Here is a 55,236-nt window from a genome sequence, read left to right on the forward strand (position 1 = left end):
CCTGGGCTTCCCGTCTCCCCCGCGCCTTCATCGAAAGCGCGAAAGACCGGAATTCTAGTCACGCAAGTGACATCTTGCAAGCGGTTTTTTGACGCCGCCAAAATTCGGAGAAACGCGTAAGCGCCTCCCCCTCAGGCGTGACGTTCCATCACGCGTTCGACGAGCTGTAGATAGTGATCGAGATCCGGCGTCGGCTTGCCCGCCACCTTGGCGAGATCGTCCCAGCGGCGCAGGCGCACCGCGTCTTCGGCGTGGGGACGCGCCGCGAAATCGCGCGCTTCGTCCGCATTAAAGATGCCGCCCTGCAATTCGAGGCTTCGTACCGAGTCGGCGGAAAGGCGGCCGAAATACGCTTCATCGACCGCGCACAGGTAACGCTTGGCGTCGACGTGCAGCCGGATCGGCTCCAGCACGCTATCGGGCAACACGGGCCGCAGAAACGGCAGCGCATAGTACTGGTGCAGATCGTCGATGCCGCGCTCAGTCGGCGTTTCGCCCTGACGATTCAGCAGATGGCCCAGGTCGTGCAGAAACGCCGCCGCTGTCAACTCTTCGCTCGCGCCCTCTTCCTCCGCCAAGGCGCCGCTTTGCAGTGCGTGCTCCAGTTGCGTGACCGGTTCGCCGCTATAGGCCAGCGCGCCGTACGTCTCGAACAACCCACGAATATCCGCGAGGCTCAGTGCCATCTTTCGCTACTCCCTTGCAAACCCGTTACATACCTGGAAAAGGCGGCCGCCCCGAGCCGCCGCCCATCATTCCTGTTGTGCGTCATCGCCGCAGGACAGGCGCATGCGTCTCGCCGACTCATCGGCGTCACGCGACGCGAGCGCGTTCAGGAGCGTCCGATGCCCCGCATACGAAGCGTCCATTGCGCGATGCAGCGGCAACGCGCAGCGCGGCGAGAGCCGCAGTTCCCGCACGGCCCTCTCGTAGGCCTCGCGCAACCTGGCATTGCCCGCCGCCTCGACGAGCACCGTTCGGAACGCATCGCGCGCACTCACGAAGGCTTCGCCGTTCTCGGCGACCACCGCATCGCGCATTGCATTGAGCTGATCGCGCAATTGCGCGACCTGAGCCGCGTCGATGCGCGCCGCCAGCATCCGGCAAGCCGCTTCGCGCAGCGCGGCGCAAACCTCGGCCAACTCCTGCGCCTCCGTCACGCCGACACTGCGCACGAACACGCCCCGATGTTTCTCGTTGCGCACAAGGCCCGCCTGCTCCAGCGCGCGAAACGCTTCCCGAACCGGCCCGCGCGAAACGGCGAGACGCGCCGCCCAATCGGCTTCGTTGAGCTTGTCGCCGGGCGCGAGCTGACCGGCCGCGATACGCCGCTCGATCTCGTCGCGCACCAGCGCAGTCAGCGAATGCTGGCGCACCATGGCGAGCGGCGTCGTCTCGGGTGACGCGTCCGCCGCCGCATCCGCGCGGCTGTCGTTCATCTCTTGCACGTCCGGTCCTGCCCGTCTGTTGTGCGCCCGCGGCGCATCGAACCGCATGGCATCCATCCGTTCAGTCCGCACGCCGGCGCGGCACGCGCGCCGCGATGAGGAGCAGCGCCGCCAGCGAGACGATCAGCAGGATCAGCGAGAGCGCCGATGCCGGCAGGTAGTACCCACGCTCCACCGCGCCCACCACGACGATCGGCACCGTTGCGAAGCCTGGTGGATACACCGTGAGCGTCGCGCCCAGTTCGCCGAGCGACAGCGCGAAGCCCAGCGCCAGACTCGCGCGGATGGCCGGCACGAGCTGCGGCAGCACCACGCGGCGCAGCACCATCGAAGGCGGCGCGCCGAGACTCGCGGCCGCTTCGCGCAGCACGGTCAACTCGGGACGCAGCGCCGCCGAGGCGCATCGATAGCAGAACGGAAGTACGAGTGCGAGCTGCACGAACACGACAATCGCAGCCGAGCTCGACAAATCCACAGGCGCCTTGTGATACGCGATCAACACCGCGAGGCCGAGCACCACGCTCGGCACGCCGTTGGGCACCATCGCAAGCGTATCGACGATTGCGCCCAGACCGCGCCGGTCGCGTCCTTCGAGCGCGAGCGCAAGCCACAACCCCAGCGCCGTGCCGAGCACCGCCACGCCGAAGCCGACTTCGAGACTCGTTGCGAGTGCATCGAAATCGCTCGAACCGAGCCGCTCGAACCAGCGCGTGCTGAAACCGTCGGGCAGGATCGTGCCGGACCAGTGCGACGCCACGCTCGAAAGTGCGACGACGATCACCGGCAACACGAATAACCAGAAACACAGCAGCGCCGCGAAGCCGAGCAGCACCGCGCTGACGATGCGCGCAACGAGGCTGCGCTCCACGGGCCGCGCACGAAGATGCTTGGGCGGCAGCGCGATGCGGTCCGAACCCGCCGCGGGATTAGTTGACATTGCGCGCGCCTCCATGACTGCGGCGATTCACGCGCCGATAAAGCGCATACAGGGAAAGCGACATCGCAAGCATGACCACCGCGCCGGCGGCGGCCGTCGGCAGATCGAGATCGACCGTGGCCGAGCTGTAGATCGCGACAGGCAGCGTGATGAGGTGCGCGCTGCCGAGCACGAGCAGAATCCCGAACTCGTTGAACGTGAGCAGGAAACAGAGGATCGTGCCCGCCGCGATGCCAGGCCACGCGAGCGGCAGGATCACGCGCAGCGCGACCATGCGGCTGTTCGCGCCGAGACTGCGTGCGGCTTCGATCAGCCGCATGTCGAGCAGTGCGAACGCGGCGAGCGTCGGGCGCACGACGAACGGCGCGTAGAACACCACCTCCGCGAGCACCACGCCGCCAATGCCGAACAGGAAGTCGAGCGGCGGCGCCTGCAAATGAAAGAGCCGTTGCAGCCCGATGCTCACCGAGCCCTGCGAGCCGTACAGAAAGATCAGCGTGAACGCGACGAGGAACGACGGGAACGCCACGAACAGTTCAAGAAAGCGCGTGACGAGGCTCGCGCCCGGAAACGGCTTGAAGAACAGCAGCGCAGCGAGTGCGACGCCGAGCACGGAAGCGAGACCCGCACTGAGGAACAGAATCCACAGCGTCGTGGCGATCACGCCGCGCGAATCGGGATTGCCGAAGAAGGTCGCGTAGGCGTGGAAGCTCAAGCCGTGGGCGCCCGAAAGGCTCAGCAGCACGAGCCGCACGAGCGGATACACGACGAGCGGCCCCAGCACGAACACGAGCAGAAACGCGATGTGCCACTGCGCGCGCCGTTCGCGGCGGCGCACGGCGGCTGCGTGCGCGTCGGCGCCTGGCAACTTCAGCGCGGAATCAGGGGTTGATAAGGACGACATCGTCAGCCTCGTAACGCAGGGACACACGCATGCCTTTCGCCGGCGTCATGCCGTGGCCGCGCTGCATGGTGACGAGCACCGGTTCGTTCGGCATCGCGTCGAGCAGCACCGGCACCGAGAGCACCGAGCCATACCATTCGACCGATTCGATCGTGCCGTGCAGCGAGCCTTCGCCAAGCGGCACGATGCGCAGGCTTTCGGGGCGCAGGCACGCGAGCTTGTCGCGCACGTCGTGGCGCGCATCGCCCACCGGGAATGCGACGCCCGGCGGCAGCAGGTTCGCAGCGCCCAGATAACGGGCCACGTAGGCGTCGTTAGGCGTGTCGTAGAGTTCCTGCGGCGTGCCGAGTTGCGCGATGTGGCCGTCGCGCATGAGCAGCGTGCGGTCGGAGAGCACGAGCGCGTCGTCCTGATCGTGCGTCACGCACACGATCGTGAGATCGGGCAGGCGCTCGTGCAGCGCCTTGAGTTCGGAGCGCACCGATGCGCGCAGATTGGCGTCGAGCGCCGACAGCGGTTCGTCGAGCAGGAGCACGTCCGGCTCGATCACGAGCGCACGCGCGAGCGCCACGCGCTGCTGCATGCCGCCCGAGAGCTGCGCGGGCATGACATGGCCCGCGTCGCCGAGCTGCACGAGCTTGAGCGCATCGGCCACGCGCCGCGCGATGTCGCGCGACGGCACGCGGCGCGCCTTGAGCCCGAACGCGACGTTCTCGAACACCGAGAGATGCGGAAAGAGCGCATAGCTCTGGAACAAAAGACCCAGGTTGCGCTGATGCGGCGGCACGTGGGTCAGGTCGCGGCCCGCCACCGTGAGCGAGCCCGCGAGTCCATCGGCTTCGATGAACCCGGCGATGAAACGCAGCAAGGTCGTCTTGCCGCAGCCGCTGCGGCCCAGCACGGTCAACAATTCGCCGCGGCGGATCGTGAGCGACAGATCGTCGAGCACCGTGCGTGCGCCGAAGCGCACGCTCAGGTGGTCGATCTGCACGCCCGCGGCGCCGGGCGCGTCCGTGGCATCGGTCAGTCCGGACACATCCGGCAGCGCGCGGGCCATGCCGGCCGGCGCGAGGCTTGCGGTATTCACCGGGTTCATCTCCTGCAAGTTGCTATGACTGACCGATTTACTTCGGCTTCACGACTTCAAGCTGCTTGCCCGACGAGCCGATCACTTCGTTCTTCCAGCGCGTCGTCCAGTCGGCCTTCTTCGCCATCACCTGGTTCCAGTCCACCGGAATCAGCTTCACGCCCTTGATGGCCTGCTTGACCGCTTCGCCGTTCTTGCCCGTGAGCGCCACGTCCGTACGGCCCGGAATCCCGAAGATGTCCGGCACCTTCGACTGCACGTCCGTCGACATCAGGTAGTCGATCAGCTTCTTGCCTTCGGCCTGGTTCGGGCCGTTCTTGATCAGGCCGATCGCGTACGGCAACTGGAACGTGGTGGGATGGCCGCCGGCGTCTGCTGCGAGGAAGATCGGCTTGAGCGAGAGGCCGCCGTTGGCTGCGTCGTCGAGGTCCATTTGCAGGTCGCCGTTGGCCACCGAGATCTCGTTGCGCGAGAGCAGCACGTCGAGGTAGCCCGTGCCCTTGGTGTGGAACTTCGCGCTCTGTTCGAGCTTCTTGAGGTAGTCGAACGCCTTGTCTTCGCCCATCAGCGAGGTCGTGAGAATGATCACGGCCATGCCGTCGCCGGCCGTGGCCGGGTTCGAGTAGGCGACCTTGCCCGTGTAGTCCGGGTGCAGCAGGTCAGCAAACGTCTTGGGCTCGTTCTTCACGACTTCCGGGTTGATCGCGAACGAGAAGTAGTTGTTCACGAACGTCGCCCACGAACCGTCCGTCGCCTTCGCGATGGCCGGCACATTCTTGTAGTTCACGCTCTGGTACGGCTGGAGCAGACCGCTTTGCTGCGCCTGCTGAATGAACGGCGGCAGCGTCACGATCACGTCGGCCTTCGGCGAGTCCTTTTCGACGTTCGCGCGGTTCACCACTTCGCCGCTGCCCGCCGTCACGATGTTCACCTTCACGCCTTCCTTCTTTTCGAAGGCCGGCAGCACGTCCTTGTAGAGATTTTCGAGGCCGTCTGCCGTGTACAGCACAACGGCGTCGGCGGCGTGCGCGTTCACTGCTGCGCCCAGCAGCGCCGCGGCGGCCGCCATCGGCAGCAGCTTGCGTGCAAAACCCGCGCGATGGATTTTCGTGTGGCTCATGTCACTCTCCGAAGGCAAAACCAGTGGCTCGGGGATACCCGATGCGTTTGTGATTGAATGGATCGAACTTTTCGAACTTCGGCGGACTGCGCGCCGCCTGCCATTGCCCGCTTGGCGTAACACCGTCGCGTGCCAGATTGCAGATTGTCTGCAATCCGACGCTTCTCGCCTGAACCGGCCGGCGCGGCGAAGGCGCGGAATTGCCGTCCGCCTCGCCTGCCGGCCCGTCTGGACGGGCCCCGCAAGAATCACAGGTTTTGATGACACCGGCATGACGATTGTGGCGTTTGTCAAAAAATTCCACAATTCGCCAATATTCGACACGTCACAGAGCGAAGCAAACCCCTGCCGGTGCGCGGGAAGCCAGCATGCAGACGGTCTGCGGGGAACGCGGCGAACGCCGCGCGGGAGGAACGATCAGGCGATCACGAGCTCGGGCCCGCGCGCGGCGATGGCGCGCGCCACACTCTTTTCGGGCGCAAGCTCGGTGATGACGTAACGCGCGTGTTCGAAGCCGTTGATGCGCACGGGCGTGACGCGCCCGAACTTCGAATGGTCGGCGACGATGATCGCGCAGGCCGTGGCCGCGAGCATGCGGCTGCGCACCTCGGCCACCATGCGCGAGTAGTCGGTAAGCCAGCCGTCAGCGGTGATGCCGCCCGCGCCGACGAACGCGAAGTCGGCGTGGTACTGGGCAAGCTGCTGCACGGTATCGAGGCCGAAGGTCGCCTCCTCGTGGTCGGAAAGCTCGCCGCCGAGCAGCGTCACGCGGTTCTCGTTGCGGCGACCGAGCAGGAGCGCGATGCGCCAGTCGTTGGTATAGACCGTAAGGCGATGGCGGTCGGTGAGCGCGCGAGCGAGCGCATGTGTGGTGCTGCCCGAATCGATGATGACGGAAGCGCCGTCGGGTACGAACTCCGCCGCCCGCTCGCCGATCGCGAGCTTGGCGCTCGCGTTGGCGGCTTCGCGCACGTCGAGATCGGGCTCGCGGCGATCGCTCGAGAGCGCGCCGCCGTGGGTCGTCACGAGCAGGCCGCGCGCGGCGAGCGTATTGAGGTCGCGCCGGATCGTCTCGCGCGACACGCGCAGCTCGCGCACGAGATCCGCCACCGAGAGCGCCCCCGTCCGGTTCACTTGCGACAGGATGTATTGGTGACGTTGTTCTGCAAGCATCTCGGTGGGCGGGTCGTGCGTGGAAATCGCGTGGATACGGAAGGCCGCCGTATTGTATTACGCATGGCCGCAAGCCACGCGACACGCGCGCGCCGAACCATACCGCCCTGCCATCGCGCGCACATCCCTGCTAATCTCGTGGTGACCGCGCTCGTGCGGCGCCCGCTTTGCCGAACCGCGCTTTAGCGACCCGCGCTTCACCGACCCGTTTAGCAACCCTTGGGCCGACCACTGAAATACATGCGTTCACGACTTCGTCAATTGCGTTTGCTGTTTTGTGCGCTGCGTTATGGCTTCAGGCTGATCTGGCTCGCGGCGCCCGAGCACCACAAGCTGCACTGGTTCGTCACGCTCGCTTCGAGCCTGCATGGAGACCGGCGTCTCGCCTCGCGCCTTCACAGTTCGCTGCCGCGTCTCGCGCCGCTCGCGGCGGCTTTTGCGCAAACGCTCGCCACGCGCCCCGAACTCGCGGGCGCGACCTTGCATGACGCTATCGACGCCGTCGAGCATTTCGAAGATCCGCTCTCGGGCGAAGCCCTCACAACGACGCTGCGCACCGCGCTCGGCAAGCCGCCCGAAACGCTCTTCATGTGGATCGACCCCAAACCCGCACACAACGGCTGGTGCGAGCAAACCCATGTCGCGCGCCTCGCGCTGCCCGTGAACGGTCACCAGACGATCACGCTGCGCGTGCTGCGCGCGCAGCAGGTGCAGGAAGTCGATGACGACGCCGCGCTCCTGTGCGCCGTGGCGCGCTGGATGGAGCGCTTCTCGCGCGCCGCGCGCAAGCTGCAACTGCGCGCGCTCGCGCAGGCGCTGCGCGAGGACCTGCAACGCCGCTTCGATCTGCGCGCCCAGGCCGCGAATCTGAGCCAGAGCGGCCATCACCTCGGCGAGGACCCGCGCATCGTCGTGCCCGACGTGATCTGGGACCTTTGCACGCCGCAAACGCTCGCCGTGCAGCATATCGACACCGTGCCCGCCACCGACCCCATCGGCCTGGCCGAGCACCACATCAACGTCACGCAGGTGGCGGCGCATCTCGTCGAAGTGGTCACACGACAGGCGTTCGAGCACGGCTTCTTTCACGCGGCATTCGACGCGCGGCGCGTGGCCGTGAGCGTCGAGCCCGAGACGCGAGGCCGCCTCGTGCTGGCAGGCGCCTCGCTCATGACAAGCCTCTCGTCGCCCGAGCGCGAATTCTTCGTGCACGGCGCAACGGCGCTGTTCGAACAGGACTATGGGCGGCTTGCCACGCTGCATCACGTGGCGGGTCACGTTCCCGCGCACGCGCGCACCGAGCAGATCGAGGCGGAGCTGCGCACGCGCAGCGAAGCGCATTTCGCAAGCGATTCCGATGAGCGCAGCGCAGGCGCACTGTTCCATCATCTGCTGCACGCGGTGCAGCCGTTCGGCGGCGAGGTTTCGCCGCGCCTTGTGGCGGCGCAGCGATCGTTTGGCCAGGCCGAGGCGCTCGCGCGTTCGATTCATCCCGGCGTCGACGCGTGGGGCATCGCACGCGACACGCTCGCCGACATCGCACGGCGCGATCTCGGTCACCACGGCTGGATCCGCCGCCTGTCGCAGGAACTGCCCCATCTCGCGCAAATCGCGCCGCGCGTGCCGCAAATGCTGTTCCGCTTCTTCGAGCATCACGCAGCGCTCTCGCAGGGCCACCCAGGCGGGCACGCCGCGCAAGCGACCATGCTCGAAGCCTGGCGCCGCGAACATCGGCGCACGCGTGCGCTACTGCTTGCGTGCGCGGTGTGCGGCGGCGTGATCGGCGTGACGGCGGTGTTGTTCGCCGGCTAGATCGCTCGCGCCGCTGTCCCTGCCTCGCTCTCGCCAACCTTTATCCCTTGGCGATGCTTGCATTTGCGCGAGATGGCTGGGCTTGGCGGTTAGTTGCGTTCGCATCGTGAGTCGGCGACCCCGCCTCGCGTCGCCACTGCCTCGGCCATTGCAGTCCTGAACAAGACCGCCGCCCTCGCACCGCGCGATACTCCGAGCCTTTCGCGCTATTCGGGGCGCAGCGCCTGCGCATGCCCCTCTTCGACATCGATGCTCGCCACGTTCGCCCCCGCTCTTTTCGTCGCCCTCTGGTCGACGGGTTTCGTCGTCGCCCGCGCCATTGCGCCCTACGCCGATCCCAATCTGTTCCTGCTCGCGCGCTTCGGCGGCACGGCCGCGCTATTCGCCATCGTCGCGCTCGCCGCGCGCGCGCCTTGGCCGCGCGGGGGCGAAATCGCCAAGCACCTTTTCGCGGGCGCGCTGCTCCAGGGCGTCTATCTCGGCGCGGGCTACTGGGCGGTGGCGCAAGGACTGAGCGCGGGCGTGATGGCGCTGCTCGGCGCGCTCCAGCCGCTGCTGACCGCCGCAATTGCGGCGCGCGTATTCGGCGAGCGCCTGCCGCCGCGGCGCTGGACCGGGATGTCGCTCGGTCTCGCGGGCGTCGTGCTCGTGCTGAGCCCCAAGCTGCTGGCCGTCACGCAGGCCGCGGGCAGCGCGCTCGCCCAGGCCGCCGCGCATGGCCATGCGAATCCGCTGCTCGTGGTGATCGTCGCGGTGGCGGCCGTCGGGTCGATCACGGCGGGGACGCTCTACCAGAAAACCTCGCTGGCCCAAGCCGACATTCGCAGTGCGAGCGCCGTGCAGAACGCCGGCGCGGCCATCGTCGCCGTGGTCCTTGCGCTCGCGCTCGGCGAAACGCGCTGGATCCCGTCGCCGACCTTGTGGTTCTCGCTCGCATGGGGCATTGCGATGCTTTCGGGCGCGGGCGTGACGCTGCTGGTCTGGATGGTGCGCCACGGCGACGCCGCCCGCGCCACGGCGCTGCTCTTTCTCGCGCCGCCGCTCGCGGCGCTCGAAAGCTGGCTGCTGTTCGGCGAAACGCTCACGCCCGTGCAGATGGCGGGCTTCGGCGTCGCGCTCGCGGGCGTGCTGATCGCGCGTCGCGCGTAGCCGTTGCGCGACGCGCGGGCGGGGCATGGCCGCCGCGCCCGCCGTCTGCTCAGGTGTTCAAGCGCTCAACGGCTCAAGTGCTCAATCGGCGGTATCGGCGCCGGCCGGCACTTTCGCGCGCACCTTGCTGCCGGGCGCGGGCGACCATGCGGGGCGCGTCTTGCGCTCCGAATCGACCACCACGATGAAGCGGCCCGCCCAGGGCGTGATCTCGCGATCCGAGTGCAGCACCCACAGCGACCTGCCCGAGTCGACCAGCGCCTGGTACTCGGCGTCGAGAATCCCGTAGTGGTCGATGAACGCGTTGAGCGTGGACGGAATCCGCACGCAGCCCTTCGAGTGACGAATGCCGAGCAGCGGCTCGAGACGGTCGGGGTCGGTGGCGTGCATCTGGAAGCGCATCTGCGAATAGCCACCCTTGCCCCAGCCGCGCTCGCCGTCCACCCAGCCCAGGTCGTAGATGCGCATGTCGCGCCGCCCGTAGCCGCGGATGTTGTTCTGGTTCATGGTGCCTTCCGCGCGGAAGTCCATGTTCATCGGCGTGTGCTCGAACACGCCAAGCGGCGTGAGGAAGTGGTCGAACTCGCCAGGGCGGCCCGTCGCGACCGGCGAGGCGCCGATCATCAGCCACGGGTCTTGGGGCAACGCGCGGAAGTAGATGAAGAGCGCCTGCACGTTCGCGCTGCGATCGACGAGAACCACGAATTCGCCCGCCAGGGCGCCAAGATCCTTTTCTTCGAGCGCGGCTTGCAGGCGCACGCCGTAGGCGCGCTGCTCGGCGGGCGGCACACGCAGACGCCGGTTGACGTCGCGAGCGAAGACCTTGCGCATTTCGAGCGCGCGGCGCGTTGCTTCGGTGGCCTCTTCGGGCGTGAGCGCGGGATGGACGGGCAGCGTGAGCACGGGAGGCCCGGAGGCGGCCAGCGCGGCGGAGGCGGACGGAGCGGACGACGCGGCCGGAGCGCCAGAAGCGCCCGCAACGCCCGATGCCGCTGAAGCCACCGAGGCATGCACGGGCGCGGAAGCGGCCGAAGCCGCCACGGTCGAGGCCGCCTGCGAAGCGGCATGCGAAGGCGCCGCGCCCAAGGCGGCGGAAGCGCCGGAAGCCGCCGGCTTCGACGCAGGATGCACCGGCGCGTGCTGCACGGCCCCGGAGGCGACGTGTGCGCCGGAAGCCGGCGCGACGTCGGCGGCCCATGCGCCGCTCGCCGCCCACCATGCGCACAGCGCGCCTACCAGTGCGCGGCGCACCGGCGCCGCAAGCCGCGGCATTTTAAGATGCGAGAGATGCAGGGCGCCTCCCCGGACGCCGCCGTGCACGCGAGCGCCCATGCGCCGCGAAAAATTGTCGTTCATCGTAAGTCCGGCTGATTGTGCGTCTTGTCTGAAGTCGGATAGGTCGGGCGCCGTCCAGTGCGGCGTCGCCGTCGGTGCAACGACCACCCGACATTAGACCAGACATCCGAAGACGCGCGCACTTGTCGCGCACACCGCAAAGGAACCGCCCATGTCCCAGCAACCCGCCGCCCCACCCGCAGAGCGCCTCGCCCGCCAGCAGGCAATCATCGCCGAACTCAACGTCGCCGGCGGCTTCGACGCGTCAGCCGAGATCGAGCGCCGCGTGCGCTTCCTCGCGCAGCGCCTGCTGGCAAGCGGCCTGCGCACGCTCGTGCTCGGCATCAGCGGCGGCGTGGACTCCGCAACGGCGGGGCGCCTCGCGCAATTGACCGTGGAAAGCCTGCGCGCGCAGGGCCACGGCACGGCACGCTTCGTCGCCATGCGCCTGCCCTACGGCACGCAGCGCGACGAAGCGGACGCCGCCGCGGCGCTCGCTTTCATCGCCCCGGACGAGACCCTGAGCGTCGACATGCGGCCCGCCGCCGACGCGATGCTCGCCTCGCTCAAAGCCGGTGGCCTCGTCATCGCGGACGAGAGCGAGCAGGACAAGGTCCACGGCAACATCAAGGCGCGCGAGCGGATGATCGCGCAATACGCCGTAGCCGGCGCGCGCTCGGGCCTCGTGATCGGCACGGATCACGCAGCGGAGTCGTTGATGGGGTTTTTCACGAAGTTCGGCGACGGTGGCGCCGACGTGCTGCCGCTCGCGGGCCTGAACAAACGCCGCGTGCGCGCGCTCGCGCGAACGCTGGGCGCGAGCCCGGCGCTCGTCGACAAAACGCCGACGGCGGATCTGGAGACGCTGCGCCCGCTGCATCCGGACGAAGACGCCTACGGAATCGGCTACGACGAAATCGACGACTTTCTGGAGGGCAAGCCGGTGAGCGACGTGGCGTACGAAACGATCTTTCGCTTTTACGACGCGACCCGCCACAAGCGGGCGCTGCCCATCACGCCTTACGACGCGGCCTAACCGCGTTGCGGCTGCGGCTCGTCGTCGAACGGGGTGGCGCTCACTCTCAGCGCGACCCCGGCGAGGCGGCGGGTTTGAAGCTCGCGCGCGACGGCGTCGGCTACGTAAGGCACTTCGGAATCGAGTTCGAGATCCGCGTGCGCGTTCGGCGTGCCCACGTCATAGACGGTGACGCCCTTGGCGTAATGGCCAAGTTCGCGCTCGAAAAAACTGCGGACGTCCTGTTCGCTACAGGTCTCTGGAACGTTCCAGACGGTCAGATGCATGGCTGCTACCAGGCGAAAGAAAACGGAAGAGTCGGAATCGGTGCGTAATTGCGGCGAAATTCCAGGCGGCGGAATCTCAGCGGAACCGGCGGGGCGGGTTCGCGCGCACGCGTACGGGTTGCAGGCTCGCGCGAGCGCGCGAGCGGGTCCACGCCACCTGACCAAGCAGGGCCGCGACAGCAAGCAGCAAAAGGGTGGACGTAAGCATCTTCGTTACTCCTCTTCTTGTTGATGAATGTCAGCATAGTCGCATTTGATGGAAGGCGTGCTGCGGCATATTGTCTGTCAGACGCGCACCCGCGACCGGACTCGCAACGGGCATACCCAATAAGGGGAAGATGCCTTCAAATCGCGCTTCAGGAGCCGTCGTCGCTGCTTGCCGAAGTCGTTTCGTCCGCCTGAGCGCCGCATTCCATGCGTGTCAGGCTTTCGTACTGGTGCGCCCAGTTGCCGGTGATCGCAGCCTGCGCTTGCGCAAGCGTCATGCGCCCCGCGCACACGCAGCGCTTCAGGCGCACCGTGAGCAGCGACTTGCGGCGCTCGCCAGCGTGGCCGCCCCACGGCAGCAGGTCGAAATTGGCGGTGGCGTCCGGCGAGCCGCCCAGGACGATCGGCACGTGCCGGTCGAGCGCGTAGCGAACCCCGTCGTCGGCGTCGATGCCGCGCGCCGCGAGCATGCGGTCCTTGAGCGCCATGGTGTCGTCGAACGGCGGCGCCACGGTATCGGCATACCCCGGGCGGCAAATCGTATCCGCCACCGACTCCTGTGTGACGCGCGTATCGAGCAGTTGCTGATCCTGCGCGCACGCGGCCTGCGCCGCGCCGCCCGCGGCCAGCGCCAGCAGCGCCACGCGCAGCACATGAGCACGCGAGCGAGGGACGCCGCCCCAACAAGCAAAACCTTCTGCCATGCGGCGCGCGATGCGGCTTCTTGCTGCCTTTTCTGCGTTCATGGTTGAGCGCATCGCGCCTGCTGCACGATGCGGAATGGATGGTTGGTGCGGAGTTATTAGACCACATTCGAAATTTGTCGGGGCAATTGAGCGCACCCCCTCGATCACACGCTCACACGGCCTCGATTCGGGCCATGCGCGCGGCGCGCAACGCCTCGCACTGCTCGCCCGCAACTCCGTGGTTTCGCAGGGAATTTTTATTACGGATGACGAAACGATTCGCACGCACGCCAAAACATCCTGCCGCCCCCGCTCACACTCTGCCCTCCGGCCGATGGCGACGCGCGACCCGATAGCGCATAATGGGCCGCCCGGTCAGCTCCGTCACGGAGCGCATCGCGCGCATTCGAAGAAACGAGGAAACCCCATGTCCATTTCCATGTATCAAGCATCGGTGCCCGTGCTGGTGCGCGGTCTCACCAATCTTCAAAACATCATCGGCAAGGCGCAGGCACACGCGGCCGAGAAGCAGATCGACCCTTCAGTGCTGACGGGCGCGCGCCTCTTCCCCGACATGCTGCCGCTCCTGCGCCAGATCCACATCGCCACCGACACGGCAAAGGGCTGCGCCGCGCGCCTCGCCGCCGTGGAGGCGCCGAAATTCGAGGACGTCGAGGTCACGTTCGACGAACTGCACGCACGCATCCAGAAGACCATCGACTATCTGAAGACGTTCAAGCCGGAGCAGATCGACGGCACGGAAGAACGCGCCATCACGCTCAAGATGCGCAGCGGCCCGATCGAATTCACGGGCCAGAGCTATCTGCTGGGCTTCGTGCTGCCCAACTTCTTCTTCCACGTCACGACCGCCTACGACATCCTGCGCCACAACGGCGTGGAACTGGGCAAGCTCGACTATCTGGGCGCCCGCTAAGCGCGCCGGCGTCCAAAAAGCATGCGGCGCCTTAAGCGCCGCATGCGGTCACATCCGTGTCATTCACGAAGGCTGTCAATCGAGCGACAGCCGCAGCGCGAAGCCGATCAACGCCGAAGAGAACGCCCACTTCTGCACCGTCTGCGCAAGCGGATGCCGGCGCAGCCACACGGCGATGCGCGCCGCGCCCAGCACATAGATCACGTCGAACAACGCACACACGGCAACGAGCACCACGCCCAGCACGGAAACCTGCAACCAGACCGAGCCCGCCTCGGGCCGGATGAACTGCGGCAAAAGCACCGAGCAGAACAGCAGCGCCTTGGGGTTCAGCAAGTTCGTGAGCAGGCCCTTGGCGAAATCGGCGCGGCGCGGCCGCGCCACGGCCACGCCCGCCTGTTCGGGCATGGCGAAGGCCGGCGCGCGGAAAATCTGCACGGCGATCCAGGTGAGATACGCCGCACCCACGTAGCGCACGACTTCGTAAAGCCAGGGCGCATTGCGCAGCAGGGCCGCGAGACCGCAGGCGGAAAGCGTCACATGCGTGGCGCGCGCAAGGCCGAGCCCGCACGCCGCCGCAAAACCGCTGCGCGTGCCGCGGTTCATGCTGGTCTGCATCACGAGCGCCATGTCGGCGCCGGGCAGCGCGCACACGATGATCAGGGCGACGATGAACATCAACAGCAGGTGGGCGGAAATCATGATGGCCTCGCGTGAAAGAGGCTCTATGATGCCGCTCCATGCAGAGCGATTTCTGGCGTTTTTCACACATCATTCTCCACTAATTAGCGGAATGCGCTAGGATTCTGAAATTCCCAAGAGCATTCCCCTCACCGCTATGAGCGACCTCGACAAACTCGACCGGGCGATCCTCGGCGCGCTGCAAGCCGACGGGCGCATGCCCAACGCCCGCCTCGCCGAAACCGTGGGCCTGAGTGAGACGCCCTGCGCGCGGCGCCTCAAGCGCCTGGAGCAGGAGGGCTATATCGAGCGCTATCGCGCCGTGCTCTCGCGCCGCGCGCTCGGCTACGGCGTGGTGGGCTTCGTCTCGGTGCGCTTCGCCGTGCACGACCGTGCGCTCGCCGACCGCTTCGAGCGCGAGGTGCTCGCCATCGAGCGCATTCTTTCCTGTCACAACGTGTCCGGCACGGCGGACTATATTCTGCAAGTAGTGGCCCGCGACCTCGACGACTACGGCACCTTCATGCGCGACCAGTTGCGCAGCCTGCCCGGTGTCACGTCGGTCGAATCGGCGCTGTCGCTGCGCGAAGTCAAAGCCGAGGGCGGCCTGCCGCTGCCCTGAGCCGCCCCCCTCAACAGCATCAACAGCATTCACTCAATACGGAGCTTTCAATGACCCCAGAACAGGCACGAGCCGAAGAAGCCGCCGCAATGGAACGCGTGCTCACCGCCACGCAACGCGTCAAGGCGGCGTTCACCTCGCTGCAATCGCAGTTTCCGCCCGAAGGCGAAGGCAAGCCGTCACAGTTCGCCTTGCAAACCTTCGACGCAGCACTCCAGGAACTGGAAGACGCCCAGGCCGCCTTCGACGAGTTGCTCAACGATCTGCTGGACGGCGAGCGCTAGACCCTGCCGCGCCTGTCCCGCGCAGCGGTGCTTGTGCTCGAGCGGCGCGTGGACACGATCGATTTTTAATTTGCTTCGGCATCCGTATCAATATCGGAAGACTTTGGGAAAGCATGAGCCAGGACGCAAACTCTCCAGTGACCGTGCTAGGCGTGGGCGTCGTCGTGCGCAATGGCGAAGCCTGGTTGCTCGGGCTGCGCAAAAGCGCATGGGGGCGTGACACGTGGGCCTTTCCGGGCGGCAAGGCCGACCCCGGCGAAGATCCGCTCGTCACCGCCGCGCGCGAACTGCGCGAGGAAACCGGTCTCGAACTGAGCCGCGCGCAGGCAGCCGGCTGGGCGAGCGGCTGGCTCGAAGACGGCCGCGTGCGCCATGTGACGCTATTCGTGGAGGCCAGCGCATCCGGCGAGCCGGTCGTCACCGAACCCGACAAGTGCGCGCGCTGGGCGTGGTTCACGAAAGAGGCGCTGCCCGCTAACCTCTTCGAGCCTACCCGCCTCTACTTCGAAACGCGCTAGCGCGGCGCGGGCACGCGCGCCCTGGCGAACGCCGCGATGCGCTCGCACGCCTCGACGAGCCGTGGCTCGTCCACAACGAAGCCGAGCCGCACGAAGCCATTGGCGGTTTCGCCGAACGCGCTCGCATCGAGCACGGAAACCTTCTGCGCCTCGAAAAGCTGCCAGGTGAACGCCTGGGTGTCGAGACCCGTGCCGCGAATATCGATCATCATGAACATGCCCGCTTCCGGCAGCAGACACTTCAAGCCGGGCACGTTCGCCAGCCGCGCGTAGACGATGTCGCGGCGGCGGCGATAGATCTCGCGCATCTCCGAGACGATCTGCGCGCGCTGGTTCAACGCCGTGAGCGCCGCCTCCTGGATGAAGCCGGGCAGGCCGTAGAGCATGCAGAGCGTGAGTCGCGCGAGGTGCGCGATCATCGTTTCCGGCGCGATCACCCAGCCAAGCCGCCAGCCCGGCATGGCATGCGACTTCGAAAGGCTGCCCAGCGTGACGGTGCGTTCGGCCATGCCTTCGAGCGCCGCGATGCTCACGTGCTCGCGCTCGAACGTGAGGTCGGCATAAACCTCGTCGGAAAGCACCCACAGATCGTGCCGCCGCGCCAGTTGCGCGATGCGTTCCAGATGTTCGCGCGGCATCACCGCGCCCGTGGGGTTGCACGGCGTGGCGAAGAAAATCGCGCGCGTGCGCGGCGTGACGGCCGCCTCCAGTGCGTCGCAGTCGAGATGAAAGCCGCTCGCAGGATCGACGGGCACCGGCACGAGCGTGGCGCCCGAGGCGCGAATCGCGGCCTCGTAGGTCAGGTACATCGGCTCGGGCACGAGCACCTCGTCGCCGGCCTCGCACAAGCACAGCGAGGAGGCGAACAGGCCGTTCTGCGCACCCGCGCTGAGAATCACGTTCTGCGCGCCGACCGTGCGCCCGCTTTGCCGCGCATGCTCGCGCGCGATCGCCTCGCGCAGCGGCTCGCGGCCCATGATGGCCGTGTAATGCGTGTCGCCTTCGCGCAGCGCGGCCACGGCGCGCTCGACGATGGGCGCGGGCGTGGCGAAGTCGGGGTCGCCCACGCTCAGCACGATCACGTCTTCGCCGCGCGCCGCCGCCTGCACCGCTGCGTGATGGATCTCCCATGCCGTCGTACGACGGCCCTGCAACCGCTCGACCAGATTCGAATACCTCATCTTGCGCGACTCCCCCGGACTCGTGTGTGCATGCGCCGCATCATGGCGCGTGCTCAACGATACCAAGGAACGGGGCCGCATCGATGGGCGCACCGCACTGTCCAACATGATGTTAGTATTTCCAGCCTGTTGGATCACTCTTCCGGCGGCAACCCCGCACGCAGTGCCATGTCCTCACCGTATGAAGTTCCCGCGCTGCGGCGCATACACGACATTCTCGACGTGCTCGCCCAGGCGCCGGGCCCGGTGCGCGCCGCGGCCATCGCGCAGGCCACCGGGCTCTCGCGCAGCACGCTCTATTTGATGCTCGACTCGCTGGAGCGCCGGCGCTGGATCGAAAAGCGCGCCGACGGCTATATCGTCGGCCTCACGCTGTTCGAACTGGGCAGCGCTTACGTGCGGCACGACCGGCTTCAGGAAGTGTTCCGGCAGGAAGCCACCGTGTTCGTCGCGCAGCATAACGAGGTCGTTCAACTGGCCGTGCTTGACGGCGCGCAAGTCGTCTACCTCGCGCGCGAAGACCCGGCGCGGCCCGTGCGCCTCGTCTCCGATCTCGGCTCGCGGCTGCCCGCGCATTGCTGCGCGCTGGGCAAGGCGCTGCTCGCCAGCCTGTCCGACGACGAAGTCAACGCGATCCTGCCGCGCCAGCTTCCCGCCGTCACGGCCCATACGATCACGCGCAAGCCGGACCTGCTCGCGGCGCTCGCCGCGATACGCCGCTCGGGTCTCGCGCACGAGCGGGAAGAAGTGACGGCGGGCATCACGTGTTTCGCGGCGTTCGTCGGCGTGACGGCGCTCGGCAAGCGTGTGGCGGTCAGCACGAGCCTGCCGCTCGAGCGGCTCGACGCACGCCGTGAAAAACGCCTCGCCATCGCCGTGGTCGAGATGGCGCAGCGCATCGGCAAGGCACTCTGATCGTCGGCAGTCCGGATGACTTCCGCCGTATCGAGCGTGACGTCATGCGCTCTCGCGCGGCACGACCGTGTACTGAATGCGCGTTTTGGCGGGATGCCGCGTCCCCTCGCCGTCTTCGGCCAGGAGCGCGGCGACGATGGCCTCACCCGTGCGCTGGCCGATGCCGTAGGCGTCCACTGAAACCGTGGTGATGGCCGGATGGCAGCACGCCGCGATCTCGAAGTTGCCGAAGCCCGCAATCGCAATGTCGCGCGGCACGTTCAGGCCGCGCCGCTGACACTCCATGATGGCGCCGAACGCCGACATGTCGCTCACGCACATCACGGCCTGCGTGTCGGGCCAGCGCTCCAGCAGTTCGGCCATGGCCGGCCCGCCGTGGCTCATCGTGACCGGCGACTCGCCAAGCCGCACCACGCGGTGGCGCTCGAGCCCGAGCGCCTTCATCTCCGCCTGGTAGCCCTTGAAACGGTCGAGGCCGCGCCGGTCGAGTTCGCTTGCGCCGCCAAGAAAACCGATGCGCTGATAACCCTTGTGCGCAAGGTAGCGCACCATCTCGCGCGACGCGCTCACGTTGGAAAAGCCCACGGCCATGTCGATCGGCTCCGTGGGCAGGTCCCACATCTCGACCACGGGCACGCCCGAGCGCTGCAACAGCGCGCGCGTGGCGTCCGTGTGCTGCGACCCGGTCAGCGCGATGCAGCGCGGCTGATGGCGCAGCATCTGGCGCACGAGGCGCTCCTCGCGTTCGGGCAGATAGTCGGTATCGCCGATCAGCAGTTCGAGGCCTTGCGGTTCGAGCACGGCCGTGAGGCCACCCACGGTATCGGAGAAGTTCGAGCTCGACAGCGACGGCACCAGCACCGCGACGAACGACGAGCGCCCCGAGGACAGCGCGCCGGCAGCCGCGTCCGCCACATAGCCGAGTTCCTCGATCGCGCGCTGCACGCGCCCGCGCGTCGCCTCCGACGCGCTGCGCCCCGCCATCACGCGCGACACCGTCATCTTCGAGACACCCGCAAGACGGGCGACATCCGACATGCGGGGCGGCGTGGCTTTCGGAGGCGTGATTCTGGACATCGGTGGTTGGGCGTCGAGATGAAAACAGCGCATATGATAACGGCAGCGCCCTGCTTTCTCTTCGATTTGCGTTGGCGGAATGCGCGGGCCATCGGCGGATTCGACGTAGGCGGTCGCTTAATTCGATATCCTGATTAAATCCCAGCCCCGGGCGTATTCACACGCCAACTGATCGCGCGTTCGAAAATTCAGCCACAATCCGGTTGCAAAGCCGGATTCCGCAGCACCGCTGCACCACCACACACGAGCCCCAAGGAGACGAACCATGCCAGCATCCCAGCGCACCATCGCCGAAATACGCGCCGACTTTCGCGCGCTGCATGCCGCCGGATGCTTCGTGCTGCCCAACCCGTGGGACGCGGGCAGCGCGCGCTATCTCCAGGGGCTCGGCTTCAAGGCGCTCGCAACCACGAGTTCGGGCTTCGCATGGTCGCGCGGCCATGCCGACAACACCTTGCCGCTCGAAGCGATCCTCGCGCACCTGCGCGAGATCGTGGCCGCCACCGACCTGCCCGTCAACGCCGACTTCGAAAACGGCTTCGGCGCGAACCCGGCGCAGGTCGAGCGCAGCGTGGGCCTCGCGGTCGAGACCGGCGTGGCGGGACTTTCCGTCGAGGATTCGACCGGCGACGCCGCAGCCCCGCTGCTGCCGGTCGAGGTTGCCGTGGAACGCCTGCGCGCGGCGCGGCGCGCGATCGACGACCGCGGCGGCGACACCCTGCTCGTCGGCCGCGCGGAGAACTTCGTGGCCGGCGTGCCCGACCTCGACGACGCGATCACCCGCTTGCGGGCCTACGCCCAGGCGGGCGCCGATTGCCTCTACGCCCCCGGCATCCAGACACGCGAGCAGATCGCGGCCGTCGTGGCGGCCGTCGCGCCCAAGCCCGTGAACGTGCTGATCGGCGCACAGTCGGCCTTCACGCTGGACGAGCTGGCCGCGCTCGGCGTGCGCCGCGTGAGCGTGGGCGGCGCGCTCGCCCGCAGCGCGTGGGGCGGCTTCATGCACGCGGCGCAGCGGTTGCGCGAGGGACGCTTCGACGGCTTCGAGGGCGCGGCGTCCGGCGCGACGCTCAACGGCCTTTTCAGCAACGCGAAATAACCTCGCCCGGCCGGTGCGTGTTTCACACGCGCGGCTTGCGCGCCGACGACCGCTCACGCGGCGTCTTCGTCGGCGACTTCCTTTTCGGCCCGGCCGGGGCCGCCGCGCCAAAGCGCGCCAACGCCCATTCCACGAACGCGCGCTGCTTGGGCGCCTGCGCGCGGCGATCCACGTAGAGAAGATGCATGGGCCGCATGGGCGCGGCGTAGCCCTCCAGAATCGGCACGAGCCGCCCCGCCGCCACCGACTGCGCCACATTCGGTTCGCCCGCGAGCACGATCCCCAGACCCGCCTCGGCCGCCGCGATCAATGCGCGGCCGTCGTTGCAGCGCAGTTGGCTGCGCGGCTCGACCTCGATCTTCGTTGCGCCGTCCATGAAGGCCCACGCGTAGGGCGCCGGAAAACTCTCGAACGCGTAATCGAGGCACACGTGCTGCGCAAGCTCGCGCGGATGCGTTGGCGTGCCGAAAGCCGCGAGGTAGGCGGGCGCGGCGCACGGCACGAGCCGGTACGGTGCGAGCGGGCGCGCAACGAGTTGCGAATCGGCCAGCGCGCCGATGCGAAACGCGACATCGAAACCGTCCTGGAGCAGGTCGATCTGCCGGTCGCCCAGCACGAGATCGATCTTCACGTCGGGAAACTCGGCCAGAAACGCCTTGATTTCGTGCGCGAGGCGATACGTGCCGAAAGCGACGGGCGCCGTCACGCGCAAGGTGCCGCGCGGATGGCCGGTTTGCGCGAGCGCGACGGCATCGGCGGCGGCTGCTTCTTCCAGCACGCGGCGGCACGCTTCGAAGTAGGCGCGGCCCGCCTCCGTGAGCGCGTGCTTGCGCGTGGAGCGATGGAGCAGGCGCACGCCAAGCTCCTTTTCCAGTGCGTCGACATGCTTGCCCGCCATCTGCGGCGTCATGGCGAGCAGACGCGCCGCCGCCGTGAACGACCCGGATTCCGCGGTCTTTACAAACACGGTCATGCTGGTCAGTTTGTCCACGGCTTGTCCACGATTAGAAACCCCCGATTTCAGGTATTTTCCCCAATGGGCCGATTATCGCATGATGGTTTCGGCGCTACGCTCGGGATTCCATTGTGAAACACGGGGGGATTCCCATGAACGAACCACGGTTATCTGTCGGCATTCTGGGTGCGGGCGAGATCGGCGCCGCGCTCGGCGAGTTGCTCGCGCAGGCGGGCCATGAAGTCATGCTCTCTTCGCGTCACCCCGAAGCGCGCGCGGGTCAGGCGGCCGCGCTCGGTTGCCGGATCGGCACGCTCGATGAGGCCGCCACATTCGGCGATGTCGTGATCGCCGCGCTGCCGCTCAACGCGCTCGACGAGATACCGGCGAGCGCGCTGGCCGGCAAGGTCGTCATCGACACCATGAACTACTACGCGGCGCGCGACGGCGCCATTGCCGCGTTCGACGAGCACCGCGAGACCACGAGCGGGCGCGTGGCGCAACGCTTGAGCGGCGCGCGCGTGGTCAAGGCGTTCAACGCGATCCTCGCCTACGACCTGCCCCGCGGCGAGCGGCCGCCGATCGAAGGCGGCCGGCGTGCGCTGCCCGTTGCGGGCGACGACGGCGAGGCGAAGGCGCTGGTGGCCGCGTTGCACGCGCAACTCGATTTCGACGCGATCGACGCGGGTCCGCTCGCAGAAAGCTGGCGCTTCGAGCGCGCGAAACCAGCCTACTGCATCCCGCTGAATCCCACGCAACTGCGCGCAGCCTTAGCCGCCGCCGAGCGCGACAAAGAGTTGCCGCACGGCTCGTGGCGTCGCAAGCCGCGGCCCGATTGACGCGTTGCGTCGCTGGCATGCAGCGGGGAAATCACCTGGCGGATTGAAGCATGCCGAACGAGGTCGGCCGGGAACGCAGGGCGAAGGAATTCGCGTGTGCGGAATTGGCGCGCGGGCCCATGCGGTCTGGCATACCCGGCAGTTTGCGCCGGATGCGGCGCAAGGAATCGAGGCGGAGCGGCGCGCGGCCGCTCCGCCTGGCAAGCGGTGCTTAGTCGTAGTGACGGTGCTTGTTGTGGTGATGCTTGCCGTGATAGCCGCGCGAGTAGTCGTCGGCGTACGAGTTCGAGCGCGAGATGTTGCCGCCCAGCGCCGAGCCCGCGCCGCCGCCCACGGCCGCGCCGATCAGGCCGCCCGTACGGCCGCCCATGGCGTTGCCCGCCGCCGTACCCGCGCCGCCGCCCAGCGCGCCGCCGATGATGGCGCCCGTGCGCTCGCGACGATTCGAGGTAACCGCGCCGCCGGCGCCGCCGCCCACCGCGCCACCGATCACCGCGCCGGTGCTGCCGCCCACGGCGCCGCCCACGGCTGCGCCCGCGACGCCGCCCAGCGCGCCACCCAGTGCGTTGTTCATATCGCCGGCGAACGCCGGCAGCGAAGCCGCCGCGGTCAATGCAGCAACGGCAACCATCTGGATGATTTTCTTCGACATAGTTGTGCTCTTACGTTTTAAGACGGCCCTGAGTATAGCGGGCAAAGTGAAAGCACCTTGTAACGCCACACAGCGACCTCCGTAAGAGGTGTAACAAAATAGACCGACGGCATGATCTGTCGGGGTCGCGCCCCAAAAGCCGCGCAAGCGCCGCTCAATCGAGCCGGAAGACCTTCACCGCGCTGGCGAGCAACGCCGTTTGATGATGCTGGCGCCTGACCTGCTCGACCGTGTCGGCGACATGCGCCGCGTTTTCGCGTATCGCGGCGTCGATCCCGGCGACGTTCTCACCCATCTGGTCGATGCCCGCCCTCTGCGCACCCGTAGCCGCCGCGATCTCGTGCACGATGGCCGAAAGCTGCGTGACGCTCTCCATCACCTCGCCCACGGTATTGCCGGCGCTCTCCACGAGACCGTTGCCCGTGCGGGCGCGCTCGACCGATTCGCCGATCAGCGTGCGGATCTCCTTGGCCGCCGCCGCGCTGCGCTGGGCGAGCGTGCGGACCTCCGACGCCACCACGGCGAATCCCCGTCCCTGATCGCCCGCGCGCGCGGCTTCGACCGACGCGTTGAGCGCGAGGATGTTGGTCTGGAACGCGATGCCGTCGATCACGCCGATGATGTCGGTGATGCGCTCGCACGAACGATAGATGTCGCCCATCGTGTCGACCACCGCCTTGATGGCCGCGCGGCCGTGCGTCGCGACTTCGCTCGCCGAGCCGGCCAGCGCGCTCGCGGCCGTGGCGTGATCGGCGTTCTCGTGCACGCTCTGCCTGAGTTGCTCCATGGCCGCGACCATGCCTTCGAGCGAGCGGCGCTGCTGTTCGGTCCGCTCGGAAAGGACGGCGTTGCGCGCGCTGGTCCCGGCCACCGAAGCGCCGACCTCGCCCACGCTGTCGCGCACTTGCAGCAGCGTCGTGCGCACCGCCGCGAGCGTCGCGTGAAACGCGCGGGCCACTTCGCTCGACGGCAGCGCCGCTTGCCCGCGTTGCCCGGTTTGCTCGCACAGCGTGATGAAGCCGGACGCCTGCCCCATGCCCGCGGACATCTCGGCGAGTTCGCCCGCGATATGCGCGTCGCGCTCCTGGCGCGCGGAAATGGCGGCGATGAACAAAGTCTGTAGCCAAAGAAACGCCCAGTGCCGCAGCACCACGTCGAAGCCGCTTTGCGCAAAGACCTTCACCGGCCAGCCGCATTCCTGAAGCACGTTGAAGACGAGCTGCTGCGCCGAGATGAAAGCGCTGGCCGCCAGCACCACGCGAACGTCGCGATAGGCCAGCAGCAGCGAGAGCAGGATGAACACGACAAAATGAAACTCGTCTTGCCCGCCGCCTACGTCGATCAGCAAGGCCGCGCCGCCCATGAAGGTGAACGCGGAGCCGAGCCTCGTGACCAGCCGGCCCGGCAGCGCGAGCGCGAGGACGGTCGAGACGAGCGCGAGCGGCACGCCGACGACGAACACCGGGCCGAGCGCGTCGAAGCGCCAGCCGACACCGAACGACCCCGCCAGAAGGATCCAGTTGACCAGCGCGCAGGCCCGGTCGGCCCGTTTGCGCGCGTTCATCAGCGGGCTTTCGACGGCCGCCGCGGCGCGCGCGACGTTGGCTACGGCGTCCGCACCGGCGTACCGGGCTTCTGCAAAACGGCTACTGGACATGAATTCCCCACTCCTGATTGACGACTGACCCGTGATGGCGGCCGGACGTGGCCGGCTGCGCACTTTGGAGTTATCGGCAAGCCGTCAGGCATCTTCATAAGGGTAATCCATTGAAGATTTAGATTGATTTATCAACTAATTCATGACGCAATGACGCGTAAATTTGAATTCATACACATGTAAATAGAGGATATTTCAACCTTATACCAATGCCACGCCGGTCAATCCGGCACTCGTTTCGTCGCAATACGCCCGACCGGCCGATCAATCGCCTCACGGCCAACAACCCTCTTGAAATGAGTGTCATCGCCCATATCGTAAAATTCCGATATATGATTCGGACAGTCACGATGCATCAGCGATGAAGAAAACCCAGCCCACCGCCCCACTCGACGTCGACGCGATCTGCAAAGCGCTCGCCAACCCCGTGCGCCGCGAGATCCTCACGTGCCTGCGCGAGCCGCAGGCGCACTTCGCCGACCAGGAACTTCCGCTTGACCACGGCGTCTGCGCGGGCCGGATCGACGCGCATTGCGAACTTTCGCAATCCACGGTGTCCGCGCACCTGGCCGTGTTGCAGAAGGCAGGGCTCGTCACGTCCAAACGCGTGGGCCAATGGGTGTTCTTCAAACGCAACGAGCCGGTCATCGAGGCGTTTCTCGCCCATATGAACGCGCAGTTGTGATCGAGGCGCGCGGCAAGCCGCGTCGTCCGTTTCGATTCCCGTATCCCTTTTCAGCCCGCGGGCCGCTCCCGCAGACGAGGTGAACTCATGGCAACGCTTTTCGACCCCATCCAGATCGGCGACCTCACGCTGCCGAACCGCATCATCATGGCCCCGCTCACGCGCCAGCGCGCCGGCGAGGAACGCCTGCCCAACGCGCTGATGGCCCAGTACTACGCCGAGCGCGCAACGGCCGGCCTTATCCTCAGCGAGGCGACCTCGGTCACGCCGCAGGGGCTGGGCTATGCCGAAACGCCGGGCATCTGGTCGCAGGAGCAAGTGGCAGGCTGGAAGATCGTGACCGACGCCGTGCATGCGGCGGGCGGACGCATCTTCCTGCAACTGTGGCACGTGGGCCGCATTTCCGACCCGATCTTCCTGAACGGCGACCTGCCCGTGGCGCCGAGCGCGATCGCGGCGCAAGGTCACGTGAGCCACGTCCGCCCGCAGCGCGCCTATGTCACGCCCCGCGCGCTCGAAACCGATGAAATCCCCGGCGTGATCGCCGCCTTCCGCCAGGGCGCGCTCAACGCGAAGTCAGCGGGCTTCGACGGCGTGGAAATCCACGGCGCGAACGGCTACCTGATCGACCAGTTCCTGCAAGACAGCACCAACCATCGCACCGACGCGTATGGCGGCCCGATCGAAAACCGTGCGCGCCTGCTGCTCGAAATCACCGACGCGTGCATCGACGTCTGGGGCGCCAACCGCGTGGGCGTGCACATCGCGCCGCGCGGCGACGCCCACACGATGGGCGACTCGAACCCGTCGGCCACGTTCGGCTATGTGGCGCGCGAGCTCGGCAAGCGCAAGATCGCGTTCCTCTTCGCGCGCGAATCGCTCGGCGACAACCGCCTCGGGCCGCAACTGAAGGCCGAATTCGGCGGCCCGTACATCGCGAACGAAAAGTTCACGCTGGATTCGGCGCAAGCGGTACTCGCGGCCGGCGAAGCCGACGCGGTCGCGTGGGGCCAGTTGTTCATCGCGAACCCCGATCTGCCGCGCCGCTTCGAACTGAACGCGCCGCTCAACGCGCCGAATCCGTCGACGTATTACGCACGCGGTGAAACGGGATACACCGATTACCCGGGGCTGGAAAACGCGGCGTAATCGGTGGCAGACGCGTCAGCGTCAGCGTTGGCATAAGCGCGGGCGACGAACGTCATGCGCGTGCGGCCTGTGGACGCACGCCATCGAGCGGCCACGGTGTGGGCATGGCGCCCCGCCGCGGCCGCTTTTTGCTGAAAGGCCTGTAAATACAGGCCTTTCGCGCGAATGGGCGGCCATTCCCGGACAGATCGCGCGATCGCGGCGCCCCCGGCGAGATACCGCGATAGTCGGATTCAATTGGTATCCCGCGCGCGCATAGCCTTGAATTCAAACCCTGCCAACCACCCCTTTTTCGCTGACCGGAGCCAAGTCATGCCGAAAGCTGACCTCAGCAAGATCGTCCATACCATCGCCGAAGAAACCAACACGCCCGAGGAAACCGTGGCGCGCATTTACGCCGACACCCTCGACGCGTATCGCGCGGAAGCCCGCATCCAGGACTATCTGCCCTTGTTCGCCGAGCGCAAGGTGCGCGCGACATTGCGGCAAAACAGCACAAAACCGCATTAATCAGCAAGCGTCAGCCAACACAGCCCATGTTTTCGCGCCAGCCGCAACGGGCTGGCCGCTTCTACCGCTTCCTCCCCGCTTCCTGTTTCCGCGCGGCGCGCGCCCGCCTCGGGCCCGTGCCGTGATCGTCATTGCGCGCGTCGGCGCCCCTGCGGCGCCCTCTCTTAAGGTTGGTTTAATTCTTTGCTGCAACCATAAGCTCAACCCCTGTTGAGCCGCCGGAACATCGGCGGCGTTTTTTTGCGCAGCAAACCGAGGAGCGAGGTCATGGTGGAAGACGACGTGCTGGTGCACCTACAGTCCCTGCTGCGCGACGGCGCGGCGTCGACAGTCGCGTCATGCCGGGTTTCGACGCCGCTCCAGCACCCCTGGGGCCGCGCCTACCGGCTGGTCGAATGGACGACGCCGCTCGACGACGGCGCACGCCGCCAGGTCGTGCCCGCCGAGAGCACGGCGCTCGAAATCGCCCGCCTCGTCGCCCAGCACGTGCCCGGCCGCCGCATCCTGCTCAACGGCGAGCCCGCCGCGGCCGAACGCCCGCGCACGCGCCGCCGCCGGGCGCGCAGCACGGCAAACGCGCACGCGGCGCGCTAACCGCGCGGCTTTCCTGCCGCGCGCCAGGCGCGTATCCGTCGCTCACCCGTCGCCTGACCGGCGTCAAGCCACGAGTCGCGCGAGCGCTTCTTCCAGCTCGCCGCTCACGCGCGTCATCGGCGCGCGCAGCTCGTTGCGGATCAAACCGCACGCGGCAAGCCCCGCCTTCACCGGCCCCGGATTCGGTTCCTCGAACGCTGCCCGCACGAGCGGCACCAGCGTATGCCAGATTGCGCGCGCGTCGGCCAGACGCCCTTCGCGCAACGCCCGCGCCATGCCCACGAAACGCTCCGGCCGCAAATGCGCCGACGCCGCGATTGCCCCGCTCGCCCCCGCGCACATGGCGCCGAACATCTCGATGTCCTCGCCGCACAGCACCTGCAAACGGCCGTCGAGAATGAGCGCGAGCGTCTTGTCGAGCGAGCCGCCGCAGTCCTTCACCGCGACGATGCGCTCGTGCCCGGCGAGTTCGAGCAGGCTCGGCAGCTCGATGCGCACGCCCGTGCGCGCGGGAATGTCATAGACGATCAAGGGCTTGCGGCTCGCGTCCGCGAGCGCGGCGAAATGGCCGATCACGCCCGCCTGCGAAGGCCGGATGTAGTAAGGCGCGGCCGCCAGCACGCCCGCGACGGGCTGCGCGTTGAGCGCCTCGATGCGCTCGCGCACCGCCCCCGTGTGATTGCCGCTCACGCCCGCCACGACGGGCAGAGCGCCCGCCGCCGCCAGCACCGTGGCGAGCACGGCGTCCTGCTCGCGCTCGTCGAGCGCGGCGGGCTCGCCGGTCGTGCCGAGCGCGACGAAGCCGGCCACACCGGCCTCGACGTAGTGACGCACGAGCGCGTCGAGCGCCGCATGATCGACGGCGCCCGCATGAAACGGCGTAATGAGCGGAATCCAGATACCCGAAAACTCAGACATGACTTTCCCTTGAACTCGACCGTATGGAAGGTCCGTGCAGCGGTGCGCGGGAGGGAAGCGAGCCGGGGATGAAGCGAGAGGCGAGACGCCGTCGACTGGCTGTTCCGTCGCACATCTGACGGAACAGCAGACTCCGGTCAGATGAGCGGCTGTTTTTTGGCTTTGACTTTCACCCACACCGACGGGGCCTGCGCGAGCGACGACACCGCGCGCGTGGCGGCGGTGTAATTCGGCAGGTCGTGACGGAGCGGGTTGCGTGGCATGTCGCGCAGTGTACCCGAGATCGCAAGATCGCGAGCCAATGTACGCACGCGGCGAATGCTCACTCGCGCGGCAGGATCTCGGTGATTTCCATTCCGGGCGAGTCGAGCAGCAGGTTCGGCGCGTCGTTGGGATCGCGCTTGGTGAGCTTGCCGTCCACCGAAGCCCCGCAGTCCATCTGCAACTGCTGGTAGTAGATGTTGCCGACCACGTGCGCATTGGCCTGGAGCTCGACGAAGTGATCGGCGATCACGTCGCCCTGGATGCGCCCGTTCACCACGATGTCGTAGCCGTGCACATTGCCCTCGATCGCGCCGCGCTCGCTCAGCACGAGCAGCGTTTTCGCGCCGGGCTTGCCGGCCACATTGCCGTGCACGCGGCCGTCGAGGCGCAGGCCGTCGGCGTATTCGAGGTTGCCCGTGATCACGATGTCCTGCGCGATCAGCGTCGCCAGCTTGGTTTGCTCGATGCCGGGCTGCGGCTTCTTTTTGTTGTTGAACATGGAAGGCTACCGTGTGGTGTGGGTGGTGTCGACGAGTGTCGATCAGTGTGGGAACGCGTCGCTCAGGCGGCGCGTCAACGCGAACGTGCGCCGTGGGCGCGCAGGAACAGCAGCTCGGATTGCAGCTTCGCGATCGTGGCTTGCGCGCCTTCCGCCGTGCTCTGGAGCGTGGCGCGCGCGGCGCGCTCCTGTTCGAGCCGCAGTTGCGTGTCGCCGAGTTCGCGGCTCAGGGCGTCCGGCGCGACCACGGGGCAGCGCAACGCCTCCTTCGGTGCGAGCCGCCAGGCGGTGATGCCCGCGCCCGCCGCCGCCGCGCACGCGGCCCACAGCATCACGCCACCCACGCGCCAGGCGCGCGAGCGCACCGGCTGCAATTCGTAGGCGAGGTCGGCATTCGTATGCACCCGGGCGGTGCGGCGCGTATCAGCCATCGGTGGGAGTCGCGAAAAGCGCGAGGTAGTCGGCGGGATTGACGGGCTGTCCGCCCACGAGCACCTCGAAATGCAGATGCGGTCCGGTCGAGCGCCCGGTCGAACCCACGTCCGCGATATGCTCGCGCGGCAGCACGATCTGGCCCACCTCCACGTCGATCTTCGAGGCGTGGCCGTAACGCGTGACGAAGCCGTTGCCATGGTCGATCTCGACGGCGTTGCCGTAACCGGCCTTCGGCCCCGCGAAAATCACGCGGCCGCCCGCGGCGGCGAGAATGGGCGTGCCGGTCGGCGCGACCAGATCCATGCCCGGATGAAAGCTCAAATGGTGCGTGAACGGATCGATGCGGTTGCCATACGGCGAACCGTTGCGCCCGCCCTGAAGTGGCCGGCGGCCAGGGAATGCGCTCCAGGCCACTTCGTGCTCCGCCGTAGCTTGTTCGAGCGCGGAAAGCGTGGCGCTCATGCAATCAAGCTCACCGTTGACGCTCCGGGCATTGGCCCGCGCGGCGGACGCCTCCATGCAACGGCGCGGCGCGAGCGCGGGCCCGCCTTCGCCGTCGCCGTCGTTGCCGGACGCCTCGCCGTCATCGCCCGAATGCGCGGGCGCGGCCGCCGGCGTGGCCCCGGCCCCGCGCGGCGGTTGCGCGCGCAGGCGCTGGTCGAACTGGCGCAACTCCGCGAGCTGCGCGGAAAGGCGCGCGATACGGGGATCGAGCAAGGCGATCGACGCGTCCATGCGGCCGATTTCGCCAACCACGTAGTGATGCTGGTTCGGGCCTGCGGCAGCGGCGGCGACGCCTGGCGACGCCGTGAAGTGGCCGATCGCGACACCGCCGCCCAGCGCGAGCGCGGCCGCCGCGCACGCGGAAACGATCGCCGTACGGCGCGCGGCGCCGTGGGTCACGAAGCGGATATCGCCTTTCGTCAGGTCTTCGGCAGCGCCGGACCACGGCAATTTCATGGCTGACTCCCTGCGCGCCGCGCGCCTTGCGAGGGCATGCGCCGGGAGCGGGATGGCTGGGGTGACACGAACATGCTTCGGCAAGGAAGGCCGGCGCGCGCCAGCCTGAAAAAAATTCGAAGCGGCGATTATGGTGGCGTCTCAGAAAGCGCCATCCCAATATATCGGCATCGTTCGCGGGGAGCGCCTTCCCTCGAACAAGCGAAGCGGCGACGGTGCGCCACGCGTGTCAGGGTGCTGCGATGCGTTGTCGCACCGCGTTCGGCCGGCCCCTGGCGCACGCTCCCGACAAAAGAGCTTGACTTCTCGCGTCGCCGAATTAATATACGCACCGCGTACATCAACCAGAAATCACGGGTGCCAGCATGAGCGTTCCGCAACAAGCCTTTCTCCGTGACGCCATGCGGCGTCTGAACATGACCCGCGACGCATTCGCGAGCCGCATCGGCGTATCGCGCCGGGCGCTCGACACGTGGCTGCTGCCCGAGGAGTCGCAGGAATCGCGCGCCATGCCGGAGATCGTCGAGCGCTTCGTGTCGGAAATCGTCGGTGGCGGCGAGCCGCGCGAAGGCTATACGCAAAGCGTAGATTCGCAGTCGCTCGCGAGCCAGATGCAATTCGAAGGCAAGCCGCAGCTACTTTCGGTGGATCAGTTCTCGCGCGACTCCGTCGAGAAGCTGTTCCGCGTGGCCGACATCATGCAGCCCATCGCGCGCCGCCGGAAAATCTCGCGCGTGCTCGAAGGCGCGGTGCTCGGCAACCTGTTCTTCGAGGCCAGCACGCGTACCCGCGTGAGCTTCGGCTCCGCGTTCTGCCGCCTGGGCGGTTCGGTGTGCGACACGACCGGCTTCACGTTTTCTTCGATGGCGAAGGGCGAATCGATCTACGACACGAGCCGCGTGATGGCGGGCTACGTGGATGCGATGGTGATTCGGCATCCTGATCAAGGCTCGGTGGCCGAATTCGCGCGCGCCGTGAACATCCCCGTGATCAACGGCGGCGACGGCCCCGGCGAGCACCCGAGCCAGGCGCTGCTCGACCTCTACACGATCCAGCGCGAGTTCTCGCGACTGGGCAAAATCGTCGACGGCGCGCATATCGCGCTCGTGGGCGACCTCAAGTACGGCCGCACGGTGCACTCGCTCGTGAAGCTGCTCGCGCTGTATCGCGGCATCAAGTTCACGCTCATTTCGCCGCCGCAGCTCGAAATGCCGGCCTACATCGTCGACAAGATTTCGACCAACGGCCACGTGGTCGAGCAAACGAACGACCTGCGCGCAGGCCTGCGCGGCGCGGACGTGGTGTACGCCACGCGCATCCAGAAGGAGCGCTTCGCCGACGAGTCGTTCGAAGGCTACACGCCCGAATTCCAGATCAACCAGGCGCTGATGGACGAATGTTGCAGCCCCGAAACGCTCGTGATGCACCCGCTGCCGCGCGACAGCCGCCCGGGCGCGAATGATCTTTCGACCGATCTGAATCACGACCCGCGTCTCGCGATCTTCCGCCAGACCGACAACGGCATTCCGGTGCGCATGGCGATCTTCGCGGTGCTGCTCGGCGTGGAGAATCTCGTGCAGCATTCGATGCGCGACGCGGTATGGCGTCCGCCCGCCTACCTCGGCCCGGACGACGCGGTGTTCCACGGCATCGACTAACACTCGTTGCGCTCGCAACGTAATCGGCCCGCAAGCGTCTGTCGCGCTTGCGGGCCGATTTGTTTATTGCGCGCTCGTCAGCTTGACGACGTGCACACCGTCACGCACGTCAGCCCCTGCGCCTTTTCCGCGGCATCGATCGCGGCCTCCAGCGCGTCGAACGCATGGCGCTCCACTTCGATCGCATCGAGCGGCACCTGCCCCGACTGCACGAGTGCGATCAGCGCGCGATAGTCCGCGCCGCTGTACATGAAGTGGCCCATCAGCTCCCAGTTGTTGAGGAGCATCTCCCCGTACTTGATCGGCAAGTCCACCTCCATGCTGCCCATCAGCACCATCCGGCCGTTGCGGCGCAGGCTGTGCAGCGCGGCGAGCGTGGCGTTCGGATCGGTGGCGTGGCCGACCATGTCGAAGGCGAGATCGACGGCGCCGTTCGCTGCCGCGCGGATCGCCTCGGTGTCGCGCGCCGCCTCGCCGGTGAGCGCGACCGTCACCACACGAGCGCCACCCAGCTTCGCGAGCGGGGCCAGCGCCGCCGCGCGCCGCCCGAGCGCCACCACCCGGCTCGCGCCGAGCGCCAGCGCACCGAGCACGGCCGCCGAGCCGAACGCCCCCGCCGCGCCGTTCACGACCACCGTTTCGCCCGCCGCGAGCCGGCCGCGCCGCAGGCCGCCAAACGGCACCACGAGCTTGCCGAGCACCGCGAGTTGCGCCGACGACAAGTGATCGAGACCGTCGAGCGGAAACACCGTCGCGGCGGGAAATTCGACCACCTCGCGCAGCGTGCCGTGCGGGAAATCGGCGAGCATCGGCGCACTGTCCGGGCTGATCGCGGTGAGCCCCAGCAGGGCCTGGGCGGGCTCGCGCAGGGCCTCGTCGGCAATCCAGTAAGGGCTCAGCGCCACGCGCTGCCCCACGCGGTAGCCGTACACGCCTGCGCCGATCGCAAGCACGCGGCCAATGCCGTTGGTGCCCGGCGAGAACGGCCCCGGCGGGTAGCCGTAGGGCAGCTTGCCTTGCACGTACTGGCGCGTGTAGCTCAGCAGCGGCACGGCCTCCACGCCCACCACCAGCGCCCCGCGGCGCGGTTCGGGTTGCGGTACGTCGCGCAGCGCGAGCGGCTGGCCGGGTTGATCGAGCATCCAGGCTTTCATGGCGTCTCCTTGAGGAAAGGGCTTTCGCGGTTCATCCGATGGATTGAACTCTAGGCGACCCGGACGTATTCTTGAAATCAATTCCCAGAATTTCACCTATCACCGTGATCGATCTCTCCGGCGTCGACCTGAACCTGCTCGTCTCGCTCGACGCCCTGCTCGCCGAGTCGAACGTCACGCGCGCCGCCACGCGCCTGAACCTTTCGCAGTCGGCCGTATCGGCGCAGCTCGCGCGGCTGCGCCAGGTGTTCGACGACCCGCTGCTCATTCCCGCCGCCACCGGCCGCGGCATGACGCCCACGGCGCGCGCGCTCGAACTCACGCAGCCGCTGCACGCGGCGCTCAAGACGCTCGAAGCGGTGGTGCGCCGCCAGCCCGTGTTCGATCCGCACACCGACTCGCGGCGTTTCGTCATCGCCGCGAGCGACCAGTGCGTGGCCGTGCTGGGCCTGCCGTTGATGATCGAATGGGCGCGCCTTGCCGGGCCGGGCCTGCAACTCGCGTTTATCGCCATCGAGTCGGGCTCGCTGGCACAGCGCTTCGAGCGCGGCGAAATCGATTTGCTGCTCGGTTCCGCGCAGCAGGTTCCGCCCACGCTCAAGGCCAGAAAGCTCTACGACGAACGCTTCGTGGTGGCACAGCGCAAAGCGCACCCGCGCGGCGCGGCCGCGTTCGACCTCGACAGCTATTGCGCGCTCGAACACGTGCTGGTTTCGACGAGCGGCGGCAGCTTCTTCGGCTTCATGGACGAGCATCTCGAAGCGCTCGGGCGGCGGCGGCGCGTGGCGCTTTCGGTGCAGCACTTCACGCTCGTGCCCGATGTGCTCGCGAGCACCGACTACCTCGCCACCTTGCCGAGGCGGCTCATCGCACGCGATGAGGATCGCGTGGACCTGTTCGAGCTGCCGTTCGAGGCGCGCGGCTTCTCGATGCATGCGGCGTGGCATCCACGCAATCACGCCGACCCTGCACTCGTGTGGTTGCGCGAGACCGTGTCCGGGCTGGCGCTTCGCACGACGCAGGCAGGTTGAATCGTTAGCGATCCTCTTTTTTGAGGAGCGCATTCCATTCGTCAGTCGATTGGTTCACCGGGCACTCACGCGCGCGCCGCCTATACTCCATGAAACGCCGCGCCGAGCGGCCAAAAAGCCCACGCCTCATCGTCGTCTCCCGCTTGCCCGCCACCCTGCGAAGCCATGCTGACCCAAGACGAAATCCGCGCGATTCCGCTGTTCTCCACGCTCCCCGAGGCCGAACTCGAACGCCTTGCCCAAAGCTCGGCGGATCTGCATCTGAGCCCAGGCGAATATGCCGTGCATGAAGGCGGCGAACGCGCGCTCTACGCCGTGCTCTCCGGCAAGATGGAGGTCGTCAAGCTGTTCGACGGCGTCGAGCGCACGCTGGGTTGGCGCTTGCCGGGCACCATCTTCGGCGAGGTGCCGCTCGCGCTCAGTTCACCGTTTCCGGGCGCCTACCGCGCCGCCGAAGCCTCGCGCGTGATGCGCGTGGACGCGCAGCACTATTACACGCTCGCCGCCGCCTCGTCCGACGTCGCCACGCGCATGGGCGCGCTCGCGCGCGAACGCATAGGCGGCTTGCAGGGCCTTTCCGCCGAACCGCCGAAAACGCGCGTGACCCTGATCGGCGCGCGCTGGGACGCGACCTGCGCGAACCTGCGCCAGTTTCTCGCGCGCAACCAGATCAGCTGCGAATGGATCACGCCCGACGCGCCCGAGCTGCAAAGCCGCTGGAGCGGCCCCTGCCCGCAGGAGCAGGACTGCCCCACGCTACGCCTCGCCGACGGCACGCTGCTGAGCCGACCCGCCACGCGCGAGCTGGCCGAACGGCTCGGCCTGCAAACGCAGCCGCATCTCGATGCCTACGACACGCTCATCATCGGCGGCGGACCCGCCGGGCTTGCCGCCGCCGTCTACGGCGCATCCGAAGGACTCCGTACCATTGTGGTCGAACGCGAGGCACCCGGCGGCCAGGCCGGCACGTCATCGCGCATCGAAAACTATCTGGGCTTTCCCGGCGGCATTTCCGGCGACGAGCTCGCCAGCCGCGCGCTGCAACAGGCAAGGCGGCTCGGCGCGGAAATCCTCGTCACGCGCGCCGTTGCGCGCGTGGACACCGCCGCGCGCGAAGTGCATCTGGACGGCGGCGACGTGGTGCGCGCGCACACGCTCATCCTCGCGACGGGCGTAACGTGGCGGCGCCTGGCGATCGAAGGCTTCGACCGCTTCATCGGCAAGGGCATCTATTATGGCTCGGCGCGCAGCGAGGCGAGCGGCACGCACGGACTCGACGTCTACCTGATCGGCGGCGGCAACTCGTCGGGGCAAGCCGCGCTGTACTTCGCGAACCATGCGCGCGCCGTCACGCTCGTCGTGCGCGGCGATTCGCTGGAGAAAAAGATGTCGCGCTATCTCGTCGAACAGCTTGCCGGCAAGACGAACGTTACCGTCGCATTGAATTCCGAAGTCGTGGGCGTGCACGGCGACACGCATCTGAGCGCCATCGACGTGCTCGATACCGCAAGCGCAAGCGTGAGCCGCCGCGAGTGTGGCGGCCTCTTCGTCTTCATCGGCGCCGACGCGGAAACGGGCTGGCTGCCGCCCGAGATCGCCTGCGACAAGCGCGGCTACGTGCTCACCGGCGACGATATCGTCAAAGCGGGACGCTGGTCGCACAAGCGCGACCCGTATCTGCTCGAATCGAGCATACCCGGCGTGTTCGCGTGCGGCGACGTGCGGCTGAGCCCCGTGAAACGTGTGGCCTCTGCGGTGGGCGAAGGCAGCATGGCGATCGCCTTCGTGCATCGTTACCTCCAGGAAGACCGCGCGTAGCGCGAGCGCTTGACCGCGCTGCTCTCACCCTCCTTCGCGCGCGGCTGACACGCCGCTTTCGACCGTGCTCGTCACGGCACACGGGCGCGATTCTGTCCGCCACGCCAGCTTCGCGACGGCCTGGCGTCAGCGCTGCGACAGCGTTGCGCCAGCCAACAATCCGCCCTGCAAAATTCACACGTTTGCGCTTTACTTTCGTGGTCCGAAAGTGCAATTTGCTGTTCTGGTCGGGCATGCGCGGTTCGCGAATAACCGCATGACGCGGCATCGGAATTGCTGCACACGATGCGCCGACTTACGTTCTTTACGTTCCGTCTTCGCCCTGGAGTCCGCCGAACGCCATGTCAAACGAACGTCCTCTCGATGCGCCGCGCGAATCAGGCGACGCGTCCCAAGCTCCCGCCGACGTCAAGCGCCGCCGCTTCCTGCAATCCGCCGCCGCTGCCGCCGCGCTGGGCGCGACGCCGCATCTGCACGCGCAGAACGCACCACCCGCCGCCGAACCCGAAGCGCCGCCGCCCGCGCCCGCCCAGGCGGTCAGGCTCGACATCAACGGTCGCGAATACGTGCTCCATATCGAGCCGCGCGTGACGCTGCTCGACGCCTTGCGCGACTATGCGGGCCTCACCGGCACGAAAAAAGGCTGCGACCGTGGCCAATGCGGCGCCTGCACGGTGCTGGTGGAGGGCCGCCGCATCAACAGTTGCCTCACGCTCGCCGTGATGCACGAAGGCCAGCGCATCACCACGGTCGAAGGCCTCGCGAGCGCGAGTGCGTTGAGCCCCGTGCAGCGCGCCTTCATCGCGCGCGACGCCTTCCAGTGCGGGTTCTGCACACCGGGCCAGTTGTGTTCGGCCACGGCGTGCCTCAGCGAATTCGCGGCGGGCGCGGCCAGCGCCGCGACGCCCGACGTGCGCACGCGCCCCGCGCAACTGAGCGACGCCGAAATACGCGAACGCATGAGCGGCAACCTCTGCCGCTGCGGCGCCTACGTCAACATCGTGGCGGCCGTGCGCGACGCGCACACGGCCGGCGCGTGAGCGCGGGGAGACGGCCATGGATGCCATTTCCTACCAGCGCGCTACCGACGTGAACGGCGCGATCGCAGCCGCGCAGCGCCCCGGTGCGATGTTCATCGGCGGCGGCACGAATCTGCTCGATCTCATGAAAGGCGGGCTCACGCATCCGGTGACGCTCGTCGACATCACGCGCATCGAAGCGCTGGATAACGTCGAAACCCTGCCCAACGGCGGCCTGCGGATCGGGGCGCTCGTGCGCAACAGCGACGCCGCCAATCACACGCTCGTGCGCACGCGTTATCCGCTGCTTTCGCAGGCGTTGCTCGCGGGCGCTTCGCCGCAACTGCGCAACATGGCGACCGTGGGCGGCAATCTCATGCAGCGCACGCGCTGCCCGTACTTCTACGACACTGCCTTCACCCAGTGCAACAAGCGCGCGCCCGGCAGCGGCTGCGCGGCCATTGGCGGCTTCAACCGCATGCATGCCATTCTCGGCGCGAGCGCGCAGTGCGTGGCCGTGAATCCGTCCGATATGAGCGTCGCGCTCGCGGCGCTCGACGCCACGGTGCAGGTGAGCGGCCCGCGCGGCGCGCGCACGATCGCGTTCTCCGCGTTCCATCGCTTGCCCGGCGATCGCCCCGATCTCGACACGACGCTTCAATCAGGGGAACTGATTACTTCAGTCGATTTGCCGCCGCCCATCTTCAGCGAGCACGCGCACTACCTCAAGGTGCGCGATCGCGCGAGCTATGCGTTCGCGCTCGTTTCCGTGGCAAGCGCGCTGCAACTCGACGGCCATCGCGTGCGCACCGCGCACATCGCGCTGGGCGGCGTCGCCCATCGGCCGTGGCGCGCGAGCGTGGCCGAGCAGCACCTCACGGGACGCACGCTAAGCGCGGCGGCGCTGCGCGAAGCCGCCGCGGCGGAACTCGCGCAAGCAAAGCCGCTCGATGGCAACCGCTTCAAGGTCGGGCTCGCGCAGCGCGCGATCGTTCGCGCAACGCTGCTCGCCGCCGGCGGCACGGGAGACTTCGCATGAGCACGCTGACCGGACAACCGATGGACCGCATCGACGGCGTGCTCAAGGTCACGGGCGGCGCGCTCTATGCGAGCGACTTCGCCGAAGCGCGGCTCGCTCACGCGGTGCTCGTCACCAGCACGATTGCGAGCGGCACGATCGCGTCGATCGACACGAGCCGCGCGCAGTCCATGCCGGGCGTGCTGCTCGTCATGACGTACCAGAACGCGATGCGCCTGCCCAACGGCGGACGCACACCGCTCAAGCCGCCAGCCGGCCGCCATCTCACGCTGCTCCAGGACAACGCGGTGCGCTACAGCAACGAGCCCGTCGCGGTAGTGGTGGCCGACACGCTGGAACACGCCACCGACGCCGCGCGCCACGTCGACATCGCGTACGCGCCCGCGCAGGCCACGCTTGACTTCGACCGCGCGAAGGGTGACGCGCACGCGCCGCCCAGCCCGATGGGCCGCCCCGTCGAATCCACACGCGGCAACGTCGAAGCGGGCCTGCAAGAGGGCGCGGTGCGCATCGACGCGGTCTACACCACGCCCACGCAATTCCACAATCCCATGGAGCCGCACGCGACGATGGCGCACTGGGACGGCCCCGACCTCACGCTCTACGACGCCACCCAGGGCGTGAGCGGCGCGCGCACCGCGGTCGCGGCCGTGTTCGGCATCGCGCCCGAGAACGTGCGCGTGATCTCGCCGTTTCTCGGCGGCGGGTTTGGCTGCAAGGGGTCGTCGTGGTCGCACGTGAGCCTGTGCGCGATGGCCGCGAAGCAAACGGGGCGGCCCGTGCGGCTCGCGCTCGCGCGGCCGCAGATGTTCGGGCCGGTGGGCTCGCGCCCGCATACCGAGCAGCACGTGTCGCTGGCTGCGCGGGCGGACGGCACGCTCACGGCCATCCGCCACGACACGCTCGCGCACACCTCCACGTTCGAGGACTGGCTGGAGATGTGCGGCCTCGTCACGCGCATGATGTACGCGGCGCCGAATTGCAGCACGAGCCATCGTGTCGTACCCCTGAACGTCGGCACACCGACCTTCATGCGGGCGCCGGGCGAAACGACGGGCTCGTTCGCGCTCGAATCGGCCATGGACGAACTGGCGTGGCGGCTGAAGATGGACCCCGTCGCTTTGCGTCTGAAGAACTATGCGCAAAGCGAGCCTCAGGACGGCAAACCGTGGTCCTCGAACGCGCTGCGCCAATGCTACGAAACGGCCGCGCAGCGCTTCGGCTGGTCGCGGCGCGTGGCCACGCCGCGCGCGATGCGCGACGGCAACCTGCTCGTGGGGCTCGGCATGGCGAGCGCGACCTATCCCGCGAACCGCAGCGAGGCGGGCGCGGTGGCGCGCATTCTGCCCGACGGCACCGCGATGGTGGCCTCGGGCACCCAGGACATCGGCACGGGCACCTACACGGTGATGACCCAGGTGGCCGCCGACGCGCTCGGCTTTCCGCCCGATCGCATCCACTTCGCGCTGGGCGACTCGACCTTGCCGCCCGCGCCGGTCTCGGGCGGCTCGCAGTCAGCGGCGAGCGTCTCGCCTGCGGTGCAGGCAGCCGCCGCGGCCGCGCGCGACAAGCTGATCGCGCTCGCGCGCGCCGATCGCGGCTCGCCCGTCTACGGCCTCGCCCCCGAGGACGTGACCGTGCAGGACGGCTGGGTCGTGAGCCGGGCCGACAACTCGCGCCGCGACCCCGCCGCCGCCGTCATCGCGCGAGCGGGCGGCAAGCCGATCGAGGCTCAGGTCTCGACGAAGCCGGGCGCGGAGAAGCAGCAGTACGCGTTTCACTCGTTTGGCGCGGTGTTTGCCGAAGTGCACGTCGATCCCGATCTCGGCACGATCCGCGTCGCGCGCATCGTCGGGGCGTACGACGTGGGGCGCGTGCTCAACGAAAAGACGGCGCACAGCCAGTTGATGGGCGGCATGGTGTGGGGCGTGGGCACGGCCCTGCACGAAGAGGGGCAGTTCGACACGCGCACGGGCCGCATCGCGAACAACAATCTCGCGGAATATCACGTGCCCGTGAATGCGGACATCGGCGAGCTGGACGTGCAGTTCGTCGGCGAGCCGGATTTGCGCTTCAATCCGCTCGGCGTGCGTGGCATTGGCGAGATCGGCATCACCGGTGTGCCCGCGGCCATTGCCAACGCCGTGTATCACGCCACCGGCGTGCGCGTACGCGACCTGCCGATCACGCTCGACAAGGTCACGCCGCCAATGCGCGCGTTCGCCTGATGCCCGCGACGGAACCGGCCATACAGCCGGCGCACCCGCCTGGTGCATGAACGGTCTGCAAACGCCGCAGGAATGGCGCGCGCGGGGCTTGCCTCGCGCGCGCTTGCGCCGCACAATCAGCGCTTCCCCTCCTCGCGAGCGCGACACTCCATGGCCTATGCATCGTTCGCCACCGGCGTGTTACTCGCCGCCGGCACCGGTTCGCGCTTCGATCCCAACGGTCTGCGCAACAAGCTCCTCGCCCCGCTCCCGGAAGGCACGTGCGTGGCGCGCGAGTCCGCCCAGCGCTTGCTGCGCGTCGTCCCGAAAGTGATTGCCGTGGTGCGTCCCGGCGCGGAGACGTTGGCCCACGTGCTCAACGACGCGGGCTGCGACGTGGTGTTCGCCCCCGACGCCGCGCGCGGCATGGGCGCGAGCCTCGCCGCCGGCGTCGACACCGACCACGAAGCGGAAAGCTGGATCGTCGCGCTCGCCGACATGCCGTGCATCGCGGTCGAGTCGATCGAAGCGGTGGCGCGTGCGCTGGACGATGGCGCATCGCTCGTCGCGCCGTTCTATCGCGGGCAACGCGGGCATCCGGTGGGCTTCAGCTACACGCATCGCGAGGCGCTCGTCGCGCTCGACGGCGATGCGGGCGCCCGTGCGCTGCTCAGTTCGCACCCGCTCATGCGCATTGACGTGGACGACCCCGGCATCCTGCGCGACATCGACACGCCGGCCGATCTCAACGGAATTTGAATGCAGGCGCGGCGCCTTACGGCTGTTCGGGCGCGGCGGCCTCGCTGCTGCCTGTATCGGAGGTATCCGGGGCTTCCGGATTATTGACGCCCGGCGCGGGAGTTTGAGCCGCGGCCACTTGTTGTGCCGGAGCGTGTGCCGCTTCATGGGTGAAAAGCGTCGGTATGCCGATTAAACCCGCTACGAACACCACCGCGACAATCGCCAGACCCATGACTCCACTCCGCAAGAACGACCGGGGCGCTTTGGCTTCGCCCCAATTTTGAGAAAGCCGCAAGTCTAAGGTTTGGCCACAAAGAGAGAAACGCCGCCCCCCTATAAACAGCGTTTCGCTGACCGCAATAATGCGGCACGAGGCCCACTCGATTGCGGTCGACTTACGTCAAAAACGCGGGCAATCGAGACGGGAGTCGGGACGACTGCGGAGACGACTGCCGCGCACGCGAAACTCCGCAGGCATGACATCGATCAACTACGCTATAAAGGCACGCGCGCCACCTGGCCCGCCGTTGCAGCGCAAGAGGACTTCGCGATGATCTGCTCGCATACGACCCCGCTTCCCGATCCACTCGCCGATCCAACGCGGGACCCTGAACGCGACCCGCTCACCCCGCCTTCGCCGGGCCACCACAACGACGAGCCGCAACAGCCCGAAGGCCCGCCGGACAAGGACCCCGTCTGAGCGCGCGCCCGGCGCGAGTCCGGGCGCCGCAGTCCGCAAACGCCGCGCCGCCTGCCGCGCGCGGCGCTCTGTCTTCCGTCCCCCAATCGAAGCCTTTCGTAAACCTTGCGCCGTGCGCCGCCGATCCGTAGAATGCAAACGATTCCTATTTGCAGTATTTTATAGATCGCCGTGAACCCAATCGAGATCGCGTTCGCCCCCGCATGCCGGCCGGCGAGCCGGGTTGTCGCATGAGACCGCTGCTGGTGCGTCTGCACCGCTGGTTCGGTCTTGGCATCGCCGCCTTCCTGTTCGTCGCCGGACTCACCGGCGCGGTGATCGCGTGGGACCATGAACTCGACGGGATGCTCAACCCGTCGTTCTTCCATAGCGCGACCGAGGGTGCGCCGTTGCCCGCCCTCGAACTCGCAACGCGCCTCGAAGCCAAAGAACCGCACGCGGTCGTCACCTTCATGCCGCTGTCGGTCGAGCCGGGCCACACGTGGATCGCGCGCGTGGCGCCGCGCATCGACCCGCACACCGCACAACCCTACCCGCTCGACTTCAACCAGGTCGCGCTCGACCCCGCGACCGGCGAGGAGCAAGGCCGCCGCATGTGGGGCAAGGCCTCGCTCGCGCGCCTGAACCTGATCCCGTTCCTCTACCAGCTTCACTACACGCTGTTCCTGCCGACGAAGATGGGCATCGACTTCGGCGTATGGACGATGGGCGTGGTCGGCATGGTCTGGCTGCTCGACGGCTTCATCGCCATCGTGCTCGCGTTCCCGAGCCTGAAAAGCTGGCGCAAGTCGCTCGCCTTCCGCGTGAAGCGCGGCGGTTATGCGCTGACCTTCGACCTGCATCGCTCGGGCGGCGTGTGGCTCTGGGGCCTGCTGATCGTGGTGGCCGTCACGTCGATTTCGATGAACCTGGGCGCACAGGTCGTGCGCCCCGTGGTGTCGGTGTTCTCGACGCTCGCGCCCGACCCGTTTCGCAGCGTCGCGCCCGGCCCGGCGCTCACGCCCGCCGAAACCACGGCGGCGCGCGCGCGCATCGTCAGCGAAGCCGCCGAAGTCGGCCGCCGCGAAGGCATCACCGCGCCGCCGGGCGGCCTGTTCGCGGTGCCCGCGTTCGGCGTGTTCGGCGTGGGCTACTACGGTGCGGGCAACGATCATGGCGACGCGGGCCTCGGCAATCCGTGGCTCGTGCTGAACGCGCGCACGGGCCAGGTGCTCGGCAAGCAGATTCCCGGTCAGGGCAGCGCGGGCGACATCTTCATCCAGGCGCAGTTTCCGCTGCATTCGGGCCGCATCGTGGGACTGCCGGGGCGTATCGCCATCAGCTTCACCGGCCTCGCCGTTGCGATGCTCAGCGTGACGGGCGTGCTCATCTGGCTCAAGAAGGCGCGCGCACGGCGCAAGCCCGCGAAGCAGGGCAAACAGGCGAAAGCGGCGGCCGGCACGGTACGTACGCGCGAGCGCGCGACGGGCTGAATCGACGGGTTGAAAACAACGCGACGTAAAGCAAAAAGCCCTTGCAGCGATCGCTCGCTGCAAGGGCTTTTCGTTGGCGTCAGCCTGGAAGCTTCGAGGCCTTAGCGCGTCACTTCATCGAACGCGGCCAGCAGGCGTTCGACATCGGCGGCGTGAATGTCGCCCATCGTCGAGATGCGGAACAGTTCCGCCGACAAGCCGCCCTGCCCCGCGTAGATCACAAAGCCTCGCGCCTTGAGCGCGTCGTGCAATTTCGGATAATCGACGCCTGCGGGCAAGCGGAACGCGCGCAGCACCACCGACGATTCGTCCTTCGGCAGCACGCTGTCCATGCCGCGCGCGGCGAGCCCCGCGCGCACCTGCTCGGAGAGCGCCGCATAGCGCGCGTGACGCGCCTGCCAGCCGCCCTCGTCGGCGAGTTCGCGCAGCGCTTCGACGAGCGCGTAATACGCGTGCACGGAAGGCGTGAACGGCGTGTTGCGCTGATCCTGCAACGTGGCGAGACGCTTGAGGTCGAGGTAGTACGTGCGGCTATGCGCCGGTGCCAGCGCCGCGCGGCGCACCACCACGAAGGCCGCGCCGGGCACGCCGTGCAGGCACTTGTTCGCCGTCGCGGCCACCGCCGCGATGCTCGTGTCGCCGAAGTCGATCGCTTCGGAACCGAAGCTGCTCACGCCGTCCACGAGCATCTGCACGCCGCGCGCGCGGCATGCCTCGCCCAGCGCGCGCAGGTCGTTCAGGCGGCCCGTGGTGGTTTCGTGATGGATGATCGCAACGTGCGTGATCGACTTGTCGGCATCCAGCGCGGCGGTGATGCGCGCGAGGTCCGGCGCCTGCATCCAGTCGTGCTTCACAACTTCATGCGCGATGCCGTACTGCTTCGCGATGGCCGTGATGCGCTCGCCGTACACGCCGTTTTCGACGATCAGCAGCTTGCCGTCGGCGGGCACGAGCGTCGAGATCATGCTTTCGACGGCGGCCGTGCCGGAACCCGTCATGAGCACGGCCTGCCACTGCGCGGGATCGAGTTCGTAGACGCCCACGAGACGCGTGCGCGCCTCTTCCTGCACGTCGAAGAACTCGCTTTCGCGATGGCACAGGTCTTCCTGAAGCAGGCTCTGGCGCACGCGTTCGGTGAGCGTGACCGGGCCGGGATTGAGCAGCAGCATCGGCATATCCTTATTGAGCGAGCGCGCCGATGTGGCGCATGAGACGCGTCTTCACTTCGGGCGGCGTGATCGTGGGGCGCGGCAGGCCATCGGGCGTGCCGCGACGAATCGTCAGGCATACGAACCGCGTGCCTTCGACACCCGAAGCGCCCTTTGCGCGTTCGCGCGAGGCGGCGAGCACATTGTCGAGCGTGACGAGATCGTCGCCCTCCACGGCGTCAGCGTAGCCGCAGGCGGCGGCCACGTTGGCGAACGACACTTGCGCCGACACGGTGGCCTGGCCACCCGTCGAATCGTGCGCGCCGTTGTCGAGGAGCACGTGCGTGAGGTTCGCGGGGCCATAGGCGCCGAGCGTGGCGAACACGCCCATGCGCATGAGCGCCGCGCCGTCGCCGTCGAGCGCGACCACGTTCAGGTCGGGCCGCGCAAGCGCGAGGCCGAGCGCGAACGGCGTGACGCAGCCCATCGAGCCGACCATGTAGAGCTGGTTCGAGCGGTCGTCGAGCGCATAGAGTTCACGGCCGCAGAAACCCGTCGAGGCGACGACCACGGTCGACTCGGCAGGCGTCGCCGCGATCACGCGTTCGAGCGCCTGCTGGCGCGTGGGCAGTTGCTCAGGAGTCCGTCCAGTCCACTTTGCCTGCGCAACGGGCAGTGCATGCTTTGCCGGCATCGCGCCGCCGCCCTTCAGTTCGTACGGCGCGACGCTGCCCTTTTGCATCACGAGCGCATACGGGCGGCCCGTTTCGTCCATGTGCTTGACGGCGCGTTCGAGCGCCGCGGCGATCTGGTCGGCTTCCGTGGGAAACGTCTCCCACGGAATTTCCATCGTCTCCAGCATTTGCGGCGTGACCGGGCCCATGAGCGCGTGCTGCGGCTCGTCGGCCACGCCCGGCTGGCCGCGCCACGTCACGATCAGCAGTTGCGGCAGGCGGAACGTCCACGTGAGCGAGGTGAGCGGGCTTACGGCGTTGCCGAGGCCCGAGTTCTGCATCATCGTGATGCCGCGCTTGCCCGCGAGCGCCACGCCCGCGATCACCGCGACCGCGTCGCCTTCGTTCGCCGCGCTCACGTAGTGCAGCGAATCGTCTTGCAGCACGTAGTTGATGAACGGTGTGAGGTACGAACACGGCACGCCCGCGTACCACTCGAAGCCGCGCGCACGCGCCGCTTCGACAAACTGTGCGGCTTCGATCACGCGTTGCCCTCCGCGCCCAGCGGCGTTTGGGAATGCGCGAAATCCCCCGCGCGGCGGAAGTCTTCGAGGTCGTTCACACCGCGCCAGTGGCCATGCACGTATTGCACTTCGATCTTCTCGCCGTCCGCGATCAGCGCGTTGAGCAGCGCGGGCATGTCGAGCGTGTCGAAGTCGGCGCGCGTTTGCAGTTGCGCGAGCTTCTTCGCGAGCTTCGCTCGGCCCGCGCCGCGCACGTTCACGAGACCGATCCAGCGGCCGTGCGCCGCCACGCCGTTAGCGGCGGGTTCGCTCGCCACGCGCTCGAGGAACACCTTGCTGCCGAACAGATCGCGCTCGTCGGCGGCCGAGCACCATGCGAAGTCGCGCGTGCTGCTGTTCTCCGACTCGGGCGACGAATCCACCACCACGCTGAAGTCCGCTGCGCTTTCCACGAGATCGCGAAGAATGTAGCTGCGGAACACCAGGTCGCCGTACGAGATCACCGTGTCGTTGTCGAGCGCGCCAACCGCGCACGCGAGCGACGCGAGTTCGTTCGTTTGCGCGAAGCGCTCGTTGCGCACGAGCTTGATGCCCGCCGTGTCGATGGCTTCGGCCTTGTAGCCGCCCACCACGGTAATGTCGTTGACCGACTGCTTCTTGAACGCGTCGACGAGCCAGCGCAGGAGCGGCTTGCCCGCCACGGGCAGCATGACCTTGGGCTTGTCTTCGGTGTAGGCGTCGAGGCCCGAACCACGGGTCGCGGCCAGCACGATGGCCGAACCTGCTCCGCGCGACGTCGCGGAAAGGTAGCGGTCTTCGGCTTCCGAGTATTCGTCGGCGTCTTGCAGGCGGAAAATTTCGTTGACCGTAGCAATGCGGTCTTCGACGTCGACGAGCGTCTGCGTTTCGTAGATCGTCTTCGTCACGGCCTGCATGGCCGAAACGGCCGCGCGGATCTGGTGGTTCGCCCAGATCACCGTGCTGATGCCCGCCTTGCGGAACACGTCGGTCGGCGTGCTGTAGTACTTGGTCGGCACGATCACGAGCGGGCCGCGGCCGGCCCATTCGCGCGCGAACGTGAGGATCTCGTCAGCTTTCGAGAGCTTGCTGTGGATGAGGATCGCGTCCGCGCCCGCCTGGCGATACGCCTCGGCGCGCTTGAGCGCTTCGTCCATGCCCCAGCCCGCGATCAGCGCCTCCACGCGCGCGACGATCGAGAAGTGCTCGTCGGTCTGCGAGTCCTTGCCCGCCTTGATCTTGCCGCAGAATTCGTCGATGTCGGCGAGCGGTTGCGCTTCGCCGCCGATGAAGCTGTTGGTCTTCGGGAACACCTTGTCTTCGATGCAGACGCCCGCAATGCCGCGCTGCTCCAGCTTGCGCACGAGACGGCGCACGTTGTTGAAGTTGCCGTAGCCGGTGTCGCCGTCGAGCAGGATGGGCAGGTCGCTCGCGTCGGCCATGAATTCGAGGTTGTCGACCACCTGGGTCCAGCTCGCCTCGTTGTTGTCGCGCACGCCGAACTGCGCGGAGATCGAGAGGCCCGAGCCCCAGATCGCCTTGAAGCCCGCTTCGCGCGCAATGCGTGCGGAAAGGCCGTTGTGCGCTTCCATCAGGAATTCGAGTTCGTTGCTGGTCAGCATCTGGCGCAGCCGCGCGCTGCGCGACGTGGCAACAGCGGCGGGGATCAGAGCGGGTTCGCGTGCGTTCATTCTTCTTCACTCCAGTGGACGTCGCGAAGGCGGCAGCACCTGCTGCGCCGCGCGCGTCGCATCGTTGGGAAATCCATCGGGACCCCGGGGCCAGCGGCCTTTGTGGGGCCGTGAGAGAAAGGCCTCGGAAAAAAACAGGCGCTCAAAACTGGGCGCCGGCGGGGCCGAAGCCGCGACTATAACGGAAACGATTCTTATCCGCAGTCGATCACCGCAAATAGTGGCAAATCATGGAGTTGCAGTGAAAATTGTGGCTTTTATCGGTGGTTTCGCGTGCATTTCAGCGCGGCGTCATACCAGCGCGGCGTCAGCGTGCCGCGCGTGGCCGCTTCTTTTGTCTGACGAATACTTGCCTGGGCAGGGTTCCTCCTGGGTCTCGCGTACGTTTGCGCACGCCGTAAACACAGGCTGGCGGCAACGTTTCGCCAGCCGTACAGCCCCTGTGAAATACCCGACCGACCATGCAGACGATGACACTCAACAAGAAGCTCCGCTCGATGATCGCGATCCTCTGGATCGGCCTGCTGCTCATCGTCGCCTTTGGCGCCTGGCAAAGCCGCGACGCCATGATCCGCGAACGACGCGCGCAGCTCACCTCGCTCGTCGAGGAAGCGATGAGCATCACGAACTACTACTACGGTCTCTCGCAACGTAACGCCCTCACCGAAGCCGACGCGCAGAAGCAGGCGCTCGCCGTGATCGGTTCGATCCGCTACGGCGCCGACGGCTATCTGAGCGTCAACAACTCGCAGTCGGTCATGCTCATGCATCCGATCAAGCCCGAGCTCGACGGCAAGAAGCTCACCGATTTCACCGATCCCGCCGGCACCCACGTGTTCAGCGAGCTCGTGAACGCCGCGAGCGGCCCGAACGGCGGCTTCCTCGACTACCTGTGGGCCAAGCCCGGCCACAGCGAGCCCGTGCCCAAGACGAGCTACGGCCGCCGCTTCGCGCCGTGGGACTGGGTCATCGTGACGGGCATGTACATGGACGACGTGCGCGCCGAGTTCTACGACAGCCTGTTGCGCTGGCTGGGCGTGACCTTCCTGCTGGGCGCGGCGGCCACGGCCGTGATGGTGCTCGTGGTGCGCAGCGTGCGCCGGAGCATCGGCGGCGAGCTGGAAGGCGCGGTGGACGCGGCCAACCGCATCGCCGAAGGCGACCTCACGCTGCGCGTGCAGGTGGAGGGTCCGAGCGAGCACAGCCTCATGCGCGCGCTCGCGACGATGCAGGGTGCGCTCGTGCAGACCGTCTCGCGCGTGCGCAGCGGCGCGGAGAACATCAACGTGGGCGCAAACGAAATCGCGGCGGGCAACACCGACCTGTCGCAGCGCACCGAGCAGCAGGCGGCGGCGCTCGTGCAAACCGCGTCGAGCATGGACCAGATGACGGCCAACGTCCGCCAGAACGCGGACAGCGCGCAGCACGCCGCTACGCTCGCGAGCCAGGCCGCCGACGTCGCCACGCGCGGCAGCGCCGTCGTGGACGACGTGGTGCGCACCATGGGCGACATCACGACGAGTTCGCAGCAGATCGGCGACATCATCGGCGTGATCGACGGCATCGCGTTCCAGACCAATATCCTCGCGCTGAACGCGGCAGTGGAAGCGGCACGCGCGGGCGAGCAGGGCCGCGGCTTCGCGGTGGTGGCCGCCGAGGTGCGCAGCCTCGCGCAGCGCTCCGCCACAGCGGCCAAGGAGATCAAGGCGCTGATCGAAAAATCGACGGGCACGGTGAGCGAAGGCCAGCAACTCGTGACCAATGCGGGCACGACGATGACCGAGATCGTGCAGTCGGTGCGCCGCGTGCACGAGATCCTCGAAGAGATCAGCCACGCCTCGCGCGAGCAGAGCGCGGGCATCGAGCAGGTCAACCGCGCCGTGGGCGAGATGGACCAGGTGACGCAGCAGAATGCGGCGCTCGTGGAAGAAGCCGCCGCCGCCGCGCACTCGCTCAAGGATCAGGTGAGCGTGCTGCGCGACTCGATTGCGAGCTTCCAGTTGCCGGCGCACGCATAAGGGCTCGTAAAAGCGGACCCTCGCCGGCTGCGCGCCGGCTTCGCTTCATCCCTGCCGGGCCGCATTCGCGGCCCGGTTCGCTTTGCGGCCGTCCTTCCCCTCCTGGCACCGCTCGCGGTGCATGACCACGCGCAACGCGCGCCCAATCGACGTGCCGTCCCGCGCACCCATCATTTCAATTAAATTACATCATGTTTACAATATAGCTCTGCCAAGCCACCCCGCCTTGCTCATGATCCGCTCCAGGAAACCGCCGCGCGACCCGCACGCGGCCGCGACCCGTCACCCGATGCTCGCCCCGAGCCTGCCCGCATGGCGTTCGAAATTCATCGTGTTCGTCACGTTCGCGGCCTTCGCGGCGCTCGCCGGACGCGCGTTCTGGGTTCAGGTCGCCAATCACGGCTTCTACGTGAAGCAGGGGCAAAAGCGCTACCAGCGCACGCTGGAGCTCGACGCCATGCGCGGGCGCATCGTCGATCGCAACGGCGCCCTGCTCGCCGTGAGCCTCGCGACCTTCGAAGTCTGGGCCAACCCCAAGGTGCTCGACGCCGCCGCGCACGCGCCGCTCGCGCGCCTGCTCGACATGCCGCTCGCGGAACTGGACCGGCGGCTCGCGGGCAACCGCAGCTTCGTGCTGCTCAAGCGTCAGGTGGATGCCGAAAGCGCCGCGCACATCGACGAAATGGCCACGGGCGGCATCACCCTCATCGCCGACTCCAAGCGCTACTACCCGGAAGGCGAATCGGCCGCGCACGTGGTCGGCTTCACCGACGTCGAAGACGCGGGCCAGGAAGGCGTGGAGCTCGCCGCGAACACGCGCCTGCGCGGCACACCGGGCCAGCGCGAAGTGATCCGCGACCGGCTCGGGCGCGTCGTCTCGGAGCCGAGCGAGCGCGTGCAGCCGCGCAACGGCGACACCGTGCAGCTCACCATCGACCGCCGCGTGCAACAGCTCGCCTATACGCAGCTCAAGGCGGCGGTCGCCAGGCACCATGCGGAAGCGGGCAGCGTGGTGGTGCTCGACGCGCACAACGGCGAAATCCTCGCGCTCGCGAACTGGCCGTCGTTCGATCCGAACGATCGCGCGCGCCTCACGGGCAAGCAGTTGCGCAACCGCGCCGTGGTCGACACCTTCGAGCCCGGCTCGACCATCAAGCCGGTGGTCGTCTCGCTCGCGATGGACCTGCGCAAGGTCAACGCCAACTCGATCATCGACACGTCGCCGGGCACGTACCGCATCGGCCCGGCGACGATCCACGACACCTCGAACCACGGCCGCATGACCGTGGCCGAGGCCATCCAGAAGTCGAGCAACATCGCGCTTGCGAAGCTGGCGCTGAATCTTCCCGCGCAAACCATCTGGGACAAGTATCAGGAGTACGGGCTCGGGCAGAAGCCCGGCGTCACGTTCCCGGGCGTGGCGCCCGGCCGTGTGCGGCCGTGGGCGCGCTGGCGCCCCATCGAGCAGGCGACGATGGCGTACGGCTACGGTCTTTCGACATCGCTCCTGCAAATGGCGCAGATCTATACGGCCTACGCGGGCGACGGCACGCTGCACCCGGTCACGCTGCTGCGCGATGCCCAGGGAAACACAGGCGGCGCCGCGGCAGCGCCGCGCGCGGTCACCACGCCGGCCACGGCCGCGGCCATGCGCAAGATGCTGGAAATGGCGACGAGCGAAGGCGGCACGGGCCGCGCGGCGAACGTGGACGGCTATCGCATAGGAGGGAAAACGGGCACCGCGCGCAAGCAGGTCGGCGCGGGATACGCGAAGAACCGCTATCGCGCGCTGTTCGTGGGCATGGCGCCGATGAGCGAGCCGCGCGTGATCGTCGCGGTGATGATCGACGACCCGGCGGGCAAGGCGTTCTATGGCGGGACCGTTGCAGGGCCGGTGTTTTCTGGCGTGACGGCCGGCACGCTACAGTTGCTCGGCGTGCCGCCGGACAGCGTTCAGGTTGTGGCCGATGGACGGGCCAAGGGCACTTGAACGCGCTGTTGGTGTCGCTTGCGCCTTTTGTGCGGCTCGCACGTTCTCTCAATCACTGAGCGGCGCGAGCCCACACGTCACCACACATCACAAGCGATGCTTAATTGCTGCCGCCCGACACGGCGGCCGGCGCCCCCGCTTCGCCGTTCGCCGCAGGCGGCGCGCCATAACCCGACTGCGCAACCTGCCCCTGCTGCTGGCGCTCCTGCGCAAGGCGCGCTTCCTTCGCGCGCTTTTCGGCGAGCAGACGCATGGCTCTTTGCGCGTCTTCCGGATACGTGACATCGTTCGCCGATGCCGGGTTATAGCCCACCGACTCCAGATCGATCAGCTCCTGCACGACCTGCGCGCGCGTGACCGGGCCATTGTTGTTGCTCACGGACTGGGCAAACGACATCGCCGGGACGATCGCCATCATCGAAACCAGCGCCGTGCGTACCATTGCGTTCTTCACTGTGCTCTCCATTCGGGACTCGCGGCCATGCGCCAGGCGAGTCGATGGGGAAAGTCTACGCAGCGAAGCGGCGCTAAAAAACGGGCGCAATCGGTAGGGACTCTTCTATTCCTCGCAAGATTGATAAGGACTTCTGCTGGCCCGTCCGGCACGGCAGCGCGGCCGAGGGGCCGGGCACCTCAAATCTGGTCGCGGCCGAACGCGCGCAGGCCGTTGAGATCGAGCACATCCACGCGGTTGTACGAAAGCGCGACCAGGCCGTGGCGCTCGAGCGTCTGGAGCGCCTGATTGATCCGCTGCCGCGACGCGCCCGCCAGCATGCCGATCTCTTCCTGCGAGATGTCGAGCGCGTGGCCCGACTCGGGATAGAGATCGGGATTGAACATCTGCGCGAGCGACTGCGCAACGCGCGCGTCCACGTCGAGCAGGCGGCTGTTCTGGATCAGCGCGATGAACTCGCCCATGCGGTTGTTGAGCTGATGGATCACGAAACGGTTGAACGGCAGGCTGCAATCCATGAGCCGGTGGAACGTGTCGGCGGGCACCGCCATCACGAGCGACGGTTGCAGCGCGATCACGTCGTAGCGGCGCGGTTCGCGCTTGATGACGCTGCCCTCGCCGAACCAGCCGCCGTGCGGCACGCCCGAAAACGTGCAGCCGCGCCCCGAGGCGTTGAAGATCGCGAGCTTCACGAGCCCCTTGCTCACGCCGAGCCACCAGTCCGAGGGCGCCTCGCGCGCAGCGACGATCGCACCCGCCGCATAGCCTTGCGCATGCGAGGAAGCCAGCACCCACTCGCGATGCTCGGGCGCAAGCGCGCGAAACCAGGCGCAGCGCTCGAACAGCGCCGCAAGGCGCGGCGCGTTCGTGGCGTCGATACGCTCGCCCTCGCGCCACGCGTCGCGCAGGGTCGTGGGAGAGCCGGCCGGAGCGTGCTCGGGCCGGGCCCCGTGCGGGGGCATAATGGACTGCGACATCGCGCTTTCCTGGGTTAAATCAAGGGTTTCGCTCGGGATCGTTCGCGGCGGCCCGCTCTGTCGCGCCGGCGACAGACTGGCGCACGCGGTCCTGCTACGGTAGCGCGAATCATACCTATAAATGGATAACCGGCCGCCACGGCCCTGCGATCGTCTGGAGACACCGCCATGTTGCACCCGTACGAAGAAGGTCTCGCGCAACGCGAAGCCAATTATGTGCCGCTCACGCCCATCGACTTCATCGCCCGCGCCGCCGAGGTCTACGGCGACCGGCTCGCGATGGTCCACGGCGACGTGCGCCGCAACTGGCGCGAAACGTATGCGCGCACGCGGCGGCTCGCGAGCGCGCTCGCCCAGGCGGGCATCGGCCGCGGCGACACGGTCGCGGTGCTGCTGCCCAACATCCCCGCGATGGTCGAGGCGCATTTCGGCGTGCCCATGCTCGGCGCGGTGCTCAACACGCTCAATACGCGGCTCGATGTCGCGACGATGTTGTTCATGCTGCGTCACGGCGAGGCCAGGGCGCTGATCGTCGACACCGAATACGCGGCGCTCGCGCAGCGCGCGGCGCTGGAATTTCCGCAACTGAAGATCATCAGCGTGGCCGACGTCGCGCCCGCCGACCCCGAGTTCTTCCCGCGCGCAACCGATTACGAAACCTTCCTCGAACAGGGCGACCCCGAGTTCGCCTGGGCGCCGCCGCACGACGAGTGGGACGCCATCGCGCTCAACTACACCTCGGGCACGACGGGCGACCCGAAGGGCGTGGTCTATCACCATCGCGGCGCGTACATGAACGCGGTGAGCAACATCCTCGAATGGGATCTGCCCAAGCACGCCGTCTACCTCTGGACGCTGCCGCTCTTTCACTGCAACGGCTGGTGCTTCGCGTGGACCATCGCCGCGCGCGCGGGCGTGAACGTCTGCCTGCGCAAGTTCGACGCGAAGCTCGTGTTCGACCTGATTCGCAACGAGCGCGTCACGCACTACTGCGGCGCGCCGATCGTGCAGGGTGCGCTCGCCGACGCGCCGGCGGAGTATCGCGAGGGCATCTCGCACACGGTGCGCACGATGGTGGCCGGCGCGCCGCCGCCGCCCGCCGTGATCGCGAAGATGAAGGTGATCGGCATCGAGCTCACGCACGTCTACGGCCTCACCGAGGTGTATGGCCCCGCCGCGGTGTGCGCGGTGCAGGAGCGCTGGAAGACGCTGCCCGACGAGGAGCAGGCGCGCCTCGCCGCGCGCCAGGGCGTGCGCTATCACCTGCAAAGCGGCGTGAGCGTGCGCAACGCCCAGACCATGGAGCCTGTGCCCGCCGACGGCGAAACGCTCGGCGAGATCATGTTCCGCGGCAACATCTGCATGAAGGGCTACCTGAAGAACGAGCGCGCGACCGAAGAGGCGTTCCGCGGCGGCTGGTTCCACACGGGCGACCTCGGCGTGATGACGCCCGACGGCTATGTGCGCATCACCGACCGCAGCAAGGACATCATCATTTCAGGCGGCGAGAACATCTCCAGCATCGAAGTCGAGGACACGCTGTATCGCCACCCGGCCGTGGCGCTCGCCGCCGTCGTGGCGATGCCCGACCCGAAGTGGGGCGAAGTGCCTTGCGCATTCGTCGAGCTGCGGCCCGGTGCGAGCGCGACCGCGGAGGGGATCATGGCGCACTGCCGCCTCTTCCTCGCGCACTACAAGGTGCCGCGCGCCGTGAGGTTCGGCGAGCTGCCGCGCACGGCCACGGGCAAGATCCAGAAGTATGAGTTGCGCACGCAGGTCGGCTCGCAAAGCGCCATCGACCTGAGCAGCGCGCAAACGCCGCCGAAACCGGCGCAGTAAGGCCGGCGAAAGGCCGTTGCGTGACGTGTCATGAACGCAGCGGCCTTGAATGCAGCTCGAATTGGCCTCGAATTGCGCCTCGATCGCCCCCGAATCGCCCTCGAATGTAACGCCAATTGACAACCCGACCCTCCCGGGCATGTGGACAACTGTCATGCGCCCCGTTTAATCCGTTCTCCATCAAGGGCCAACTGTCAGATCGGCCTCTTTCGTGTGACGGATGCTGTGAAACGAAAGCTTACAAGTGCTCACGTATTCCTTTCCTCACGGCCGATAAGCTTTGAACCGTGGTCGCAACACAAGGCACTCCGATGCCGCGTGACGACGAAACCGAAGAGGAGGTAACCACATGAATACGAAGAGCTGGAAGACCCCCGCCCGCGCTCTCGCTGCCGCGCTTATCGCAGGCGGCGCATTGCTGGGCGCGACGAGCGCCTTCGCGCAATCCTCGCCGTACGGGCTGCGCGCCAACTCGG

55 protein-coding genes and 1 pseudogene (1 of these 56 only partly in view) are annotated in these 55,236 nt (G+C 67.5%); 27 read left to right on the plus strand and 29 right to left on the minus strand.

Translation table 11 applies throughout. The annotated features are described in order from the left end of the window. Nucleotides 1-131 precede the first annotated feature (131 nt). From C7402_RS39385 to C7402_RS39415, 7 genes are all read right to left on the minus strand, one after another. Nucleotides 132-686: a phosphonate degradation HD-domain oxygenase gene (locus tag C7402_RS39385; RefSeq protein WP_112171097.1), complete on the minus strand. Its 555-nt coding sequence runs from the start codon at nt 684-686 to the stop codon at nt 132-134. Nucleotides 687-752: 66 nt separating this feature from the next. Continuing rightward, nucleotides 753-1,439, minus strand: coding sequence for a GntR family transcriptional regulator (locus tag C7402_RS39390; protein ID WP_116614444.1), 687 nt, complete (start codon nt 1,437-1,439; stop codon nt 753-755). Between the two features lie 70 nt (nt 1,440-1,509). Beyond that, nucleotides 1,510-2,385, minus strand: a complete 876-nt coding sequence (phnV, locus tag C7402_RS39395) for a 2-aminoethylphosphonate ABC transport system, membrane component PhnV (protein WP_112171096.1) — start codon at nt 2,383-2,385, stop codon at nt 1,510-1,512. Then, nucleotides 2,375-3,289: a 2-aminoethylphosphonate ABC transporter permease subunit gene (locus tag C7402_RS39400; RefSeq protein ID WP_116614399.1), complete on the minus strand. Its 915-nt coding sequence runs from the start codon at nt 3,287-3,289 to the stop codon at nt 2,375-2,377. Before C7402_RS39400 ends, phnV begins: the two co-directional genes overlap by 11 nt. Further along, nucleotides 3,267-4,376 carry a 2-aminoethylphosphonate ABC transport system ATP-binding subunit PhnT gene (gene phnT, locus C7402_RS39405; RefSeq protein WP_112171135.1) on the minus strand — a complete coding sequence of 370 codons (1,110 nt, stop codon included), beginning with the start codon at nt 4,374-4,376 and terminating at the stop codon, nt 3,267-3,269. The genes C7402_RS39400 and phnT overlap by 23 nt, the downstream gene beginning before the upstream one ends. Before the next feature lie 37 nt (nt 4,377-4,413). Continuing rightward, nucleotides 4,414-5,496: a 2-aminoethylphosphonate ABC transporter substrate-binding protein gene (gene phnS / locus C7402_RS39410; protein WP_112171094.1), complete on the minus strand. Its 1,083-nt coding sequence runs from the start codon at nt 5,494-5,496 to the stop codon at nt 4,414-4,416. 417 nt (nt 5,497-5,913) lie between these two features. Beyond that, nucleotides 5,914-6,669 carry a DeoR/GlpR family DNA-binding transcription regulator gene (locus tag C7402_RS39415; RefSeq protein WP_116614400.1) on the minus strand — a complete coding sequence of 252 codons (756 nt, stop codon included), beginning with the start codon at nt 6,667-6,669 and terminating at the stop codon, nt 5,914-5,916. Between the two features lie 240 nt (nt 6,670-6,909). Between C7402_RS39415 and C7402_RS39420 the strand changes: the two genes are divergently transcribed. Beyond that, complete coding sequence (locus C7402_RS39420; protein ID WP_116614401.1) at nt 6,910-8,481, plus strand: ABC1 kinase family protein; 1,572 nt, start codon at nt 6,910-6,912, stop codon at nt 8,479-8,481. A 249-nt stretch (nt 8,482-8,730) separates the two neighbouring features. Beyond that, nucleotides 8,731-9,630: a DMT family transporter gene (locus C7402_RS39425; RefSeq protein ID WP_116614402.1), complete on the plus strand. Its 900-nt coding sequence runs from the start codon at nt 8,731-8,733 to the stop codon at nt 9,628-9,630. An 81-nt stretch (nt 9,631-9,711) separates the two neighbouring features. Here C7402_RS39425 and C7402_RS39430 read toward each other — a convergent pair whose 3' ends face one another. After that, on the minus strand, nt 9,712-10,902 hold the full coding sequence (locus C7402_RS39430) for a L,D-transpeptidase (RefSeq protein ID WP_116614445.1): 1,191 nt from the start codon (nt 10,900-10,902) through the stop codon (nt 9,712-9,714). A 235-nt stretch (nt 10,903-11,137) separates the two neighbouring features. Between C7402_RS39430 and nadE the strand changes: the two genes are divergently transcribed. Further along, nucleotides 11,138-12,001 carry an ammonia-dependent NAD(+) synthetase gene (nadE, locus tag C7402_RS39435; RefSeq protein ID WP_116614403.1) on the plus strand — a complete coding sequence of 288 codons (864 nt, stop codon included), beginning with the start codon at nt 11,138-11,140 and terminating at the stop codon, nt 11,999-12,001. On the opposite strand, the gene C7402_RS39440 is transcribed toward nadE, so the two are convergent. From C7402_RS39440 to C7402_RS39445, 3 genes are all read right to left on the minus strand, one after another. After that, a complete protein-coding gene (locus C7402_RS39440; protein ID WP_112171089.1) occupies nt 11,998-12,267 on the minus strand; it encodes an RNA-binding protein in 270 nt (89 codons plus the stop codon). The two genes, nadE and C7402_RS39440, sit on opposite strands and share 4 nt — an antisense overlap. Before the next feature lie 76 nt (nt 12,268-12,343). Continuing rightward, nucleotides 12,344-12,475, minus strand: coding sequence for a hypothetical protein (locus C7402_RS48090; RefSeq protein WP_258396947.1), 132 nt, complete (start codon nt 12,473-12,475; stop codon nt 12,344-12,346). 148 nt (nt 12,476-12,623) lie between these two features. Then, complete coding sequence (locus C7402_RS39445) at nt 12,624-13,178, minus strand: hypothetical protein (protein WP_224045080.1); 555 nt, start codon at nt 13,176-13,178, stop codon at nt 12,624-12,626. A 409-nt stretch (nt 13,179-13,587) separates the two neighbouring features. Here C7402_RS39445 and C7402_RS39450 point away from each other — a divergent pair, with 409 nt between their 5' ends. Further along, on the plus strand, nt 13,588-14,094 hold the full coding sequence (locus tag C7402_RS39450; RefSeq protein WP_112171088.1) for a DUF1993 domain-containing protein: 507 nt from the start codon (nt 13,588-13,590) through the stop codon (nt 14,092-14,094). A gap of 75 nt (nt 14,095-14,169) precedes the next feature. Here C7402_RS39450 and C7402_RS39455 read toward each other — a convergent pair whose 3' ends face one another. Further along, a complete protein-coding gene (locus C7402_RS39455; RefSeq protein WP_116614404.1) occupies nt 14,170-14,796 on the minus strand; it encodes a LysE family translocator in 627 nt (208 codons plus the stop codon). Nucleotides 14,797-14,932: 136 nt separating this feature from the next. Between C7402_RS39455 and C7402_RS39460 the strand changes: the two genes are divergently transcribed. The 3 genes from C7402_RS39460 (at nt 14,933) to C7402_RS39470 (ending at nt 16,199) form a co-directional block, all read left to right on the plus strand. Next, nucleotides 14,933-15,397, plus strand: coding sequence for an Lrp/AsnC family transcriptional regulator (locus C7402_RS39460; protein WP_112171086.1), 465 nt, complete (start codon nt 14,933-14,935; stop codon nt 15,395-15,397). A gap of 50 nt (nt 15,398-15,447) precedes the next feature. Continuing rightward, the gene (locus C7402_RS39465) at nt 15,448-15,681 is read left to right on the plus strand and encodes a hypothetical protein (RefSeq protein WP_116614405.1); all 234 of its coding nucleotides are present in this window, start codon (nt 15,448-15,450) and stop codon (nt 15,679-15,681) included. A gap of 113 nt (nt 15,682-15,794) precedes the next feature. After that, on the plus strand, nt 15,795-16,199 hold the full coding sequence (locus tag C7402_RS39470; protein WP_116614406.1) for a nucleotide triphosphate diphosphatase NUDT15: 405 nt from the start codon (nt 15,795-15,797) through the stop codon (nt 16,197-16,199). On the opposite strand, the gene C7402_RS39475 is transcribed toward C7402_RS39470, so the two are convergent. Further along, nucleotides 16,196-17,380 (minus strand): pyridoxal phosphate-dependent aminotransferase, encoded by a 1,185-nt coding sequence (locus C7402_RS39475; protein ID WP_116614407.1) that lies wholly within the window; start codon nt 17,378-17,380, stop codon nt 16,196-16,198. The genes C7402_RS39470 and C7402_RS39475 overlap by 4 nt on opposite strands. Nucleotides 17,381-17,548: 168 nt before the next feature. Here C7402_RS39475 and C7402_RS39480 point away from each other — a divergent pair, with 168 nt between their 5' ends. Further along, nucleotides 17,549-18,295: an IclR family transcriptional regulator gene (locus C7402_RS39480; RefSeq protein ID WP_112171082.1), complete on the plus strand. Its 747-nt coding sequence runs from the start codon at nt 17,549-17,551 to the stop codon at nt 18,293-18,295. Nucleotides 18,296-18,337: 42 nt separating this feature from the next. Here C7402_RS39480 and C7402_RS39485 read toward each other — a convergent pair whose 3' ends face one another. Further along, nucleotides 18,338-19,333, minus strand: coding sequence for a LacI family DNA-binding transcriptional regulator (locus C7402_RS39485; RefSeq protein WP_116614408.1), 996 nt, complete (start codon nt 19,331-19,333; stop codon nt 18,338-18,340). Nucleotides 19,334-19,637: 304 nt separating this feature from the next. On the opposite strand from C7402_RS39485, the gene C7402_RS39490 reads away from it, so the two are divergent. Then, on the plus strand, nt 19,638-20,471 hold the full coding sequence (locus tag C7402_RS39490) for an isocitrate lyase/PEP mutase family protein (RefSeq protein WP_116614409.1): 834 nt from the start codon (nt 19,638-19,640) through the stop codon (nt 20,469-20,471). Nucleotides 20,472-20,493: 22 nt separating this feature from the next. Here C7402_RS39490 and C7402_RS39495 read toward each other — a convergent pair whose 3' ends face one another. Next, nucleotides 20,494-21,462, minus strand: coding sequence for a LysR family transcriptional regulator (locus tag C7402_RS39495; protein ID WP_112171079.1), 969 nt, complete (start codon nt 21,460-21,462; stop codon nt 20,494-20,496). A gap of 116 nt (nt 21,463-21,578) precedes the next feature. Between C7402_RS39495 and C7402_RS39500 the strand changes: the two genes are divergently transcribed. Then, nucleotides 21,579-22,265, plus strand: coding sequence for an NADPH-dependent F420 reductase (locus tag C7402_RS39500; RefSeq protein WP_112171078.1), 687 nt, complete (start codon nt 21,579-21,581; stop codon nt 22,263-22,265). Nucleotides 22,266-22,476: 211 nt separating this feature from the next. On the opposite strand, the gene C7402_RS39505 is transcribed toward C7402_RS39500, so the two are convergent. Together C7402_RS39505 and C7402_RS48095 are read right to left on the minus strand one after the other, a co-directional pair. Then, entirely contained in the window at nt 22,477-22,917 is a 441-nt protein-coding gene (locus tag C7402_RS39505; RefSeq protein WP_112171077.1) for a hypothetical protein, read from the minus strand. A gap of 154 nt (nt 22,918-23,071) precedes the next feature. Next, nucleotides 23,072-24,574 carry a methyl-accepting chemotaxis protein gene (locus tag C7402_RS48095; RefSeq protein ID WP_116614410.1) on the minus strand — a complete coding sequence of 501 codons (1,503 nt, stop codon included), beginning with the start codon at nt 24,572-24,574 and terminating at the stop codon, nt 23,072-23,074. Nucleotides 24,575-24,935: 361 nt separating this feature from the next. Between C7402_RS48095 and C7402_RS39515 the strand changes: the two genes are divergently transcribed. The 4 genes and pseudogenes from C7402_RS39515 to C7402_RS39530 all read left to right on the plus strand — a co-directional run. Continuing rightward, on the plus strand, nt 24,936-25,259 hold the full coding sequence (locus C7402_RS39515) for an ArsR/SmtB family transcription factor (RefSeq protein WP_112171075.1): 324 nt from the start codon (nt 24,936-24,938) through the stop codon (nt 25,257-25,259). 87 nt (nt 25,260-25,346) lie between these two features. Next, the gene (locus C7402_RS39520; RefSeq protein ID WP_116614411.1) at nt 25,347-26,408 is read left to right on the plus strand and encodes an alkene reductase; all 1,062 of its coding nucleotides are present in this window, start codon (nt 25,347-25,349) and stop codon (nt 26,406-26,408) included. 312 nt (nt 26,409-26,720) lie between these two features. Next, nucleotides 26,721-26,918 (plus strand): DUF3562 domain-containing protein, encoded by a 198-nt coding sequence (locus C7402_RS39525; protein WP_112171073.1) that lies wholly within the window; start codon nt 26,721-26,723, stop codon nt 26,916-26,918. Between the two features lie 267 nt (nt 26,919-27,185). Next, nucleotides 27,186-27,416, plus strand: a pseudogene (locus C7402_RS39530) (DUF2866 domain-containing protein); the annotation flags it as partial. Between the two features lie 159 nt (nt 27,417-27,575). On the opposite strand, the gene dapA reads toward C7402_RS39530, so the two are convergent. The 5 genes from dapA to C7402_RS39555 all read right to left on the minus strand — a co-directional run bounded on the left by dapA (nt 27,576) and on the right by C7402_RS39555 (nt 30,588). Next, nucleotides 27,576-28,430: a 4-hydroxy-tetrahydrodipicolinate synthase gene (dapA, locus tag C7402_RS39535; protein WP_116614413.1), complete on the minus strand. Its 855-nt coding sequence runs from the start codon at nt 28,428-28,430 to the stop codon at nt 27,576-27,578. A gap of 137 nt (nt 28,431-28,567) precedes the next feature. Beyond that, a complete protein-coding gene (locus C7402_RS39540) occupies nt 28,568-28,756 on the minus strand; it encodes a hypothetical protein (RefSeq protein WP_116614414.1) in 189 nt (62 codons plus the stop codon). Next, on the minus strand, nt 28,753-29,193 hold the full coding sequence (locus tag C7402_RS39545; protein WP_112171069.1) for a bactofilin family protein: 441 nt from the start codon (nt 29,191-29,193) through the stop codon (nt 28,753-28,755). Before C7402_RS39545 ends, C7402_RS39540 begins: the two co-directional genes overlap by 4 nt. 74 nt (nt 29,194-29,267) lie before the next feature. After that, on the minus strand, nt 29,268-29,624 hold the full coding sequence (locus C7402_RS39550) for a hypothetical protein (RefSeq protein WP_116614415.1): 357 nt from the start codon (nt 29,622-29,624) through the stop codon (nt 29,268-29,270). Continuing rightward, on the minus strand, nt 29,617-30,588 hold the full coding sequence (locus C7402_RS39555) for a M23 family metallopeptidase (RefSeq protein ID WP_116614416.1): 972 nt from the start codon (nt 30,586-30,588) through the stop codon (nt 29,617-29,619). The genes C7402_RS39550 and C7402_RS39555 overlap by 8 nt, the downstream gene beginning before the upstream one ends. 365 nt (nt 30,589-30,953) lie before the next feature. Between C7402_RS39555 and C7402_RS39560 the strand changes: the two genes are divergently transcribed. Further along, on the plus strand, nt 30,954-32,246 hold the full coding sequence (locus C7402_RS39560) for an aspartate carbamoyltransferase (RefSeq protein WP_112171066.1): 1,293 nt from the start codon (nt 30,954-30,956) through the stop codon (nt 32,244-32,246). A 77-nt stretch (nt 32,247-32,323) separates the two neighbouring features. Here the strand turns inward: C7402_RS39560 and C7402_RS39565 are convergent, their stop codons facing one another. Then, nucleotides 32,324-33,400, minus strand: coding sequence for a zinc-binding dehydrogenase (locus tag C7402_RS39565; protein WP_116614417.1), 1,077 nt, complete (start codon nt 33,398-33,400; stop codon nt 32,324-32,326). Between the two features lie 71 nt (nt 33,401-33,471). Between C7402_RS39565 and C7402_RS39570 the strand changes: the two genes are divergently transcribed. From C7402_RS39570 to C7402_RS39595, 6 genes are all read left to right on the plus strand, one after another. Then, nucleotides 33,472-34,431 carry a LysR family transcriptional regulator gene (locus C7402_RS39570; RefSeq protein WP_116614418.1) on the plus strand — a complete coding sequence of 320 codons (960 nt, stop codon included), beginning with the start codon at nt 33,472-33,474 and terminating at the stop codon, nt 34,429-34,431. 165 nt (nt 34,432-34,596) lie between these two features. Next, on the plus strand, nt 34,597-36,249 hold the full coding sequence (locus C7402_RS39575; RefSeq protein ID WP_116614419.1) for an FAD-dependent oxidoreductase: 1,653 nt from the start codon (nt 34,597-34,599) through the stop codon (nt 36,247-36,249). Between the two features lie 341 nt (nt 36,250-36,590). Next, entirely contained in the window at nt 36,591-37,289 is a 699-nt protein-coding gene (locus C7402_RS39580) for a (2Fe-2S)-binding protein (RefSeq protein ID WP_116614420.1), read from the plus strand. Between the two features lie 16 nt (nt 37,290-37,305). Beyond that, nucleotides 37,306-38,307, plus strand: a complete 1,002-nt coding sequence (locus tag C7402_RS39585) for an FAD binding domain-containing protein (protein WP_116614421.1) — start codon at nt 37,306-37,308, stop codon at nt 38,305-38,307. Then, entirely contained in the window at nt 38,304-40,535 is a 2,232-nt protein-coding gene (locus C7402_RS39590; protein WP_116614422.1) for a xanthine dehydrogenase family protein molybdopterin-binding subunit, read from the plus strand. Before C7402_RS39585 ends, C7402_RS39590 begins: the two co-directional genes overlap by 4 nt. 150 nt (nt 40,536-40,685) lie before the next feature. Next, nucleotides 40,686-41,273, plus strand: coding sequence for a nucleotidyltransferase family protein (locus C7402_RS39595; RefSeq protein ID WP_112171133.1), 588 nt, complete (start codon nt 40,686-40,688; stop codon nt 41,271-41,273). Nucleotides 41,274-41,289: 16 nt separating this feature from the next. Here the strand turns inward: C7402_RS39595 and C7402_RS46585 are convergent, their stop codons facing one another. Continuing rightward, nucleotides 41,290-41,487: a hypothetical protein gene (locus tag C7402_RS46585; protein WP_133254634.1), complete on the minus strand. Its 198-nt coding sequence runs from the start codon at nt 41,485-41,487 to the stop codon at nt 41,290-41,292. 318 nt (nt 41,488-41,805) lie between these two features. Between C7402_RS46585 and C7402_RS47520 the strand changes: the two genes are divergently transcribed. Together C7402_RS47520 and C7402_RS39600 are read left to right on the plus strand one after the other, a co-directional pair. Further along, on the plus strand, nt 41,806-41,955 hold the full coding sequence (locus C7402_RS47520) for a hypothetical protein (RefSeq protein ID WP_176929205.1): 150 nt from the start codon (nt 41,806-41,808) through the stop codon (nt 41,953-41,955). A gap of 230 nt (nt 41,956-42,185) precedes the next feature. Continuing rightward, the gene (locus tag C7402_RS39600; RefSeq protein ID WP_116614446.1) at nt 42,186-43,427 is read left to right on the plus strand and encodes a PepSY-associated TM helix domain-containing protein; all 1,242 of its coding nucleotides are present in this window, start codon (nt 42,186-42,188) and stop codon (nt 43,425-43,427) included. A gap of 101 nt (nt 43,428-43,528) precedes the next feature. Here C7402_RS39600 and C7402_RS39605 read toward each other — a convergent pair whose 3' ends face one another. The 3 genes from C7402_RS39605 to aepX are packed head-to-tail and all read right to left on the minus strand — an operon-like array spanning nt 43,529 to nt 47,482. Next, nucleotides 43,529-44,596: a 2-aminoethylphosphonate aminotransferase gene (locus C7402_RS39605; protein ID WP_116614423.1), complete on the minus strand. Its 1,068-nt coding sequence runs from the start codon at nt 44,594-44,596 to the stop codon at nt 43,529-43,531. A gap of 10 nt (nt 44,597-44,606) precedes the next feature. Next, nucleotides 44,607-45,794 (minus strand): phosphonopyruvate decarboxylase, encoded by a 1,188-nt coding sequence (gene aepY / locus C7402_RS39610; protein WP_116614424.1) that lies wholly within the window; start codon nt 45,792-45,794, stop codon nt 44,607-44,609. Next, nucleotides 45,791-47,482, minus strand: a complete 1,692-nt coding sequence (gene aepX, locus C7402_RS39615) for a phosphoenolpyruvate mutase (protein WP_112171057.1) — start codon at nt 47,480-47,482, stop codon at nt 45,791-45,793. The genes aepY and aepX overlap by 4 nt, the downstream gene beginning before the upstream one ends. 470 nt (nt 47,483-47,952) lie before the next feature. Between aepX and C7402_RS39620 the strand changes: the two genes are divergently transcribed. Together C7402_RS39620 and C7402_RS39625 are read left to right on the plus strand one after the other, a co-directional pair. Further along, a complete protein-coding gene (locus C7402_RS39620; protein ID WP_112171056.1) occupies nt 47,953-49,500 on the plus strand; it encodes a methyl-accepting chemotaxis protein in 1,548 nt (515 codons plus the stop codon). Nucleotides 49,501-49,732: 232 nt separating this feature from the next. Next, nucleotides 49,733-51,490 (plus strand): peptidoglycan D,D-transpeptidase FtsI family protein, encoded by a 1,758-nt coding sequence (locus C7402_RS39625; RefSeq protein ID WP_116614425.1) that lies wholly within the window; start codon nt 49,733-49,735, stop codon nt 51,488-51,490. Nucleotides 51,491-51,590: 100 nt separating this feature from the next. Here C7402_RS39625 and C7402_RS39630 read toward each other — a convergent pair whose 3' ends face one another. Next, nucleotides 51,591-51,944, minus strand: a complete 354-nt coding sequence (locus C7402_RS39630) for a DUF4148 domain-containing protein (protein ID WP_244315041.1) — start codon at nt 51,942-51,944, stop codon at nt 51,591-51,593. A gap of 179 nt (nt 51,945-52,123) precedes the next feature. Further along, nucleotides 52,124-52,921, minus strand: coding sequence for a Crp/Fnr family transcriptional regulator (locus tag C7402_RS39635; RefSeq protein ID WP_181565529.1), 798 nt, complete (start codon nt 52,919-52,921; stop codon nt 52,124-52,126). A 168-nt stretch (nt 52,922-53,089) separates the two neighbouring features. Between C7402_RS39635 and C7402_RS39640 the strand changes: the two genes are divergently transcribed. Together C7402_RS39640 and C7402_RS39645 are read left to right on the plus strand one after the other, a co-directional pair. Next, nucleotides 53,090-54,760 (plus strand): acyl-CoA synthetase, encoded by a 1,671-nt coding sequence (locus tag C7402_RS39640; protein WP_116614427.1) that lies wholly within the window; start codon nt 53,090-53,092, stop codon nt 54,758-54,760. A gap of 349 nt (nt 54,761-55,109) precedes the next feature. After that, on the plus strand, nt 55,110-55,236 hold the 5' end (the start) of the coding sequence (locus C7402_RS39645; protein WP_112171052.1) for a hypothetical protein. Its footprint extends 191 nt past the window's final position; 127 of the gene's 318 nt are visible here — the first part of the coding sequence; the start codon lies at nt 55,110-55,112; its stop codon lies beyond the right edge, outside the window.

The organism is Paraburkholderia unamae (genome assembly GCF_003096875.1).
Lineage (GTDB): Bacteria > Pseudomonadota > Gammaproteobacteria > Burkholderiales > Burkholderiaceae > Paraburkholderia > Paraburkholderia unamae.

What these genes read in the sequence shown, in the direction of transcription:
- C7402_RS39385 (WP_112171097.1), bottom strand. Translation starts at nt 686, where the DNA reads ATGGCACTGAGCCTCGCGGATATTCGTGGGTTGTTCGAGACGTACGGC.
- C7402_RS39390 (WP_116614444.1), bottom strand. Translation starts at nt 1,439, where the DNA reads ATGAACGACAGCCGCGCGGATGCGGCGGCGGACGCGTCACCCGAGACG.
- phnV (WP_112171096.1), bottom strand. Translation starts at nt 2,385, where the DNA reads ATGTCAACTAATCCCGCGGCGGGTTCGGACCGCATCGCGCTGCCGCCC.
- C7402_RS39400 (WP_116614399.1), bottom strand. Translation starts at nt 3,289, where the DNA reads ATGTCGTCCTTATCAACCCCTGATTCCGCGCTGAAGTTGCCAGGCGCC.
- phnS (WP_112171094.1), bottom strand. Translation starts at nt 5,496, where the DNA reads ATGAGCCACACGAAAATCCATCGCGCGGGTTTTGCACGCAAGCTGCTG.
- C7402_RS39415 (WP_116614400.1), bottom strand. Translation starts at nt 6,669, where the DNA reads ATGCTTGCAGAACAACGTCACCAATACATCCTGTCGCAAGTGAACCGG.
- C7402_RS39420 (WP_116614401.1), top strand. Translation starts at nt 6,910, where the DNA reads ATGCGTTCACGACTTCGTCAATTGCGTTTGCTGTTTTGTGCGCTGCGT.
- C7402_RS39425 (WP_116614402.1), top strand. Translation starts at nt 8,731, where the DNA reads ATGCTCGCCACGTTCGCCCCCGCTCTTTTCGTCGCCCTCTGGTCGACG.
- C7402_RS39430 (WP_116614445.1), bottom strand. Translation starts at nt 10,902, where the DNA reads ATGCCGCGGCTTGCGGCGCCGGTGCGCCGCGCACTGGTAGGCGCGCTG.
- nadE (WP_116614403.1), top strand. Translation starts at nt 11,138, where the DNA reads ATGTCCCAGCAACCCGCCGCCCCACCCGCAGAGCGCCTCGCCCGCCAG.
- C7402_RS39440 (WP_112171089.1), bottom strand. Translation starts at nt 12,267, where the DNA reads ATGCATCTGACCGTCTGGAACGTTCCAGAGACCTGTAGCGAACAGGAC.
- C7402_RS48090 (WP_258396947.1), bottom strand. Translation starts at nt 12,475, where the DNA reads ATGCTTACGTCCACCCTTTTGCTGCTTGCTGTCGCGGCCCTGCTTGGT.
- C7402_RS39445 (WP_224045080.1), bottom strand. Translation starts at nt 13,178, where the DNA reads ATGGCAGAAGGTTTTGCTTGTTGGGGCGGCGTCCCTCGCTCGCGTGCT.
- C7402_RS39450 (WP_112171088.1), top strand. Translation starts at nt 13,588, where the DNA reads ATGTCCATTTCCATGTATCAAGCATCGGTGCCCGTGCTGGTGCGCGGT.
- C7402_RS39455 (WP_116614404.1), bottom strand. Translation starts at nt 14,796, where the DNA reads ATGATTTCCGCCCACCTGCTGTTGATGTTCATCGTCGCCCTGATCATC.
- C7402_RS39460 (WP_112171086.1), top strand. Translation starts at nt 14,933, where the DNA reads ATGAGCGACCTCGACAAACTCGACCGGGCGATCCTCGGCGCGCTGCAA.
- C7402_RS39465 (WP_116614405.1), top strand. Translation starts at nt 15,448, where the DNA reads ATGACCCCAGAACAGGCACGAGCCGAAGAAGCCGCCGCAATGGAACGC.
- C7402_RS39470 (WP_116614406.1), top strand. Translation starts at nt 15,795, where the DNA reads ATGAGCCAGGACGCAAACTCTCCAGTGACCGTGCTAGGCGTGGGCGTC.
- C7402_RS39475 (WP_116614407.1), bottom strand. Translation starts at nt 17,380, where the DNA reads ATGAGGTATTCGAATCTGGTCGAGCGGTTGCAGGGCCGTCGTACGACG.
- C7402_RS39480 (WP_112171082.1), top strand. Translation starts at nt 17,549, where the DNA reads ATGTCCTCACCGTATGAAGTTCCCGCGCTGCGGCGCATACACGACATT.
- C7402_RS39485 (WP_116614408.1), bottom strand. Translation starts at nt 19,333, where the DNA reads ATGTCGGATGTCGCCCGTCTTGCGGGTGTCTCGAAGATGACGGTGTCG.
- C7402_RS39490 (WP_116614409.1), top strand. Translation starts at nt 19,638, where the DNA reads ATGCCAGCATCCCAGCGCACCATCGCCGAAATACGCGCCGACTTTCGC.
- C7402_RS39500 (WP_112171078.1), top strand. Translation starts at nt 21,579, where the DNA reads ATGAACGAACCACGGTTATCTGTCGGCATTCTGGGTGCGGGCGAGATC.
- C7402_RS39505 (WP_112171077.1), bottom strand. Translation starts at nt 22,917, where the DNA reads ATGTCGAAGAAAATCATCCAGATGGTTGCCGTTGCTGCATTGACCGCG.
- C7402_RS48095 (WP_116614410.1), bottom strand. Translation starts at nt 24,574, where the DNA reads ATGTCCAGTAGCCGTTTTGCAGAAGCCCGGTACGCCGGTGCGGACGCC.
- C7402_RS39515 (WP_112171075.1), top strand. Translation starts at nt 24,936, where the DNA reads ATGAAGAAAACCCAGCCCACCGCCCCACTCGACGTCGACGCGATCTGC.
- C7402_RS39520 (WP_116614411.1), top strand. Translation starts at nt 25,347, where the DNA reads ATGGCAACGCTTTTCGACCCCATCCAGATCGGCGACCTCACGCTGCCG.
- C7402_RS39525 (WP_112171073.1), top strand. Translation starts at nt 26,721, where the DNA reads ATGCCGAAAGCTGACCTCAGCAAGATCGTCCATACCATCGCCGAAGAA.
- dapA (WP_116614413.1), bottom strand. Translation starts at nt 28,430, where the DNA reads ATGTCTGAGTTTTCGGGTATCTGGATTCCGCTCATTACGCCGTTTCAT.
- C7402_RS39545 (WP_112171069.1), bottom strand. Translation starts at nt 29,193, where the DNA reads ATGTTCAACAACAAAAAGAAGCCGCAGCCCGGCATCGAGCAAACCAAG.
- C7402_RS39550 (WP_116614415.1), bottom strand. Translation starts at nt 29,624, where the DNA reads ATGGCTGATACGCGCCGCACCGCCCGGGTGCATACGAATGCCGACCTC.
- C7402_RS39555 (WP_116614416.1), bottom strand. Translation starts at nt 30,588, where the DNA reads ATGAAATTGCCGTGGTCCGGCGCTGCCGAAGACCTGACGAAAGGCGAT.
- C7402_RS39560 (WP_112171066.1), top strand. Translation starts at nt 30,954, where the DNA reads ATGAGCGTTCCGCAACAAGCCTTTCTCCGTGACGCCATGCGGCGTCTG.
- C7402_RS39565 (WP_116614417.1), bottom strand. Translation starts at nt 33,400, where the DNA reads ATGAAAGCCTGGATGCTCGATCAACCCGGCCAGCCGCTCGCGCTGCGC.
- C7402_RS39575 (WP_116614419.1), top strand. Translation starts at nt 34,597, where the DNA reads ATGCTGACCCAAGACGAAATCCGCGCGATTCCGCTGTTCTCCACGCTC.
- C7402_RS39580 (WP_116614420.1), top strand. Translation starts at nt 36,591, where the DNA reads ATGTCAAACGAACGTCCTCTCGATGCGCCGCGCGAATCAGGCGACGCG.
- C7402_RS39585 (WP_116614421.1), top strand. Translation starts at nt 37,306, where the DNA reads ATGGATGCCATTTCCTACCAGCGCGCTACCGACGTGAACGGCGCGATC.
- C7402_RS39590 (WP_116614422.1), top strand. Translation starts at nt 38,304, where the DNA reads ATGAGCACGCTGACCGGACAACCGATGGACCGCATCGACGGCGTGCTC.
- C7402_RS39595 (WP_112171133.1), top strand. Translation starts at nt 40,686, where the DNA reads ATGGCCTATGCATCGTTCGCCACCGGCGTGTTACTCGCCGCCGGCACC.
- C7402_RS46585 (WP_133254634.1), bottom strand. Translation starts at nt 41,487, where the DNA reads ATGGGTCTGGCGATTGTCGCGGTGGTGTTCGTAGCGGGTTTAATCGGC.
- C7402_RS47520 (WP_176929205.1), top strand. Translation starts at nt 41,806, where the DNA reads ATGATCTGCTCGCATACGACCCCGCTTCCCGATCCACTCGCCGATCCA.
- C7402_RS39600 (WP_116614446.1), top strand. Translation starts at nt 42,186, where the DNA reads ATGAGACCGCTGCTGGTGCGTCTGCACCGCTGGTTCGGTCTTGGCATC.
- C7402_RS39605 (WP_116614423.1), bottom strand. Translation starts at nt 44,596, where the DNA reads ATGCTGCTGCTCAATCCCGGCCCGGTCACGCTCACCGAACGCGTGCGC.
- aepX (WP_112171057.1), bottom strand. Translation starts at nt 47,482, where the DNA reads ATGAACGCACGCGAACCCGCTCTGATCCCCGCCGCTGTTGCCACGTCG.
- C7402_RS39620 (WP_112171056.1), top strand. Translation starts at nt 47,953, where the DNA reads ATGACACTCAACAAGAAGCTCCGCTCGATGATCGCGATCCTCTGGATC.
- C7402_RS39625 (WP_116614425.1), top strand. Translation starts at nt 49,733, where the DNA reads ATGATCCGCTCCAGGAAACCGCCGCGCGACCCGCACGCGGCCGCGACC.
- C7402_RS39635 (WP_181565529.1), bottom strand. Translation starts at nt 52,921, where the DNA reads ATGTCGCAGTCCATTATGCCCCCGCACGGGGCCCGGCCCGAGCACGCT.
- C7402_RS39640 (WP_116614427.1), top strand. Translation starts at nt 53,090, where the DNA reads ATGTTGCACCCGTACGAAGAAGGTCTCGCGCAACGCGAAGCCAATTAT.